This is a genomic window from Pigmentiphaga soli (genome assembly GCF_039541095.1).
In the GTDB taxonomy this organism is placed as follows: Bacteria; Pseudomonadota; Gammaproteobacteria; order Burkholderiales; family Burkholderiaceae_B; genus Pigmentiphaga; species Pigmentiphaga soli.
Genome location: NZ_BAABFO010000007.1, coordinates 55,678 through 110,912 on the forward strand (window position 1 = coordinate 55,678; position 55,235 = coordinate 110,912).

Sequence of the window (55,235 nt, forward strand, 5' to 3'; positions counted from 1 at the left end):
GGAGCGCTTCACCGCCGAACTGGCCGCCGCGGCGCGCCTGCTGGTACCGGGCGACGGCCTGGATCCCGCCGCCACCATGGGGCCGCTGGCCAATCCGCGCCGGCTGGCGGCGATGCAGCGCTATGTCGAAGACGCGCTGGCCGCCGGCGGCCGGGTTGAAACGGGCGGCCGCCGCCTGGACCGGCCCGGCCACTTCTTCGAGCCCACGGTGCTCGGCGGCATGCCGGACCGCGCCGCGGCGATGTGCGAGGAAACCTTCGGCCCCATTGCGCCGGTAACGGTATTCGATACGCCGGACGAGGCGCTGGCGCGGGCCAATGCGCTGCCCTACGGCCTGGCGGCCTATGCGTTCACCGAATCGCCGCGCACTGCCGCGGCGGTGGCGCGCGGGCTGTCGGCCGGCATGGTCGGCATCAACCACCTGGCGGTGTCGCTGGCGGAAGCGCCCTTCGGCGGCGTGCGCGAAAGCGGCTACGGCTCGGAAGGGGGAACCGAAGGGCTCGACGCATACCTGTCGCCGAAGTTCGTCACCCATCTGTCGGCCTGAGGCCAGGCGCCGGCCGACACTTGCCAAAACAAGGAGGAGACCATGATGACAATCAATCGATTCGGGCGCGCCCTGCGCGCCGCATGCCTGTGCCTGCCGGCCGCCGGCCTGTCCGGCGCGGCCGGCGCGGCCGGCGCCGCGGGCGCCTATCCCGATCGCCCGGTAAGAATCGTCGTGCCGTTCGCCGCCGGCGGACCGGCCGACATCCTGGGGCGGCTGGTTGCGGCCGGCCTGGCCGACAGGCTGCATGGCACCTTCGTGGTGGAGAACAAGGCGGGCGGCGGGGGCAACATCGGCACCGCGCAGGTGGCACGCGCCGACGCCGACGGCTACACCCTGGTCATCGGCTATATCGGGCCGTTCGGCATCAATCCGTCGCTGTACAAGAAGCAGTCGTTCGATCCGGTGAAGGATTTCGCGCCGGTCTCGCTGCTGGCCACCAGCCCGCTGGTGCTGGTGACCCGGCCGGGATTGGGCGCCGGCAGCGTGGCGGAACTCGTCAAGCTGGCCAGATCGCGTTCGATGGCGCTGACCTATGGCTCGGGCGGCGTCGGCTCGGCCAACCACCTGGCCGGCGAACTGTTCAAGACGGCCACCGGCGTGGACCTCGTCCACGTGCCCTATCAGGGCATCGCGCCGGCCACCACCGATCTGCTGGGCGGCCAGGTAGACCTGATGTTCAACGGCATTTCGTCGGTGTTGCAGTACGTCAAGGCCGGCAAGCTGCCGGCCCTGGCCGTCACCACCGCCGCACGGGTGGATTCGCTGCCCGATGTGCCGACGATGGAAGAGGCCGGCGTGAAGCCTTTCGACGTCTCGGCCTGGTTCGGCCTGCTGGCCCCGCGCGGCACGCCGCCCGCGGTGCTGGCCAGCCTGGAGGCCGCCGTGCGCGACACCATGAACTCGCCCGAGGCATCGGCGCGACTGGCCGCCACCGGCATGCAGCGGCGCCTGATGCCGCAGGCGGAATTCGGGCGCTTCATCGAAAGCGAAGTGAAACTGTGGTCCGGCGTCGTGCGCGCTTCGGGCGCCAGCGCGGATTGAAATGCTGCCTTCGCGCCGCGCGCGCGGGCAGCAACGAAAACATCGAGGCGAGCATGACCGACAGGCCGAACATTCTTTTCATCATGGCGGACCAGCTCACGGCGTTCGCGCTGCGCGCCTACGGCAACCGCGTCTGCCGCACGCCGAATCTGGACGCGTTGGCCGCGCGCGGCACGGTGTTCGAACACTGCTACTGCAATTTTCCCGTGTGCGCGCCATCCCGGGCCTCGCTGCTGACCGGCCGGCTGGCATCGAGGCTGGGCGTCTACGACAACGCCTGCGAATTTCCGTCCAGCGCGCCCACGATCGCCTACTACATGAGCGCGCTGGGCTATCACACCAGCCTGGCGGGGAAGATGCATTTCGTCGGTCCCGACCAGCTGCACGGCTACCAGGAACGGCTGACGACCGATATCTACCCCTCGGATTTCGGCTGGACGCCGGACTGGCGGCACATGGTCCCGGTGGCCGCCACCGGCCTGAACCTGCGCAGCGTGGTCGAATCGGGCACCTGCCGCCGCAGCCTGCAACTGGACTACGACGACGAAGTGGCGGCGCGCGCCGTGCAGCGCATCTACGACTACGGGCGGTCGCCGCAGGAACGGCCGTTCTTCTTTACCGTGTCGTTCACCCACCCGCACAACCCCTACGTCATCACCGAGGACTACTGGAACCGCTACGACCCGGCGCGGATCGACGCGCCGCGCGTGCCGCCGCTGCCGCCGGACCGGCACGATCCGCACAGCCGGCGCCTGCGCGACATCTACCGCTTCGACGAATACCGCGTATCGCCCGAAGACGTGCTGCGCTCCCGCCATGCCTACTACGCCATGATCAGCTACGTGGACGACCAGGTCGGCCGCCTGTTGCAGGCTTTGCGCGACATGGACCTGGAAGACGACACCGTCGTGGTGTTCACCTCGGACCACGGCGACATGCTGGGCGAGCGCGGCCTCTGGTACAAATGGACGCTGTTCGAAGGCGCCGTCCGCATCCCGCTGATCGCCGCGGCGCCCGGGCAGCGCCCCTTTCGCGTGGCAACCCCGGTTTCCCTGCTCGACTTGCTGCCGACCTTCATCGACCTGGGCGGCGCCGCCGGCCGCGGCCTGCGGCCGGTGTCGGAAACGGAAGGCCGCAGCCTGGCGCCGTGCCTGGCCGGCGGCCCCGCGCCGGCGCCGCGGCCGGTATTCGCGGAAATGACGGCCGACGGGGCCGTCCGCCCCTGCCTGATGGTGCGCAAGGGGCCGTGGAAATACATCCATTGCGAAAGCGACCCGCCGCAACTGTTCCAGCTGGAACGCGACCCGGTCGAAGTGGAGAATCTGGCCGGTGGCCGCGAGGCGGCGGCGATCGAAGCCGAATTGCGCGCGCTGGTGGCCGCGCACTGGGACGAAGCCGGCCTGGCGCGCGAGATGCAAGCCAGTGCCGCCCGCCGCCTGTTCATCCAGCAGACCCGGCAGGCGGGCCGCTTCGAGCCCTGGGACTACGAGCCGCGCAAGGATCCGTCGCGGCAGTTCGTGCGCAGCGGCGAGAACGGCTCGGCCACGACGGTGAAGGGGCGGGCGCGCTATCCGTTCGTGGCGCCCAAGCCGCCCGACAATCCGCGCTGACGGGACTGCGCTGCTGTCCGCGCAGGCCGGGCCTCTAGCGCACAGGCAGGAAATTGAAAAGCAGCAGCCCTTGCGCGTAGTTGATCCCTACGCGCCGCATGTTCTCTCCCAGCAGATTGGCCACTAGGTCGAGCCTTCCGATGATGGCGCCGAATTCCCGCTCGAAGCTGAGGTTGGTGGCCGTGGCGCTCATCTCGTTGGCGAGCAGCAGCGGCGCGCCACTGGCCGTGCGTCGCGAGGCCAGCAGCCATGCGGCGGCTTCGACGTTGCGCGCCGCGTTGTAGACATGCTGGCCATCGAGCACGTCCAGTACGTAGAAGCGCGTTTTCCCGCCGTGCGCGGTGATCAGCGTGTCGGCCAGACCGTAGATGAAGGCCGCGACGCGGTCGTCCTGGTAGTCGGGGTCGAGCGCCATCGAGAGGATCTGGATATCGTGGAAACCCGCCAGCCCTTTGGGTGGACGGCGTGCCTCGATCAGCGCGCGTACGTCGGCCACGGCGGCTTCGCGGCTGGCATGGCCGGCCTTGCGCCATTCGTTCGGATTGCGGCGATATAGCTTGTCTAGCAGGGTGTAGAGGCTGGCGAGGTTGTCGCGCATCGCCAGCGTGACGGTGCGGTTGAAGTCGGTCTGGATCAGCTGGTCGCCCGACATCGGCTCCTGGTTCGCCCCTTTCCAGTCGGGATCCTGGGGCGTGGAACAGCCGCCCGCGATCAAGCTGAAAGCCAATCCGAATGCGCAAGCGGCAGCGCGCCGTGTCGCCATGGTACCTGGTCCGTTCAAGGCATCGCTGGCCGGTTGCCAGCTTGCCGACAGGCAGGACTTTACCGTATGGCGCGGGGTGGCCCGGCAAGGTCTGTCAGGCCCAGAGCCGCTTCGGCATCGGCAGCCCTTGATACAGCTCCACCGGAATCTGCAGTTCGGCCCCCACGCCGGCCGCGACGTGATCCAGCTGCCGCGCATGCTGGGCCGAATGCCATACCCCGCGTTCCAGCACGCCTTGCGAGGGCTGGTCGCCGTAATACGTCTGCATCCGTTCCGAAATCGACCGCACGCCGTCGCCGCGTCGCCATGCGCGGTATTGCGCGATCATCGCGTCCGCATAGCGCAGCAGTTCTTCGCGGCCCGCGAGTTCCGCACGCGAATCGCCGGCCACCGCGCGGAAATCTGTTTTTTCGTCCGCGATCGACAGCATGAAGGCCTCGACGATCTGGAACACGTGGGCGCTCAGGTCCTTGACCGTGCGCGGCCGCGTGGACACCGCCCGGCGTTCCAGCAGGTCGTCGTCGAAGCTGGCGACGATGACGCGCGCCCGTTCCAGCACGGCCTCCCAGCGTTCCAGCAACTGCTGCGGCGCCAGCCGTTCGCGGTCGCGCGAGGCGCCCAGCAGTTCGGCTACGTCGTCCACCGATTGGGCGTAGATGTACTGGTCGCCCTTGCGGACCACGGGGATGCTGCGCAATCCGGCGGCCATGATTTCCTTCATCGCCTCCCGGTCTTCCAGCACATTGATGGATTCGAACGGGATGCCTTGTTCTTCCACGAACTCCTTGGTTTTCAGACAGCTGGAGCAGCCCGGCTGCCAATAGACGGAGACCTCGGGCCGGCCGCTTTTGTCGGTGGCGAGCGAATACACTTGCATGATGTCGTCCTCCTGATGGCGCAAGCCTAAAAGCGGGCCTATGGATTGTCAACAAAATTGAAGCGAAAAAAGGGAAATCCTGGACTATATGCAGGAAGGAACGCAGGATAACGATGAGTTTTGTCGACAAAATGGCCGCCGCCTGGTGGCACACCGCAGGAGCCGGATCGCGATGAGCGTCATTCCCGTCCCCGCCGATTCCACCGCCCAGCGCCACGGCCGCGAGGTCGAGCGCGTGTTCGAGCTCATGCTGGCCGAGATCATCGCCGGCACGCTGGCCCCTGGCATGAAGCTGAACGAGGCCGAGCTGGCCCGCCGCATGGACGCCAACCGCGGCCCGATCCGCGAGGCGATCCGGCGCCTGGAAGGCAGGGGGCTGGTGGTGTGCAAGCCCAATGCCGGCGCCCGCGTCATCCGGCACAGCCCGAAGGAAGTGCTCGATACCTACGCGATGCGCGAGTCGGTGGAGGGCTTCGCGGCGCGCCTGGCCGCGAAGAACATGAGCGAAGCGGAGATCGATGGCTTGCGGGAGACCACGCGGCTATCGCGCGCTGGCGACCTGGACCAGGCCAGCTTCCACCTGCAGATCGTGCGCGGCAGCGGCAACTACGCCATCCGCAAGCTGCTGAACGACGAGTTCTACCAGTTGCTGAAATTGTGGCGCACCAATTTCCCGTGGCTGCGGCATGCGGATGCCCGCAGCTGGTTCGACCATGACCGCATTACCGAAGCCATCGCCTACCGCGATGGCGATTCGGCGGAATTGCTGATGCGCAATCACCTGAAGCGGCTGGGGGAAGTGATCTTGCAGAATCTGCGCGAGGCGGGCGGGCCGGAAGCGCAGCCCTGAATTACATGCTGCGCGCCGCCAGCCCGGACAGATAGTAGGTGACGAGCACGAAGGCCGTGGCGACTTCCAGCCGGTTGAGCCCACGCGGCAGTCGCGGCTGCAGCAGCAGCACGACGGTACCGAAAAGCATGACGGCCCAGATGACGGCGGCTAACGCGACCAATGATCCTCGTCTCCTCGAACGGGTACGGCAGAGACAGAAAATACAGCGACCTGAATCAATGATAGCGCAGGCTCGCGTCGTCTTCGAAGCCCCCCAGGGCGCCGGCGGGCACCAATGCCGCTATTTTCTTGCAAGAAAACTTAAATGCCCGGGCTGGGTACGCTTTTTGCGGAATGCATCGCGTCTTCAACACAAGGAGAACGACCATGCATAAATTCCGCATGACGGCCCTGGGCCTGGTGCTTGCCTTCGGTACCGGCAGCGCCGCGCTTGCCGCCGGCCTGTCGCACGGCGACGCCACCTTCCTGGAGGAGGCGGCCGACGCCGGCCAGCTCGAGATCTCGGCCAGCCAGATCGCGCTGCAGAAAAGCACGCGTACCGATATCAAGGATTTCGCCCAGATGATGGTTGACGACCACACCAAGGTCGCCAACGAACTGCAATCCCTGGCCACGTCCAAGGGCGCCAAGCTGCCGGCCGAGCCGTCGCGCAAGGTGAGCCGCAAGGTGAACGACCTGCAGAAAAAGACCGGCGCTGACTTCGACAAGGAATACGCGAAGGAAATCGGCGTCGATGCCCACGAAGACGCGGTGAAGAAATTCGAGAAGGCGTCCAAGAACGCCGACGACGCCGACGTAAAGGCCTGGGCGGCCAAGACCCTGCCTAGCCTGCAGGCCCACCTGGCCAAGGGCAGGCAACTGCGCGACGCCACCAAGTAAGGTGGCGTTCCCCGGCGGCCGCGGCGGGATCGCGGGCGGCCACCGGGGCGAGCCAAGGATCCATCGAGGGCGGGGCCCGCCGCCCGGCGCGGCCGGGCGTTTCTGCTATGCTTCGCGCGCCCGGGGGGTAGTCATCCCCGGCGCCGTGGCGGACGCGCCAAGGTCCGCCGACAACGACATAACGGACGAGACAACGCCATGGATCCTGCCTGCTTCGCGCGCCGCTGCGGCGCGCTGCTGTCCGCATTCGCCTGCATGCTCCCCGCCGCCCGCGCGGCCGACTATCCCACCCGGCCGATCCGCATCGTGCTCGGTTCCGGGGCAGGCGGACTGGCCGACGTCACTACCCGCCTGCTGGCCCAGAAACTGGCCGAACGCCTCGGCCAATCGGTCGTGGTCGAGAACAAGCCGGGCGCCGGCGGCATCACCGCCACCGACACGGTGGCCAAGTCCGCGCCCGACGGCTACACGCTGATGGTCATGGTCACCGGCAACACCATCGCCAAGTCGTTGCTGAAGTCGCTGCCCTACGACCTGGAAAAAGACTTCACCCCGATCGGCAGCATCGCCTTCTTCGACCTGCTGCTGCTGGTCAGGAACGACGGCCCGCTGCGCACGCTGGACGACCTGCGCAAGCTGGCGGCCTCGCGGCCGGGCGGCATCAACGTCGGCACCACCAGCACCGGCAGCGTGCAGAACTTGACGGCCCACCTGTTCGGCTCGCGCACCGGCATGAAGATCAGCATCATTCCGTACAAGACCTCGGGCGAGATCCTGATCGGCCTGATGCGCGGCGACGTCGACATCGGCTTCGACGCTTACACCAGCCTGAAATCCGGCATCGACAGCCACCAGATCCGCGCCATTGCCTCGACCGGCCCGCAGCGATCCGATATGCTGCCTGCGGTGCCGACCATGAAGGAACTCGGCCTGAAGGACTACGAGGTCATCGGCTGGAACTCGTTGTACGCGCCCGCCGGCACGCCGCCGCAGGTCGTGGCGCTGCTGAACCGGAACATCGGCGAAATCCTCGCGCTGCCCGACGTCAGGAAGCGCTTCCTCGAACTCGGCGTGGAGGCCCGCGCCGGCACGCCGCAGGAAATGGCCCGGCTGATGAAGAGCAACATCGACCAATGGGCCGCGGTCATCAAGAGCGCGGGCATCGAACAGCAATAACGGGACACGCAACGGAAACGCCATGGTCCACGTCGCCAAGCCGCCGGATCCGAATCCGGTCGCGCCGCGCCTGAAATGCCCCGCGGGGGCCGTCGACGCGCATCTGCACCTGTTCGGCCCGGCCGAACGCTATCCCTTCGTGCCGGAAACTCAGTACCTGTCGGGCGACGCGCTGCCGGAAAGCTGCATCGCCATGCATGACGTGCTGGGCATCGCCCACGGCGTGATCGTCAGCGGCGGCGCCTACGGCCGCGACCCGGCCCACCTGCTGGACGTGCTGGCACGCTTTCCCGGCCGCTTCCGCGGCGTCTGCGTGCCGGCCGACGACCTCGGCCACGAGCAGATCGCGCACATGGACGCGCTGGGCGTGCGCGGAGTGCGCTTCGTCAGCGATGCGCGCGGCGCGCACCTGCCGCGCATCCTGCCCGACCTGGCCGCCCGCGTGGCCGAGCATGGCTGGCACGTGCAGTTCTATGCGCAGGGCACCGACATCGTCGACCACGCCGAACGCCTGCGGCGCCTGCCCAACCAAATCGTCATCGACCATTTCGGCTCGATGCCGGCCGAACTCGGCGTCGACCAGCCCGCCTTCCGTGCCGTGCTGGACCTGCTCGACACCGGCCGCGTGTGGGTCAAGCTGTCCGGCCCGATGTACTGCTCGCGCCAGGAGTTTCCCTACGCCGACATCGTGCCCTTCGCCCACGCCTTGGTGCGGCATGCGCCGGAGCGGCTGGTATGGGGTTCCGACTGGCCGCACCTGCACATGAAAGAGCGCAGCATGCCCAACGACGGGCACCTGCTGGACCTGCTGCTCGACTGGGTGCCCGACGCCGCCACGCGTGACGCCATCCTGGCCGCCAATCCCGCGCGGCTATACGGTTTCTGAACGGAGCATGAACATGAGCATCACGGTAGCGATCGTCGCGCCCGGCGAAATGGGCAGCGCCATCGGACGCGAACTGCGGGCCGGCGGCGCGCGCGTGTTGACCTCGCTGCAAGGGCGCAGCGCGGCCAGCGCCGCCCGGGTCCAAAAGGAAGGCTTCGAGGCCGTGGCCGACGACGATGCGCTGGTGGCGCAGGCCGACTACCTGCTATCGGTAGTGCCGCCCGGTTCGGCCGTGGCGCTGGCCGAACGCTTCGCGCCGGCGCTGGCGCGCGCCGCGCGCAAACCGGTCTATGCCGACTGCAACGCGGTATCGCCCGGCACCGCGCGCGAGATCGGCCGCATCCTGGCGCCGTCGGGCTGTCCGTTCGCCGACGGCGCGCTGTTCGGCGGCCCGACCTCCGGCAAGCCCGGCATCGTCCTCTATGCCAGCGGCCCCGGCGCAGCGGCCATGACGCGGCTGGCCGAGTTCGGCCCGAAGGTACGCGTGATGGAAGGCCCGGTCGGCGCCGCCTCCGGCATGAAACTGTCGTTCGCCGGCATCAACAAGGGCTTCACCGCGCTCGGCGCCTTCATGATCCTGGCCGCCACGCGTGCCGGCTGCACCGCCGAAGTCCGCCAGATGCTGGCCGATACCCAGCCGGCACTGCTGGCCTACATGGAAAAGTTCGTGCCGGCGATGTTCCCCAAGGCCTATCGATGGGAGCCTGAAATGCGCGAAATCGCCGCCTACCTGGGCAGCGAAGACCCCCCCGCGGGGGAAGTCTTCACCGCCATCGCCCGGCTGTACGGGCGCCTGGCGCAAGACCTGGCCGCCGGCGGCCAGGGCGAGATCGCCGACCTGGCGCGCTTCTGCGGCGCGGCCGTGCCGGGGACGGCCCGATGACGACGCAAGTTCCCGCCATCGAGCCGCCGCTGGTCGACGCCCATGCGCACATCTACACGCTCGACATGCCGATGTCCGGCTCGGCCTGGCACAAGCCGCCGGCCGACGCCACCATCGGCCAGTACCTGAAGACGCTGGACGACCACGGCGTGCGCTTCGCGGTGATGGCCGCCGCCAGCATCTACGGCGACTACAACGACTACGCCATCGATGCCTGCCGCGCCCATCCGCGGCTGCGCACCACCGTCATCGTCGACCCCGGTATCGACCGCTACGTGCTGGAACAAATGAAGGCCGACGGCGTGGTCGGCATCCGCTTCCAGCGCCGCAACGTCAAGACCCCGCCCGACCTTGCCACGCCCGAATACCGCAAGCTGCTGCGGCGCGTGGCCGACCTCGACTGGCACGTCCACCTGCACGACGAAGGCGCGCGCCTGCCGCCCGCCATCGCGGCGCTGGAGGCGGCCGGCGTCAAGCTGGTGATCGATCATTTCGGGCGGCCGACGGCCGAACTGGGCGTCAATTGCCCCGGCTTCCAGGCCGTGCTGCGCTCGGTGGAGCGCGGCCGCACCTGGGTCAAGCTGTCGGCGGGCTTTCGCATGCCGTCGGACGAGGCGGCGGCCCGCTACGCGGCCGAACTGCTGAAGGTGGGCGGGCCGGAACGGCTGGTGTGGGGCAGCGACTGGCCCTTCGCCGCCTACGAATCGAAGGTGAGCTACCAGGACACGATCGACAGCTTCGCCAGGTGGGTGCCCGATCCGGCGCTGCGGCGGCGCATCGGGGGCGAGACGCCGCTGGCGCTGTACTTCTCGTAGGCGCCCCGATCCGGAGTGCGGCGGCGAAGACGTGCCGGGCGTGCTTCTTGCTGAACCGCAAGCCCGCCAGGGCAAGCGCTCTGCGCGCGCCGCCACCCAGGATGCGGCGGCGCCGGCGGGCCGACTTCATTCCGGAGCCCTCCATGACTTCTACCTGGAAATACACGCTCTACGCGGCCCACGGCCGCATCTATGCGGAAAACGTAGACGGCAAGCTGATCGACATCGGCGCGCTGCATCAGGAAGGCGGCAGCTACGGTTTCCGGCTCGACACCGACAACGTGCGCGCCGATGGTTTCGACACGCCGGAACAGGCGCTGCGGGCCATCGGCAGCACCGTCACGCTGCCCTACCTGGACGGCCAGTTCACCGCGCTGGCCGACGCGCGCCGCGAAGCGGACCTGCAAGGCGACGTGCCGCGCGCCGTCATCGTGCTGTCCGAGCACCGCGCGCCGGCCGGCTGAGCCGCGGCCGCAGGCCGTCACAAGACTTCGATTACAACGCCAGGTAGACCATGCTGATCCGGCCGCGCCCGGCCGGCGCGTCTACCGCCTTGCCAGGTGAGCCCATGGATGCCATCCGCGCGACCGCATCGTTCATGAAAACGCACGACCTCGTGCTGACCACCGCCGAATCCTGCACGGCCGGGCTGATCGCCTCGACGCTGGCCGAACTGCCCGGCGCCGGCTCGCTGCTCGACAGCGCCTTCGTCGTCTATTCGCCCGACGCCAAGCAGCGCTGCCTGGGCGTGCGGGCCGAGACGATCGAGCGGCACAACCTGACCAGCGAACCGGTGGCGCGGGAAATGGCGCTGGGCGCGCTGGCGGCCACCCGTGCCAACGTGGCCATCGCCAATACCGGCGTGACCGACGACACCGACCCCCGGATCCCGGCGGGCACCCAGTGCTTCGCCTGGGCGTTCCGCAAGCGCGACGGCAGCATCGCGCTGCGTTCCGAAACCCACGTATTCGAGGGCAGCCGCAACGAAATCCGCGAGGCCAGCGTCGAACTCGCGCTGCGGCGGCTGCCCGAACTGTACCGGCAGGCGGGCGCCGGCGATTAGGCCGGCGCGCCGCCGCCGCGCGCTCAGGACGTCCGGCCGGCCGGCTCGTCGGCGTCGAGCTGCCCGCTGCCCAGTTCGGCGCCCGTCATCGGATTGGACTGCGGGTCGGATGCCGTACGCGCCGCCATCTGCTCGACCGCCACGCTCTGCTCCGGCGTCAGCGCCGTTTCCGGCAGCCCGCTGCCGCCGTCGACGGCAAGCTGCTGTTCGCGGTCGGAGATGTACTGGAACTGCTCGTCGCTGTTCCACGGCCCGCGCATATCGCCTTCGCCCTGCGACATGTTGAAGTAGACCCTGGCGAACTCCTGCCGCGGCGGCAGCTTGCCCGGCGGGAAATTCGGCTGCATCGAATACAGCGCCTTCTCGAACGACAGCTGGTGCGCCACCTCGCGGGTCATCAGGAAGCCCAGCGCTTCCTTCACGCCGGCATCGTCGGTGACGTTGATCAGGCGTTCATAGACGATCTTGGCGCGCGCCTCGGCCGCGATATTGGAGCGCAGGTCGGCCGACGGGTCGCCGATGGAATCGATGTAGCCCGCCGTCCACAACTGGCCGCCCGAATTGGTCAGCGCCGGGCCGCCGCCGTACAAGACCTGGGTCACGTGCGAATCGTTGCCGGCGCCGTTGATGGCCCGGTAAAGCTCGGCGGCCTCCTGGGTCGCCTCGGCCAGCTCGCCCTTGGCCCCCTTGTTCAGCATCGCGACGATGGTGCCGATCACCTCCAGGTGGCTGAGCTCCTCGGTGGCGATATCCATGAGCATGTCCTTGCGGCCTGGATCGTCTTCCGCCAATGCCTGAGTGAAATAGCGCAAGGCGGCAGCCAATTCGCCCTGCGGACCGCCGAATTGCTCCAGCATGAGGTTGGCGAGCCCCGGATTGGGCTCCGCGACGCGAACCGTGTATTGCAGGCGTTTGTTGTGAGCAAACATGGAAGTCTCCACGACAGGGTTGAGGAGGCCTGCCTATCGCACGCGCCGTGCCTACCCCGCAGGCATGGGGCTTGCGGGACGAGGGGACTCTGTTTGCCGGGATCGCTGCCATGATCTTTCGTCCGTCCGTTTTCTCCATGGCCCTTCGTCCGTTCGTTCTCCCGTGCCTGGGCGTGCTCGCGGTGTCCGGGCGCGCGCCGGCCGGGAAGGCCCCCGCCGGCCGGCCCGCGGGCGGGCGCTCCGACGCGGCGCAGCCGCCGTCGGCGGAGCCCGACGCCGACCGCACCGCCCAGGGCACGACCGAAGAGGGCGGGCTGGGCGGCCGCGCCGGCGTGACCGCGCCGGGCAAGGCCACGCAGGGCGGCCCGTCGGCGCCGGCCGGCCATACGCCGGGCCTGCGCATCGGCCGCCGGGGCCGGCGCTAGCACGCCGGCCCGGCGGCCAGGCCGGGATATCATTGCCGCACGACATCGTTTCCGGATCCCGCCCCCCATCATGCTAGCCATCGAGATTTCCCGCCCCGGCGGCCCCGAAGTCCTGGTTCCCGTCGAGCGCCCCATGCCCGAGCCCGGTCCCGGGGAACTGCTGATCAAGGTCGCGGCCGCAGGCGTCAACCGTCCCGACGTGTTCCAGCGCCAGGGCAGCTATCCGCCGCCGCCGGGCGCCTCCGACCTGCCCGGCCTGGAAGTGGCCGGCACCGTGGCCGGCATCAACGGCGAGGCGGCCGGCTTCGCGGTGGGCGACCAGGTGTGCGCGCTGGTCAACGGCGGCGGCTACGCCGAATACTGCACGGCGCCGGCGGTGCAATGCCTGCCCGTGCCGCAGGGCCTGTCGCTGGTGGAGGCGGCCAGCCTGCCCGAAACCTATTTCACGGTCTGGAGCAATGTGTTCGACCGCGGCGGCCTGCTCGACAGCGGTTCGCTGCTGGTCCACGGCGGCGCCAGCGGCATCGGCACCACCGCCGTCCAGCTGGGCGCCGCGCTCGGCATGGAGGTCTACGCCACCGCGGGCAGCGACGCCCGGGTGCAGGCCGTTCAGCGCCTGGGCGCCAAGGCCGGCATCAACTACAAGACGCAGGATTTCGTGGCCGAGATCAAGCGCCTGACCGAAGGCCGCGGCGTCGACGTCATCCTCGACATGGTGGGCGGCGACTATACCCCGCGCAACCTCAAATGCCTGGCCGACGACGGCCGCATCGTGCTGATCGCGCTGCTGGGCGGCTCCCGCGCCGAGATCGACCTGGGCCAGATCCTGCGGCGCCGGCTCAGCCTGACCGGCTCCACGCTGCGGCCGCGCTCGGCCGAGTTCAAGGGGCGGATCGCGCGCGACCTGCGCCGCCACGTATGGCCGCTGTTCGAGGCCGGGCGGCTCAAGCCGGTGGTGCATGCCACGTTTGCGCTGGGCGAGGCGGCCAAGGCGCACGCCATGATGGAGGCGGGCGAGCAGATCGGGAAGATCGTGCTGACGGTGTAGCCGGGCCGGCTGCGGGCGGCCGGCGGCCGCCAAAGCGCATCCTTTTGCGACACGGCCTGCAGACCAGGGCAATAAGCCGATACAATCGAAGTTTTGTCCGCTTCGACGCTACCCGTAAACGGGCTGCCCCCAGCGGGCGATTCCAGATCCGTATCGATTGACTTCTCGCGACACATCCCCGCGATGACCACCTCCAATCCTATCCGCCGCCTCGTGCTCGGCAACTGGAAGATGCACGGCAGCCTGGCCGGCAACGGCCAGCTGCTGGCTGCGCTGCGCACCGGCTGGCACCAGACCTCGGACGCCGCTTCCTGCGACGTCGGCGTCTGCGTTCCCTTTCCCTATCTGGCGCAGGTCGAATCCGCGCTGACCGGCTCCGACGTCGCCTGGGGCGCGCAAGACGTTAGCGTCCACGAGCAGGGCGCCTATACCGGCGAAGTCTCCGCCGCGATGCTGGCCGATTTCGGTTGCCGCTACGTGCTGGCGGGCCATTCCGAGCGCCGCATGCTGCACGGCGAAACCAGCGACACCGTGGCCGGCAAGGCGCGCGCCGCGCTGGCGGCCGGGCTGACGCCGGTGGTGTGCGTGGGCGAAACGCTGGAACAGCGCGAAGCCGGGCAGACGCTCGGCGTGATCCGCGGCCAGCTGGAACCGGTCCTGGCGCTCGGCGCCGGCTCCGTATCCCGGCTGGTGCTGGCCTACGAACCCGTATGGGCGATCGGCACCGGCCTGACCGCCACCCCCGGCCAGGCCCAGGAAGTGCACGCCGCCATCCGCGCCGCGCTGGCCGCCATCGGCTGCGCCGGCGTGCGCGTGCTGTACGGCGGCAGCGTCAAGGCGGCCAACGCGGCGGCCCTGTTCGCGATGCCCGACATCGACGGCGGCCTGATCGGCGGTGCCTCGCTGGTGGCCGAAGAATTCCTGCGCATCGCCGAGGCGGGCGCCTTACCCCGGAGTATCTGAAGAATGTCTGTTTTGCATACCGTCCTGCTCATCGTGCAGGTCATCGCGGCGCTGACGATCATCGTCCTGGTGCTGCTGCAGCAAGGGAAGGGGGCCGACATGGGTTCCGCCTTCGGCAGCGGCTCGGCGGGCAGCCTGTTCGGCGCCACCGGCGCGGCCAACTTCCTGTCGCGGACCACCAAGTGGGCGGCCGTCGTGTTTTTCGTCGCCACGGCGGCGCTGGCCTACATGGGCCGGCCGGTGGCGTCGAACCCGGGTACCGGCGGCGTGATGGAAAACGTGCCGTCGGGCGACCTGTCGGTGCCGGCCGTGCCCGGGGCGCCCGCGCCCGCCGCGCCGGCGGCCGAGGGCGATAAATCCGTTCCGGCCGCGCCGGCCAGCCCGGCGCCCGCCGCGCCCGACGGGCAGGGCGCCGCCGCGCCGCAGGCGCCCTCGGCCGCGCCGGCGCCGGGCACGCCGAAGAACTGACCGCCGGTCCTTCGCGCGCGGCCGGGCGCGCCGCCGCGGTTCAGCGCCCGCGCCGCCACCGCCAGCCCGGTCGCCAGGTAGGCGATGCCGGCCGGCACCCACATCACCAGCCCGCCCAGCTGCTGGTCCTCCAGCGGGTCGAAGCCCAGGGCCGCGGCGCTGTCGCCGTAGGCCGGGTACCACAGCGTGGGCGATAGCGTCAGCAAGGCCCCCAGCGCGCCCGTGTGGACCATGGTGGTGAACAGATACAGCATCGAGGCGCCCTGGCCGGCGCGGGACTGCGCGCCGAGCGGCGCCCACCAGAACAGCAGCGCGGTAACGAAGAAGCTGGCGTGCTGCAGCGTATGGATGCCGTCGTCGGCCAGCGCCGCCTGGAACAGCGCCGGCACGTGCCAGGCCCACAGGGCGATGCCATGCAGGGCCCAGGCGGCCGGCGCATAGGTCAGCGCGTCCCAGATCCTGCCCAGCACGGGCCCGCGGCAGGCGCGCGCGATCCCTCCGCTGGCCGCGGCGGGCAGCGCCCAGGCCCATACCGCCAGCGGCCGCCCCAATACCAGCAGCGGCGCCGCGACGATCATCAGCATCTCGTGCTGCACCATGTGCGCGGAAAACAGCAGGCCGCCCAAGGCGTCCAGCGGCGAGACCAGCGCCGCCACCAGCGCCAGCAGCCCGGCGTAGAACGCGGCCGCGCGGCCCACGCCAACGCCGCGGCCGCGGCCGGCCTTGCGCCACAGGCGGGCCAGCCCGAACGCATATGCGCCCGCGCTGGCCGCCAGGCAGGCCAGCACCCACGGTTCGAAGGTCCAGGGGATGGCGATGTGCCCGGGCGTCCACGGGGGCGCATGCGCCTGGGCCGGCGCGGCCGCCATCGCCGCCAGCATCGCGGCGGCCACCGCGGCGGCCGGCGCCGGCGGACGGTCGCGGCGCGCCGTCACAGGCATGGCCACAGAATCCATGCCGCGGCCCATTGCGCCAGCGTGACCAGCGTGAACAGCAGCCCCACCGCGAAACCCATCGCGGCCAGGAAGCGCTGCCGGCTTGTCCGGTCGCCCGCATCGTCGGGCGCCGGATGGCCCCTCACGCGCCGCCATTGTCCCCAGCCGATCGCCGTCAGCACCGCGCACACGGCCACGCAGACGGCGTTGACCCCATGCAGCCACGCGGTGCTTTCCATCGCGCACGACGGCGCCGTCAGCGCATAGGCCAGGCTGAGATTGGCCAGCGACACGGCTGGCGCGCCCAGCAGCGGCAGCCAGGTCTGCATGGGTCGGCGGGCGCTAGCCATGGACCCTCGGCGCGACGTAGATCACCGCGTAGATCGCCAGCCAGCTGAGGACGACGAAATACCAGTACACCGCGTTCTCGTTGACGTCCGCCATGCGCCGGCCCTCCAGCGGCCCGGTGAACATCAGCACCGTCAGCACGCCGCTGTCGTAGGTGTCCGTCAGCAGGTGCACGGTGTGCAGGCCCAGCAGCAGCCATACGATCGAGCCGTAGGCGTCGGTGTCCCAGCGCACGTTCAGGGATTGGAATTCCAGCACCCGCACGCCCAGGAACGCGAACGAGAAGGCCATGCAGATGACCAGCGCGATCCGCACTTCGCGTAGCCGATGCGCCTCCGCTGCCCGCTTGGCCCATTGGTTCGGCACCAGGCTCACCAGCATGACCAGGGTATTCACGGTTCCCCAAAGCAGCGCCGGCGGCACGCCGTTGAGCGGCCATTGCGGCGCCCGGCTGCGCAGGTAGAAATAGGCCACCACGGTCAGCGCGAACACCGTGCCTTCGATGGCGATCAGCCCGAACGTGCCCCACCAGAGCAGGCTGCGGTGGCCGAACGCATAGTTCGGCAAGGCGCTGACGTCGATCGCCGGCACGCCGTCCGGCGCGGCGCTCTTGCGCGGCGTGTCCGGCGCCGTCATGGCCGGCGCTCCAGCGCCAAGTGGACGCGGGTGTCGCCGCGCCGCGGCCAGAACCATGCCGTCAACGCGATCGCGACCGGCACCATGCCCCACACCACCGCCCACGGCGTGAAAATCGAGCCGATGAACAGCGCCGTGGTCGCCACCGCCGACACGAAAGGCCAGATGCTCGGGTTGGGGAACTCGGAGCGATGATCGGGCACGGCGTCCAGCACGCTGGTCACCAGCACTTCGCGGCTGGCAACGGCCAGGCCGCTGACCGTGGCCGGCTCGTCGGGCCGGCGCTGCGCCGCCTCCCACACCGGATCGCGGCCATAGACCACCGGCGTGGCGTCGAAGTTGGCCGCCGGCGGCGGCGACGCGGCCGCCCATTCCAGGGTGCCGCCGCCCCACGGGTCGGCGCCCGCCACCGCGCCATGGCGCGCGCTGCGCAGCAGGTTGACGATGAACAGCAGCACGCTGACGCCGATCATGACGGCGCCCGCCGTCGCGATCAGGTTCATGCCGCCCCAGCCCATGTAGGCCGGGTAGGTGAACACCCGGCGCGGCATGCCGAGCAGGCCCAGCAGGTGCATCGGGAAGAACGTCACGTTGAAGCCGACGAAGAACAGCCAGAATTGCCAGCGGCCCAGCGGCTCGCTCATCAGCCGGCCCGTGAACTTGGGATACCAGTAGTAGATGGCGCCCACCAGCGGGAACACGGCGCCGCCCAGCAGCACGTAATGCAGGTGGGCCACGACGAAATAGGTGTCGTGCACCTGCAGGTCCAGCGGCACCGAGGCCAGCATGATGCCGGTCAGGCCGCCCAGCACGAGAATGAAGAAGAAGGCCAGCACGAACAGCAGCGGCGTCTTGAAATTGAGCCGGCCGGTCCACAGCGTCGCGATCCAGCAGAAGATCTGGATGGCCGAAGGCACCGCGATCAGCATGCTGGCGGCCGTGAAAAAGCTCTTGCCCAGGGCCGGCAGGTCGGTGGCGAACATGTGGTGCACCCACAGCCCGAAGGCCAGGAAGGCGGTGGAGATCAGCGCCAGCACCATCGCCGTGTAGCCGAATATCGGCCGCCGCGCGAAGGTCGGCACGATGGCCGAGATGAAGCCCAGCCCCGGGATGAAGATTAGGTAAACCTCAGGATGGCCGAAGAACCAGAACAGGTGCTGCCACAGCAGCACGTCGCCGTTCTCGGCCGGGTTGTACAGATGCGTGCCCACCAGGCGGTCCAGGATCAGCCCGGTGCTGGCCAGCATGACCGCGGGCATCGCGAACAGCACCATGAAGGCGGTCACCAGCATGGCCCAGGCGAACAGCGGGATGCGGTTCAGCGTCATGCCGGGCGCCCGCAGCTTGAGGATGGTCGTGATCAGCACGATGGCCTCCAGCAGCGCCGACAGCTCCGTGAAGGTGACCATCTGCGCCCAGAAGTCCACCCGCTTGCCCGGCGAGTAGTCCGGGCCCGACAACGGCACGTAGGCGAACCAGCCGGCGTCGGGCCCGGCGTTCAGGATGAAGGCGCCGTACAGCATCAGGCCGCCGAACAGGAAGACCCAGTACGCATAGGCGTTCATGCGCGGAAACGCCACGCTCGGCGCGCCGATCATCAGCGGTATCAGATACATGGCCACCGCCTGCATGACCGGCACGGCGAACAGGAACATCATCGTCGTGCCGTGCATCGAGAACAGCTGGTTGTACAGGTCGGGGCCGATCAGCGTGTTCTCCGGCCGCGCCAGCTGCAGCCGCATCGCCAGCGCGATCAGCCCCGCCGCCACGAAAAAGCCGAACGTCGTCCACATGAAGCGGCGCGCGATGTTCTTGTGGTTGACGGCCGCCAGCCAGCCCAGCAGTCCGGGCGGATCGCGCCAGACCCGTTCGCGTTCGGCCGCCTGCCGCGCCAGCTCGCCGGCCGGCGCCGTGCCGGGGCGCACCACCGCGCCGGCGGCATCCGGCGGCGTCATGACAGGCTCCGCAGATAGGCGACGATGGCTTTCAGGTCGTCCTCGGGGAGGTTGGACGCGGGCATGTTCACGCCGGGCTTGAACCGCTGCGGATCGCGGATCCAGCGGGCCAGGTTGTCGTCGGTGTTCGCCATCGTGCCGGCGGCGATGTCGCGCCGGCCGCCCACGTGGGTCAGGTCCGGGCCGCGGCGCGCGCTGGCGTCGGTGCCTTGTATGGCGTGGCACATCACGCAGGTGGTGGTCAGGAACAGTTCGCGGCCCCGGCGCAGCGTATCGTCGCCCGGCTCGGCCGCCGACTGCCGCTGGTGTTCGGCCCAGGCCTCGTATCGGTCGGCGGGCTCGGCCACCAGCTGGAAGGCCATGTAGGCGTGCTCGAAGCCGCAGAACTCGGCGCACTGGCCCCGGTAGGCGCCGGCGCGGTCGGCCTGCAGGCGCAGCACCGTGGTGCGCCCCGGGATCAGGTCGCGCTTGCCGTGCAGATTGGGTACCCAGAAACTGTGGATGACGTCGCTCGACTTCAGCGTCAGCACGACCGGCCGGCCGACCGGGATGTGCAGCTCGTTGGCGGTCGTGAAGGTGCGCGACGGCTGCGGGTCGCCGTACTTGGCCTCCCACCACCATTGATTGGCGGTGACCTCGATGCGCACCGCGTTCTCGGACGACAGGCGGGCCAGCGCGCGGTCGGTCAGGAAGCTGGCCAGGATCAGGAACACCAGCAGCAGCGTGGAGGCCGCCACGGCCGCCAGCACGCTGCGCCGGGCGCCGCGCTCGGGGCGCAGGGCGGCGTCCAGGTCCGGCGGCGCCGCCGCATCGGCGCGCGGCGCGCGCCATAGCGCGATCAGGAAGGCCGCCAGCACGGCGGCGAAGACCAGCGTGCAAACGGCCAGCATCACATGCCAGAGCGTGTGGATATGGGCGGCCTGCGGGCCGGCCGGCGACAGCGCGTCCTGGGCCGGGCCCGCGAACGCCGCGGCGCCCCACGCGGCACAGCAGGCAAGGGCGATCCAGGCCGGCGTACGCCTCATGGCTCAGCGCTCCGTTCCGGTCACCGGCGGCGCCGGATGGACGGGCTCCGTGGGCCGCGCAGCCTCGGGCGGCGAGGCCTGCAGCGCGTCGCCGCGGCCCGGCTCCACGTCCTTGCGCAGCTGACCCGACAGCGAGCGCACATAGGCCACCAGCTGCCAGATCTGGTCCTCGGGGATATGGCCGCCGAACGACGGCATGCCGTTCGGGCGGCCCTGCGCGATGGTGGCGAAAATGTTTTCCGGATCCGACCCGTAGATCCACTTGTCGTCCGACAGCGCCGGCCCCCAGTCGCCGCCGCCGCCCGGCGCGTGGCAGGAGCTGCAGTTGTACCAGCGGTAGAGCCGCTTGCCCTGCGAGACCGCATAGGCGTTGTCTTCGTAGCGGTACGGCGTGGACGGCATGTCGGGCGCGGCGGCCGGCGCATCGGGCTGCGGCTGGCCGGCCTGGATCGAGGACTGGCGCAGCTTCGGCGCGGTGGCGGCCGCCTGGGGCGCTTCGAACTCCCGCTTTTCGCGGTCGCAGGCCGACAGGGCGCCGAGGGCCAGCGCCATCGCCGCGATGCGCGCAACGGTCGGCGCGGCGCCCCATCCGGAGGGCGCCTTCGGCCGGGCCGATGGCGCCAAGGCGCTGCGGTTCAATGGATACAAGGCGCGTCGATTCATTGCGCGGCCCCCGCGATGTCGGTCCTGGGCACGCCGTACTCGGCCAGCACGGCATCGATGTCGTGGCGGCGCCGGACGATGAAATCATCCAGGCGCCGCCGCAGCGCCTCGTCCCCTTTGCGCACGCCCATCGCGATCGAGAACTCGAACGGGAAGGCGGCCATGTCGGCCGGCGGCCGCGCCGGCGCGATCTCCAGCGGCACCGCGGCGCGCCGCGCGAAATAGCCGGCCTGCGGCCCCCACAGCAGGGCGCTGTCGAGCCGCCCGGCGGCGATCGCCTCGATCATTCGCTGGGCCGGCGGCTCCGGATCGTACAAGGTATAGCCGACGACGTGGTCGATCGCGCCATGGCGCGCCAGCGCGTAGCCCACCGGCGAGGTGCCGGGATCGATGCCGATCAGCAGCACCCCGATGCGCAGGGAAGGCAGCCGGGGGTCGTCGAAACTGCGCAGCATGTCGGCCTGCCCCTGCGCCGGCGCGCGGCCGACGAACACGAAGCCGGAACGATAGTACGGCGCCGTCGTATCCACCGGCTCGAAGCCCGCCGGCACGCCGACGATCACGTCGCACAGGCCGGCGCCCATGGTCTTGCGCACGAAGCCCCGGCGGTCCGGCAGCCAGGCGTATTCCAGCGGCACGTGCATGTCGTCCGCCAGCAGGCGCGCGATGCGGTTCTCGAAGCCGCTGCCGTCGCTGCGCGAGAAGGGCAGGTTGTCGGGATCGGCGCAGACCCGCAGCGGCGCCGGGCCGCCGGCGTTGGCGCCGGCGGCGTGACAGGCGCCCAGCAGCAGCGCGGCGGCCGCCAGGGCGCCGCGCCGCGCGGGCCGCGCGTGGTCAGGGGAGCGAGAAGACATAGAGCATCCCCCCCTTGGTCGTATGTTTCGGCAGATCGGCCATGGCGTCGGCGAAGCCCTTGGCGGCCGAGCTGTCGCGCACGTCCAGGTCTTTCGACACCACCGCGCCGGCCCAGCCGCCCACGCCCGACAGGATGGCCACGTATTGCCTGCCGTCCGGGCCCTTGTACGTGATGGGCTGCCCGATGATGCCGGAGCCCGTCTTGTACTGCCACAGCAGCTTGCCCGAGCGGGCGTCGACCGCCTTGAACCAGCCTTCCATGGTGCCGTAGAACACCACGTCGCCGGCCGTGGCCAGCGCGCCGCTCCACACCGGGAAGTTCTCCTTCAGCGACCACACCATGGTGGCCTTGACCGGATCCCACGCGCCGAACACGCCGCGGTTGCCGCCGGGGCCGGGATACATCTTCACTTCCGCGCCCAGGTAGGGCGTGCCGGCGATATAGCTGGCCTGGTAGGTCGTCATGTCCTGGCACAGGTTCTGGTGCGGCATGTACAGCAGCCCGGTGCGCGGCGACCATGCGGAAGGCTGCCAGTCCTTGCCGCCGGGCGAGGCCGGGCAGATGTCGCGCACGATCTGGCCCATGTGCGGCTCGGCCGAGGGATTGAGCCGGGGCAGGCCGGTCTTCAGGTCGACGCCGTTGGTCGTGGTGACCTTGACGAACGGCGTGGCGGAAATGACCTCGCCGGTGGCGCGATCGATCACGTAGACATAGCCGTTGCGGTCGGGGTGGACCAGCACCTTGCGCTGCGCGCCGCCGATCGTCAGGTCGAGCAGCACGTTTTCGTTGTTGCCGTTGTAGTCGTGCTCGTCGTGCGGCGCGTACTGGTAGAACCAGCGCGCCTGCCCCGTATCCGCGTCGCGCGCGAAGATGCCGGCGGTCCACTTGTTGGCGCCGGGCCGCTGCTCGGCGTTCCAGGGGCCGGGGTTGGCCGTTCCGTAGAAGATCAGGTTCAGTTCCGGGTCGTAGGAAATCCAGCCCCATACCGTGCCGCCGCCGATCTTCCAGGCATCGGGCGGCCAGGTGGCCACGCCCAGGTCCTTGCCCTTGTCCTGTTCGTAGAACGGCTTGAACGACGGCCCGATCAGGACCTCGCTGTCGGGGCCGGTGCTGTAGGCGCGCCATGCGATCTTGCCGGTCTTGGTATCGAGGGCGGTGATCCAGCCCCGCACGCCCATTTCCGAGCCGGCGTTGCCCACCAGCACCTTGTCCTTGACCACGAACGGCGCCATGGTGATGGTTTCGCCCTTGCCGATGTCGCCGAGCCTGGTGCGCCACAGCTCGCGGCCGGTGGCGGCGTCGACGGCGATCGTCTGCGCGTCCAGCGTGTTCATGAATACACGGCCGTCGGCATAGGCGACGCCGCGGCTGACCACGTCGCAGCAGGCGACGCCCTGGGAACTGGCGTCCGGCTTGGGCTCGAATTTCCATTTGAGCGGGGCGCCGGGCCTGGTCAGGTCCAGGGCATACAGGTAGTTGGGGTAGGGCGTCACCACGTACATCGTGCCGTCGACGACGACGGGGGCGGCCTCGTGGCCCTGGTTGATGCCGGTGGAGAAGGTGAAGGCGGGGCGCAGGCTGGCGACGTTGGCGGTGTTGATCTCGGCCAGCTCGCTATAGCGGGTATTGGCGTTGTCCTTCGGGGCGGTGGGCCAATTGCCGTCGTCGGCGGCGCGTGCGCCCGGCATTGCGAGGGCCAGGGCCAGGCACCATCCGCCCAGCCATGGCCGCGCGGCTGGCGCGGCGGGGGCGCTGCGATCCTCCCTGAACGCTTCTTGCGACGTTCTTCCTTGCTGCCTGGGCATTGAGCCGGTCCTCACTTCCGGAGCCTCGCAAAGCGCGACGGTGAGGAGCATGGTGGCCCGGCGCGAAGGTTCTTCGTGTTACCGAGGCCGAAGGAAGCATTGCGGATATTGCAAGGCGTGTCACATTCGGGCGCCTGGATTTTCCCGGCGCCAAGGAGCGGCTTGCAGGCGCGAGCTCAGCTGGCGGCCTTGTCCAGCTCGGTCGCAATGCTGCGCAGGGCCTGCTCGAACGCCTCAGGAGGCTGCCCGCCCGATATCAGCCATTTCTCGTTGACGACGATGCCCGGCACGGAGCGAATGCCGCGCGATAGCCACAGGCGCTCCGCTTCGCGCACCTCATCGGCGTAGCGGCCCGACGCCAGGACGTCGCGCGCCTCGTCCGGATCCAGCCCGGCCTCGGCAACGGCCGCCAGCAGCACCTCGGGGTCCGACACGTTCTTGCCGTCGGTGAAATACGCCGTGAACAGCGCCAGCTTCAGGTCTCGCTGGCGGCCGGAGGCCTTGGCCCAATGCAGCAGCCGGTGGGCATCGAAGGTGTTGTAGATGCGGTTGTTTTCCGAGACGTTGTAGGCGAACCCCACCCCGGCGGCACGGGAGCGGATCATGTCGCGCGTGGCGGCGGATTGCTCTGGAGTAGAGCCGTACTTTTGCGCGATGTGCTCGACGATGTTCTGGCCTTCGGGCGGCATGTCGGGGTTCAGCTCGAAAGGCTGGAAATGGATGTCGGCGTCGACGGTGCCGGCGGTGCGCTTCAGAGCCTCTTCGAGGCCGCGCAGGCCGATGATGCACCAGGGGCAGGCCACGTCGGAGACGTAGTCGATTTTCAGGTGGTGGGGCATGGAAGTCTCCGGAGAAGCGGTACTTGCCATGCTAGTGGATTTCGGAAGCGGCGGCCTCCTTCGGCATCAAGCAGTGGCGGCCCGAAGAGCGGGCCCGCGCCTAATGGCCTTTCGTGCGGCCCGGATGATCGGCTCCCGGTTCTGGCAGCCGGGTGGACTTTCCGTGCTCGCTTTGAGTATGTATGGTGCCGTCGGCGAGACTCGAACTCGCACAGCTTTCGCCACTACCCCCTCAAGATAGCGTGTCTACCAATTTCACCACGACGGCGGATGTGAGCCAGAAATTATATAACAAATCCTCCCGTTTCGCTCGTCCAGCGTCCCACGATGGACCGGCTCCGGCGTGTTACATGACGCAATGATTGGCAACGGCCGCAAATCTGCGCTTCAGCAAGAAAGGCGATACTTGCCGCGTATCCACTTCGGAGTACCTGAATGAGTATCCGGCTCGTTGCCCGACTCGCGATCGTAGGCATGCTGGCGGTTTGCGCCACCGGCTGCGCCAGTTGGGACCGCATGTCATCCCGCCAGAAAAGCATGGTCGTAGGCGCAGGCGCAGGTGGCCTGATCGGCGCGGCCGTCAGCGGCGGCGGCGTATTGAGCACCGTCGGCGGCGCGGCCATCGGCGGTGTCCTGGGCGACCAGGTCGGCAAGCGCTGACGTCCGCATTCGACCACAGATACCGACCGCCGCTGCCGCAATAGCTGTCACATATCGATTGCGTCCCGGCGATTCCGGCACGGTCTGGCATCTGCGGCAGGAGTACGAGGGCCAGCCCGCGGCCTATCGTCCGCTGGCCGCGGAGTGGGGCGCGCAAACCATCGACCTGCAAGGCAATCTCTACAACTTCGCATTGGCCACGAACCTCAGCAACATCTGCAAGCTGCTGGATGTGGAGCTGGTGGCCGAGCCCAACGCCGCGGCCCGGCCCTACTGGGGAGCGACCGGCCACTACAGCATCGGCCGGGTGGCGGTGGAAGAGGTCGAGGACAAGAAGCCTTCGCGCTGGCGAAGAAGAAGGACTACGCCGGCTACGTTGCCGCGGCCGGGCTGGTGGCCCATTACGGGAAGGACACCGCCAGGATCATGGCGCTGGGGATACGGAACCTCGTCCACCTATGGGAAAGCGCATGGGCGGCCGGCGGGGGCAGGTCCGCGGATACGTCGGACCTGGTCGGATTCAGCGAGGCGGATTTGCGCAAGCGCTACGCCGACAGAAAATTCGTGCCATCGCTCGATCTGAACCATGTCGGTCCGGAGCTCGAGTAACACCGATCATCGGACGGCACGGCGCCCGCGCCGCTCGCGCGGCAGGAAAACGAGCACCAGCAGCGAGCACGCGCCGGTGAGGGCAAAGGCGTAGTCGTATCTCGAACTGACCGCAACAAACGCCGCGAATACCGCAGGCGCGAGCATATTGATCAGGTTGATCAACACGCTGGACCCGGCCGCCGTTTCGGAAATCAGCCCTGGCGGGGACCGCCGCGCCACTTCCGCGATCTGTACGCCGTTCCAGCTCGCCGCGGAGCAGCCCGCCACAAACGCCAGGCAAATCACCGCCCATAAGGGCCATTGGTGGGTCGTAAAGCCGAAAAGCACGGTTGTCACTGCCGACAGGACCGCCGCAATCGACAACGCCGCGGTCGGCGAGCGCAGGTAATCCGAAAGCCAGCCCAACGCGACGCGGCCGATGACGCCGCCAGCCTGCATCACCGCGAATACCGCTCCGGCCAGCCCGAGAGAGAACTCCAGGCCGTCTATCAGATAGACGACCGTAAAGGTGAACCAGCAACTCTGGGGAATGGCGAACAGGCTGCCCACGATGGACATCTTCAACAGGTCGCGGTTCTGCCTCAGGGACGTCAACGGCACGGTAAGCACGCGTAGCGATTGCAGCATCGACAAGGGGAAGGCCCGCCTTTGGCCTGGAGAAACCTCATCGAGTCCCGCGCTCAGGCGCCACGTCAGCACGGTGGGCAGCATGACCAGCAAGGCGCAAGCCAGCAGCGCGACGCGCCAGCCGGAGGAGGCGATCAACACAGGAACGAGCAGCCCCGCTATCACGCCGCCGAGGGGAACCCCGGCCTGCTTGATCGAGAACATGAGGTTGCGCTTCTCCGGCGGAGAAAACCTTTGCAGGACTTCGCTGCCGGCCGGGTTCGCGGCGCCGTTGCTCAGGCCCATTACAAAGCACGCCATCAGGGCGATGCTGACGTTCGGCGCCAGGAAGAGCATCATGCAGGCCGCGCCCAGGAACAGCGTGATCTGCAAGGTGCGCATTCCACCTACCCGCCTGAGCACCGCCGAGCCCGCGACCAGGATGGCGAGCCCGCCCATCGAATTGGTGGCCGTCAGATAGCCTATGGAGCTGCCGCTCCACCCGAATTCGCTCGCCACCGCCGGGCCGATGATGGGAATGAGCCGGTTCAGGAATGCCGCGATGGTCTGGAGGGTGAAAATCGCTGCTATGGGTATGAGCCAAGCAGGTGCCGCGCTTGCCATTGTGTCTCTTTGGTCGTTCTTGTCGGGGGGAAAGGCGGATTGGGATCGATCCGGCCGCCGGATCCGCTTTTTTCCTATGATACTTCTTGCCCCGCATTGCCGGTACCAAGCTAGAGCAACCGCATGAGACCACGAATATCGCCAACCTTCTCCAGGCCTTGCAGCGCTTCGAGAATGGCCTCGACGCACTCATGCGCGAGAATGCCTTCGCTGTTGGCGCGAAACTTCTGCGCCAGTTCCGCGGTCGTCATGAACGTCTCCGGTTCAGGCGAAGGGCTGCCTTTGGGATAGCGGCGTTCCCCGACAAAAATCCGGCCGCGGGCGCTCAGTTCGACCCGCCCCGGCCGGCTTGCGCCGTGGCCGCTGAGCAGGCCGACATAATCCGGATGCGGTTCCTCTGTCACCCGTTCCATCAGGCGCAGGACCGACGGAGCGAACACCACCGCCGGATCCTGCCAGGCCTTGCCCGGCGGAATACGATGGGCGCCGAGCGCCACTTCGTGCGCGATGCTGAACTGGGCGTCTTCGAGCCGTTCGAGTGGATGACGATGCCGGGGTGGTTGACGCCGTGGTGGACATTTCCGCGCAGCACGATGTTGCCCTCATGGTCGACCTTGTGCAGGCTGGATGCCGTTATTTCCGCGTAGTGCATGCCGTACGCGTTGATGAGGTAGCGCTCCGGGTCGTCGGGCACGCGGGCGGTGATGTGGTTGTAGAGCATGTCGGTCATGCCATACAGGGCCATGAGGCGGTAACAGGCGGCCAGGTCGACGCGCGCGCGCCATTCGGCGTCCGATACCTGCGATCGGATGGGGCCGCCGGCGTCCACGTCGGGCGTGACCATGCCGCGCACCGACATCTCCCGGTAGTTCATGCCGTCAGGCTTGATTGCAAGATCAGTCATGCGCACCCCTCTTCGAATGTACCCATGTCGCGTGCTTTTTTGATTGAAGCATGGAACGATTATTCGGACTAATTGGTTTTCACCGCAAACTCATAGGTAAATAATGGGTTTACAGAAGGGGTTTTCGCATGCTTTTATATTGCGCTGCGACATTTGGTTTATCGCTGTTGTGCCGAGATGCCACCCCATTTGATGTGTCAAGGTATCCGGTAAATGCCGGGACTGTGCCGATCATGGAAAGGTGCTTCATCGGGGCGCACGTCCTCGACGCAAGCGGGACTGGGCAAGACGCTAGCGAGCCGCAGGCCTTTGTCGCGGGCCGTCGGCGCTACGGCATGAGCCAGAGCTGCCTCAGCGCGTCGTCGACGAACCTGAGATCCTCTGGCCGCCGGCCATTCCCGGCCCAATGCCCCCAAGGGGAAGGAATAGGCAGGAGGGTGGCGCGCCGAAGGTGACTGGCTTCATAGGCGCTGTCGGCGACGGGGAAATAGCAGTCACTTATACCGGGCAGGATGACCGCCCTTGCTTCTATGCTGCCCAGCGCTTTTTCGAAGTCGCCTTCGTAGATTCCGTTTCTGCTGATATCGGCGTGCTGCCACGCCCAGATCTGGGCGAGGATGTCATTCGCGTCCCTTCTTTCGAAGTTGCGTTCCCACAGCCCGACCAGGAAGGCCTCGAGCGATTCGAATCCGAGCTGGAGGTAGCCCCGTCCCTGGTAGAAACCCGGCGACGGCGCCCAGGGTGCCCAAACCCTCGCGGCCCGCCTGAGCGCCCGCGCGGGCGGCGCCGTATACCGGCCATGGTTCCAGTCCGGGTCTTCGGTAATGACGCGGCGGATGCCGTCAAGAAACAGGGCATTGTGCTCGGACACCCGCGCAGCCCCGCAGATCGGCGCCAGCCGGCGCACCATCCCGGGAAACGACGCGGCCCATTGGTACGCCTGCAGCGCGCCCATGGAATGCCCGACCGCCAGCTGGATCTCCCGGACGCCCAGGACCTCGGTCACGAAGATGTGCTGGGCGACGACGTTGTCCAAGATCGTGACCTCGGGAAACTGGTCGCGCCCATACGGCGCCGGGGCATTGCTGGGCGAAAACGATGCCCCGTTGCCGAACGTGTCGAACACGACGATGAAATGCTTCGCCGGATCGATCGGCCGTCCGTTCCCGAACAGGTAGCCGCACTGGCTGCTGGTCGTGCCGAAAGGCGTGAAGACGAGCACCACGTTGTCTTTGGCGGCGCAAAGGCTGCCGTGGCACTCGAAAGAGAGCCGGACATTCGCCACCGAGGTTCCGCATTGGAGCGAGAGGCGCGGCACATTGAAAATCTGCTGTGTCATTCAGCATCCCTGCGCCCGGGCCCCGGCAACGCGCTGCGCGGGCGCGACCACGTCGCCATCGACCACCATCGGTTCGCCGTCGACAAACACCGAGCAGCGCGCCATGGGGATGTCGACGTGGCATGCGGAATCGTTCCGGCCGCCGGCTTCCGAGTTCGGCCCTGTCGAGAACAGGAAATTGCCGTAGAAGGCACGCGCGTCCATGCCGAGGGATTGCGCCTTGTCCCTGGCGCCCAGGGCCGCCCACCTGGCTTTGGGTTGCAGTCCCCAGCCCACATGGGACACCGCGAAGGCGCCGGGATCGTCGTAGGACTCCAGATGGCTTCTCAAATACCCCGCCTCGAATCCGCCGCCGATGCGGGTAATGAAGCCCGCTTCCACGTCCAGGACGATGGGCGCCGTTTCCACGTACCGTTTGAAGGGGAACAGCATGTCCCCGATATTGACGACCACCCGTCCTTCGGCGCTGCCTTCGTCCGGCCAGGTGGACAGGAATCCGCTGGGCCAGTGATCCCAGTGTCCCGGCGTGTCGGCATAGCCGTACTCCGGAAGCGTGGGGAACTGGCCGATCTTCATGCGCAGATCGGTTCCCGCCTCGGAGGTCACATGCAGATTCTGACCGCAAGCGAGCACCTCATTGGCGGCAAGTACCCGGCGTTTGTCGTCCGCGGAGGGCAGCATTCGGGCAAGGACCTCCGGCGGTTCGACCACCATCAGTATCCGCGTGCCGCTGCCCAGCAGCCGCTCCTGCTCGGGCGAGTGCAGAAGCCCCATCAGATCTATGACGATGCCGGCCTGTTCCAGCGCGGCCAAGGCCCATGGATTGCCGGTCAATGGGGTACGGCCGACCGCCGCCGTGCGGTCCGTGCCGCCCCGCTCCCACGGGGGAAGGGGAGGAAGATCGACGCGAAAAGGCCTGGCGCCCAAGGAAGCGGCCGCCCGCATCGCGCCATCGATGTTCAACGGATGGCTGGATTCGCCGGTCAGGACGATGACGCCTTCGGCCGCGCTCGCCTCGCAGAGCTGCAAGACGTCCCGCCACATCCGGAGACGGTGGTCATCGCTGATAGGCATGGAAAGCTCCCGTTATCGGACCTTGGTTTCGAACTGCGTGGCCAGCTCCGCCGCCTCATCGAGCGTGACGATGTCGGCGTATTTCTTGCCGAGGTCGAAGAGGCTGTTCTGGTGGGCGCTGTGCGACCGGTCTCCTACGCAGTCCGATACGACCATCGGCCGGAACCCATGGCACATGGCGTCGAGGGTGCTGGCGCGGACGCAGCCGCTGGTCGTGCAGCCCGCGATGAAGAGGGTATCCACGCGCCTGGCCATCAGGATCCCGGCCAGGTCCGTGCCGAAGAAGGCCGAGGGCAGCCGTTTGCGGATCACGGTTTCGCCGGGCCGGGGCATGAGTTCCGGCACGAATTCGCTCAAGGGGTTGCCTTCCGTCAGCGTTGCGAGCTTCGGAACTTTCAGGCAGTGAATGTTGAGATCGCTGCCGTCGTCCGCGTAGACGATTTTCGTGTGTGCGATGGGCCAATGCAGCGTGCGGGCCAGCTGCAGCAGATCCGCCGTGGCGCGGACGGCGTCGCCGATGTTTCCGCCGCCGAAGGAACGGGGATCGTTGAAGCCGACGGTGAAGTCGACGATCAGCAGCGCCGGAGACGCGCCGATGCCCATGCGCTGGCCGAAGCCCTGGGTTTCGAAGACGAGATCGTCCATTCAGGATCCTGCCGTTCCAGGCGCGGCGCCGATATCGACGGTCGCGGGGTCGTATTCGAAGATCCAGTCGTAGCGCGCCTGCACCTTTCCGGAGGCCCATTCCGCTTCGACGTAGCGCGGACCTTCGACGGGATCGGCCAGCACGCGGTTGTGGAATCGCGCGACGTTCTCGGCCGAGCCGTCGACCACGGCATAGCAGCGATCGCGCCGCGCGGATTCGTACCGCTGCAGGGCGCCAGCGATGTCCCCCGATCCGGCCGCGATGCAGCGCGCAATGACGACCCCGTCTTCCATCGCCATGACCGCGCCCTGGGCAAGAAAGGGAAACATCGCATGGCACGCGTCGCCCAGCAGCGTTATCCGCCCCTCGGTCCACGCCTGGAGCCTTGGCCGTCGCACCATGCCCCACTTGAACGGCGCATCGGCGGCTTCGATCAGCGCGTGCACGTCTTCGTGCCAGCCTTCGAAGTCGCGGGCGCACTCCGCCGTCGTCGCTTGCGTGGTCCAAGATTCGGCGGCCCAGGGCTTGCCTTCGAGGTAGCCGACGAAATTCAGCAATTCGCCCCGTCGCAGCGGATAGTGGATCACGTGTCCGCCGGGCCCGACCCAGTTGGTGCCGACGGGGTGGCGGAGTCTTGCGGGCACGCGTTCCATGGGAATCACCGCTCGCCAGGCGATCATGTTGGCGTACGTTGCCTGTTCGGTGCCGAACACGGCGGTGCGGACCGCCGAATGGATGCCGTCCGCCCCGATGAGGGCGCGGCCGTCCACGCTGCGGCCGTCCGCCAGCGTGACCGTCACGCCGCCGGCATGCTGCGCCACCGCGGCGCAGCGGCTGTTCAGCCGGATGGCGTCCGGCGCGAGCGCGCGCACGGCCGCGATCAGCGCGTTGTGGAGGTCGACGCGGTAGGCGGTGAAATAGGGAAAGCCATAGCGCTTGACGGCGCGGTCGCCCAGGTCGAAGGGCGTCCAGGTCTGGCCGGTGTTCCAGAGCCGGATTTCCTTGCGCTCCGTCTTGCAGGAAGTGCTTCGCACATCGTCCAGGATGCCGAGATCGTTCAGTGCCCGCGAACCGTTGGGGCTGATCTGGACGCCGGCGCCTACCTCCCGCAGTTCGGCGGCTTGTTCAAGGACCACTACGCCGATATTCCGGCGCAGCAGTGCCAGGGCGGCGGACAAACCGCCGATGCCTCCTCCGGCGATGAGGATGGGATTCGTTTGTTCAGGCAAAGCTGTTCCCTTTTCTTTCGTTGATGTGCTCAGGCGATGGGCGCTACTGGGCCGCTATGCCGAGCTTCTTGATCAGGCCGGTCCATTTCGTCAGTTCTTCCCCTATGGTTTTCGCAAACGCGTCGGGCGAGGTTCCCAGCACCTCGAAGCCCGCGGACTGGAGCTGCTGCCTGACCGCCGGATCGGCCAGGGCCTCGGTCAGCGTCGAGGAAATCCGCTGCACGATCGGGGCCGGCGTTCCGGCGGGGGCGAGCAGGCCGAACCAGCTGTACGCGTCGAATGGCTGGCCCAGTTGCTCGGCTATCGTCGGCACGCCGGGCAGCAGCGGGCTGCGCGCGGTGCCGGTGACCCCGAACGCCCGCAGGCTGCCGGCCTGGACCTGGGGGGCGAGCGCCGGAATGGCGTCGAAGACCAGGTCGATCTGGTTGCCGATGACGTCAGCGACCGCCTGGGCGCCGCTCTTGTAGCCGATGTGCAGCAGGTCCACGCCGAACGTGGCCTTGAACGATTCGCCCGCCAGGTGGGTGGATGAGCCGGCGCCGGCGGAGCCGAAGGTCAGCTTGCCCGGCTGTGCCTTGGCCAGCGCCACGAGCTCCTTCAGGTTTTGCGCGGGCAGGCTCGGGCGGCCGACGAACAAGTGGGGCGCGCGCACCACCTGCCCGATGGGGGCGAAGGACTTTACGGGGTCGTAATCCAGTTTCGGATAGAGCCCGGGCCCCATGGCCAGGCTGCTGGTGCCGCCCCACAGCAGGGTGTAGCCGTCGGGCGCGGCGCGCACTACCACCATGGGGCCGACCGTCCCGCCGCCGCCCGCCTTGTTCTCGACCACGAAGGGCTGGCCCAGGCGGTCGCTGAGCACGCGCGCCACGATGCGGGCGCTCGAATCCGTCGGGCCGCCGGCGCCGAACGGGACCACGAGGGTGACCGGACGGACCGGATAGTTCTGGGCGGATGCCTGGCCCGCACAGAGAAGGCCCAGACCGAGGCCCAGTCCCAATGTAGCCGCGCGACGAAGGCCGGCTGGAATGCGGACGCCGCCGGAGGCGGGTGCGGAGCGGTCGACTGCGGAGGCCATGCTTTCTCCTTGTGGCGGATGACAAGACAGTGACGATTTCGGAAGCAGGGCTATCTTGTAAGCATGCGTTAGTTCAGACAAGCTACGATATCGATCAAATTGACAAGGACTCCTTATGAATGTCTCGACGCGGCAGCTGATGGCATTCGTACAGGCGGCGCAGCTGCGCAGCTTCGCAAAGGCGGCGGAGCGCCTGCACATCACGCCTGCCGGCCTGAGCTCTTCCATCCGCGAACTGGAAGCGCAGTTCGGCGGCCGCCTGTTGAACAGGACGACACGCTCGGTATCGCTCACGGAGGCCGGGGCGAGGCTGCTGCCGATCGCCGAGCGCGTCGTTGCGGACATCCAGACGGCCGCGGCCGAAGTGGACAGGATCGAGACTCGCGCCCGCCAGGTCATCAGGCTGGGGGCTACGCCGCTGGTCTGCAACAAGCTGATCCCGCGGGTATTCAGCGCATTTCGCAGGAATCATCCGCACGTGAAGCTGCAGGTCCTGGAGCTTCAGCGCGACGCCATCCAGGAGTGCGTGGCGAGCGGCGAACTCGACATCGGCTTTGGCATATTCCTCGACAAGGGCGTCGACATTGAACGGACGCGGCTGTTCTCGTCCAGGCTGTACCTGGTTGCCGCGGCATCCGGCGGCAAGGCAGGCAATCCCTTGCTGCGCATCGGACAGCTGCGCTGGGACGAGATCGGCGATACGCCGCTGATCGGCCTGCAGCCGGGCAATGCCTTCCAGCAATTGATAGACAGGTACTTGCCCGCCCCAACCAGGGACAACATCAACAATACGTACGTCAACCATATAGAGACGCAGATCGCCCTGGCGGAAATCGGCGTCGGCGCCGCGGTGATTCCCGCTTTCGCCCTGCCAGCATGCCGGCACTACAAGGTGCGGGTGAAGGCGCTGGTGGCGCCGGTCGCGAACGTGGATTTCTTCCGGATATCGCGCAAGGGCGTCGCCCGCTCCGCGGCGGTCGACGAATTCACCCGCGTCATGGTGGAAGCATCGGGTAGCTGAACAAGCCGAAGTGCGCCAGATTCAGCAGGAAGTGCGCCGCGATCGCGGCCAGCAGCCCGCCCTGCCGGTAGGCCAGGCCGTACCCCAGCCCGGCCAGCGCGGCCAATGCCATCCAGGGCCAGCCCGCGCCGGCGTGGGCCAGGCCGAACAGCAGCGCCGACAAAGGCAGCGCCGCGCGCGATAGCGTGCTCCCGTGGCGGTCCAGCCCGCCCTGGACATAACCGCGGAACAGTGCTTCTTCCGCCACGCAGACCTGCAGCAGATTGGCGCCCATCCAGATCCATGCCTGCGGCGGCCACTTCGGGGACCAGTCAACGAGTCCCGCGGCGACGGCGCATCCCAGGCAGACCGCGACCGTGGCCGGCGCGGCCCGCAGGATGGCCCTGCCGGCCGCCGCGGCGGAGCAGGGCGGGGCGATCCACGGGCAAGCCCACAGCAGCCATAGGGCGATCAACGGCTTGTCCAGATTCAGATACATCGAATAGGGCGCGGAGCCGGGCGCCAGGATCGCATGGTCGATGACGAGCGCGTTGCCGAAACCGGGCAGCAGATGCAGCGCCAGGGCAAGGGCCGCGCATAAGAAGATTGCATGGCCGGCGATGCGCACGGCGGCCGGCCGCTGGCGCACGCATGCGCCGGCCAGCGCCAGCAGGCCGAACGCCGCCAGGCTGGGGGCCAGCAGCCGGCCATGGAGCAGCGCCAGGGCATAGCCCGCGGCGAACAGCGCCAGGGCGGTCCACCACGCGGGTGGCAAGCGGCCGTGCGGCGGGCCTTGCAGCGCCCGTGCCGCGGGCGGAAATTCCCGGGCGCCTTCGGCCCGGCGCCTGGATGGAGTCTGCGTCATTCGATGTCGTTGCCGCGGCCGGTCTTGAACCGCAGGGGCAGTCGCGAGAGCCAGAGCGTACCTCACCGAACGGTTGATGCCCCCATTCCCGCGTTCTCCTCCAAACGGTCCACAGGCCGCCCGTTCACCGATTTTTCCTAGGACAAGGCGGCGATTGGCAGCGATCCGGGTGCCACCCAATCATTCAGCCAGGCCGCATCCGCTTGCACGAATGCGGGTTACGCATCCACTGCCTTCGAGTCGCCCTCCGATATGAACCTCATCCACAAGACCATCTGGAATCCCGCCAGGCAGCAGTACATCGCCACTTCCGAACTTGCCGCGGGCCACGCGCGGTCGGTATCCGCCGGGATGCGCCGCGGCGACGCGCCGCACGAGGCGTTGCGCATTCCCGTCAAGCGCCTGTGCGCCGCGCTGGTGGCCGCCGGCCTGTGCATGCCGGGCGCGGCCCTGCCTTCGACCTGCGATACCGGCGGCGCCGGCCAGTCCGCCCCGGTGGGCGGCACCTGCGCGCTGCCGTTCTTCAACCCGCCGGCCAGCAGCGATGGCGTGGGAGGAGCCGTCGTCGGCGAGGGCGAGACCGTCACGCTGACGGGCGCGCCATCGTTCGGAACGGGCTACACCGGCAATACCACCGTGCCCGCGTATACGGTTCCCGCCGTGTCGGGCACGTTCGACACCAGCGCCCTGGTCACCGGCCCGCAGACGCTTGCCGTGACGGCGACGAACGCCGCCACGGGCACCACCGTGGTCTATCGCGCCTTCGATTCGTCCGGCTTCGCGGACCGCAGCAACATCGATACGCCGGTCAACCAGTACGAGGACGTGGACGGCGACCAGTACATCCACGCGTCGATCGGCTCGGTGCAGTCCAGCGGCGGCACGCTGGAGGTGAACGTGGGCGCCGATCCGGCCGGCGCGCCGTCGGCCAACGGCATCATGCTGACCGCCAAGCAGACCTATCTGACCTCGGCCGACGGCACCGGCGAGGCCGACAGCCGCGTCGTCTGGCGCTCGCGCAACGCCATCGACATGGGCATCGATCCCGGCCTGCCCACGCCCGACGAGGACGGCCGCATTGCGGTCCAGGTACCCGTCACCACCTATGCCGGCACGGTCGTTTTCGGCGGAACGGCCTACACCGTGACCAACGCCGCGGAACTGGCGGTCTACAACGACGCGCTGGTCGCCGCGCTGCGCAGCGGCGAGCTGACATCGCAGGATGCCTACGACCAGGCGTTCGGCCAGGCCTTCACCAACACCCTGCAAACCGTCGTCTACCAGACCGATACGACGGCGGGCGACCTGGCGCGCACGCCGGTGGGGGACAGCTACGCCATCCTGGCCGATGGCGCGCGCGGCTCGGCCCTCATCGCGGCCGGCGCGCAGATCGACATGACGCGTGCCTCGGGCGCGGTCAAGGCCGCCAACGGCGCCACGGTGGTCAACGACGGCACGCTGTCGGGCCATGTGATCCGGCAGGTGGTGCAGGTCGAGAGCGGCGCGCATTTCGTCAATGGCGCAACCGGCGTGGTGGCCTCGGGCTACCAGGCGGGCGACCGGCTGGATACCGCGACGCAGGAGACCTTCTACTACACAGGCTCGGGCATCGTCGCGACCGGCGCCGGCACCACCGTGCAGAATAGCGGCATCATCGACGTCGCTGGCTTCGCCTATCCGGACAATACGTCCGTGGGCCTGGCGCTGCGCGACGGCGCAAGCGGCAACAACGACGGCATCATCGACGTCGGCGTGAACCCGGGTTTCGTCACGCGGGTCGTCGGGGTCGAGGTGAGCGGGGCGAGCGCCTTCACCAATGCGACGGACGGCACGATCTACATCGGGCGCGCCGCGCAGTACGCGCCTTCCGATCCCGCGGCGGACGTGGCCATCGCCGGGCCGAGCTATGGCATCCGCATTCTCGATACCGGCGACACCGCGACCAATGCGGGCCGGATCGTCATCGGGACGCAGGCGCAGAACGCCGTCGCGATGTATTCGACCGCGCCTTTGGTGTCGACGCTGTTGAACACCGGCACGATATCGATCGAGGGAGCGGCGGCCGGCGTGCCGCTGGCCAACATCGGCATGCTGGCCGACGACAACGGCACGGCGGCCGCCGGCTCCGTGGTGCGCAACGCCGGCACCATCGACGTGAGCGGCGTCAATGGCATAGGCATCAAGGTCAACGCCGACCCGGGCATCGCCGCCAATGCCGAATCGACCGGCACGATCAATGTGGACGGCCATGCGGATCCCGCCAGCGGCACGCGCAACTTCGGCATGTGGGTCGATGGCGCGCAGGCACAGGGCCGCATCGCCGGCGCGTTGAACCTGACCGGCGACGGCGCCATCGGCCTGTTCGCCCAGGATGGCGGCGCCATCGTCGTGGCCGACGGCGCGGCGCCGCGTTTCCTGGCCGGAACGGAGCAGATCGGTTTCTACGCCTCGGGTGCCGGCTCGGCCATCCACGTCGATGCGGCGGCGCTCGAGGTCGGCACGGCGCGCTCGACGCTGTTCCGTGTGGCCGACGGGGCAGCCTATACGGGTTCGTCGACCGGGGGCGCCTTCGACCTTACCGTGTCCGGTACGGACGCGCGCGGCGTCGTCGCCACCGGCGCCGGCACCACGCTGTCGACCGGCGCGTCCGTCTACCGCGTCACCGGCGCGGCCGGCACGCTGGGCGGCGCGGTGGCCATCGTCGACGAAGGCGGGGCCGGCGGCGTCATCGACGCCGGGACCACGATCGAACTCGGCAGCGCAGGCGCCACCGCCGCCATCGTCGATGGCCAGGCGCACGACCTTGCCGGGGCCGCCGTGGGAAATCCGGTCGCCACGACGCTTGTCAACCGGGCATCGATCCAGTCGGGCGCAGAACATGCGACGGGTTTCGTTGCGCGCGACCTGGGCACCCTGGTCAACGAGGGCTCGGTGTTCTTGTCCGGCGCGGCGTCGACGGGCGTGATCGTCGATTCCCAAGGCACGGTCCTGAACGCCGGAACGATTCGCGTGGCCGATGGCGAGGCGGCAAGGGTGCAAGGCGCCGGCGCGCAACTGATCAATACCGGGACGATCCAGGCCGATGGCGGCACGGCGGCGATTCACTTGGGCGGCACCGATGTTTCCTTGCTCGTTTCCGGAACGGGCCAGGTCCGCGCCGCGGGCCATGCGATCGACGTCGACGGCGGCCAGGCGACCATCAGCGTGCAGGACGGGGCGGCCGTCAGCGCGGCTTCCGGGGTGTTGCTGAACGCGGCGAACGCCAGCGTGGTGGACTTCCATGCGAATGGCGTAGTGCTTGCGGGCGACATGCTGGCCGATGGGTCGAGCACGGTCGCGGCCGCCCTGCAGAACGGAACGAGCCTGGCCGGACGCGCCGACGGGCTCTCGATGAACGTCGACCGCAGCAGCACGTGGACCATCACGGCAAGCTCGGCCGTGACGAGTCTCGACAACGCAGGCGCCGTCGCCTTTACCGCGCCGACGGCCGATCCCACGCTGGGCGGCAGCTACAAGACGCTGAGCGCCGGCGCCTACGCCGGCTCGGCCGGCACCATCGCGCTGAACGCCTACCTGGCTTCGGACGATGCGCCCAGCGACCGGCTGGTCCTGCGCGGCGGCGCCGCGACCGGCAGCACCGGCCTGAGGATCGTCAACACCGGCGGGCCGGGGATGCCGACCACGGCCGACGGCATCAACGTCGTGACGGTGGCGGACGGCGGCACGACCGCGCCCGACGCGTTCCATCTGTCGGCGCCGGTGCAGTCGGGCGCCTACGAATACCTGCTGTATCGCGGCGGCAGCGCGGATCCCGACGGCTACTACCTGCGCTCGAACCTGGGCGGCGCAGCGGCGCGGCAGGCCGGATCGCCGGCGCCGATCGCCTATCGTCCGGCCGTCCCGGCGTACGCGATGACGCCGGCCCTCAATATGGACTACGGCTTCCTGGCGCTGGGCCGGCTGCACGATCGCGTCGGCGACATCGCCAGCGTCGAACGCGGCCAGCCGGCCCACCGCGACGGCGTGTGGGGCCGCGTGATCGGCCGCTGGCTGGACGCGGCATCGAACGACCGCTTCACTGCGGACCAGCGGGTCTACGCCATGCAATTCGGCAAGGACTGGACGCTGCCGGACGCCGCCGGCGACGGCAAGGCGCACGCCGGCGTCACGGTCAGCATCGGCAGCGCCGACGCCACGTTCGGCGACGAACTGCGCGGCCGCGATCCGGCACTGACGAACCGCACCGGCACCACCGACATGCAGGCGCAGAGCATCGGCGGATACTTCACGAAGTACGCCGGAGACGGCAGTTATTGGGACTCGGTGGTCCAGTTCACCCGCTACCGCAACAAGTACGACGACGTTTACGGCGAGCGCGCCAGGCAGCACGGGCTGGGCGTGGCGGTGTCGCAGGAGATCGGCAAGCCGTTTCCGCTGGCGGGCGGCGTCTACGTGGAGCCGCAGGCGCAGCTTTCCTATCAATACCTGAAACTGGACGGTTTCGACGACGCCGTGTCCGAGGTCTCGGGCAGCAGCAGCAACGCGGTGCGCGGCCGCCTGGGCGCCCGAGTCTTCGTTCCCGACGTCGGCAACCCCCAGCGCGGCGCCTCGGGCACGCCTTACCTGACCGTGGACGTGCTGCACGATTTCATGCCGGCGCCGCGCGCCACCGTCGGCGATACCGTGTTCCGCGGCACCATGGGCCGCACCTGGGCCGAGCTGGGCGTCGGCATCAGCGCCGGCATCGGCAAGAGCGGCGAGTTCTACGCCACCGCGATGTACGCCAAGAACATCGACGGCGAAAACCGGCGGATGACGTACGGGCAGATCGGGTACCGGTATAGCTGGTAGGGGCAGGCACGATACCTGCTAGACAGCCGGCATGGAAGTCGCGCCAAGCCTGCCCCCGCCCATCGATGTGTCAAGCCGCGCGCCGGGCCTGGAAGCGCGCCGGAGCGCCGCCGCCGAACATTGCGAGGCCGGCGAACTGGTCTACGTGGACGACCGCGGCCCCGGCATCACCCGCCGCCCCTGGCGCGGCGGTTTCCGGTACTACGACCCTCGGGGCGAGCGCATCGTCGACCGGGACGTCATCCGCCGCCTGGATGCCCTGGCGATCCCGCCCGCCTATACCGACGTATGGATCTGTCCCGATCCCGCCGGCCACATCCAGGCCACCGGCCGGGACGCGCGCGGCCGCAAGCAATACCGCTATCACGAACGCTGGCACAGCGTGCGCGACGCCGACAAATACGGCCAGCTGGCCGCCTTCGCCCGCGCGCTGCCGCGCATCCGGCGCCGCATCGCGGCCGGCCTGGCCCAGCCCGGTCTGGGCCGCGAGAAAGTGATGGCCGTCGTCCTGCGCCTGCTCGAAACCACGCTGATCCGGATCGGCACCCCGGAATATGCCCGCCTGAACAAGTCCTTCGGCCTGACGACCCTGCAACGCCGCCACGCCATCGTGTCGGCGCGCGGGATCCGGCTGCGCTTTCGCGGCAAGAGCGGCGTCGAGCACGACGTGACCGTGGCCGACCCCCGCATCGCCCGCGTCGTGCGCCGCTGCATGGAGATCCCGGGCCAGACGCTGTTCCACTACCTCGACGAGGACGGCGTCCCCCACGCCATCGGCTCGGACAGCGTCAATGCCTACTTGCGCGAAGCCGGCGGCGGAGACTTCACCGCCAAGCACTACCGGACCTGGTACGGGTCGGTGCTGGCGATGGCCGCGCTGCAGCGCCTGCCCTGGGAAAGCGAAGCCAAGGCCCGCAAGACGGTGGTCGAGGTGGTGAAGGCCGTGGCGCGCCGGCTGGGCAATACGCCCGCCGTGTGCCGCGCCAGCTACATCCATCCCCGCATCATCGATAGCTACCTGGCCGGCGGGCTGGCGCCGGTCGGCCGGGTCGATACGCCCCGCGGCCTCAATGCCGACGAGCGGCGCCTGCTGCACTTCCTGGAGAGCGAACAGCTTCCGGCCCCCGCCGACAAGGCCGCATGAGGCCGTTCACGGGCGGCCGACGGCCGCCCGGTCCGGCAGGCGCAGGCGGTCCGGCTCGACGGGCGCCGCCGCGATCCGCCGCCGCCAGCGCTCGACCCGCACGCCCACCGTCAGGTTGAGCGCGACGGCCGCCGCCAGGCTGGCGGCGGCCACGGCCACCAGCCATGCGGACGGATGCGCGCTCTTGTAGCCGGCCGCCAGGCGCTCGAACAGCAGGATGACCAGCATGTGCGAGATGTACAGCGGAAAGCTGAGCTCGCCTATCCGGCGGTCCCAGCGGTGGCGGCATTGGAAGATGAAGGCCAGCGGCAGCAGCGCTGTGGCCACGGCAAGAAACAGCGCGTCGCGCAGCGTGGGCGGCAGCGGCATGTGGAAATGCGCCACGCTGTAGAGCAGCAGCGCGGCCACCGCCAGCGCCGGCAGCCGGCGCCGCCGCGCGCACAGTCGCTCCAGGCGCGGCAGCAGGATCTGCTGCGACAGCGCGCCGGCCAGGAACAGCGCGAGCTCGGAAGGGAAGAAGCGGTAGGTCCACGGGTCGGCGCGGCCGATGCCGGTGGCGATCAGGACGGTGCGCAGCGCCAGCGAGGCCAGCAGGGCCAGCCACAGCCGCCGCCGCGAAGCCAGCAGGAAGGGCGCGACGAGGTAGAAATCCAGCTCCACGCCCAGCGTCCAGGCCTGCGGCACCAGCAGTTCCTCGTACAGCGGCACGTCGCTGTCCATGAAGTTTCCGGTGAGTGCCAGGTGGCCCTCGTGGATCCCCATGAACATGACCCAGTCCTGGCCCACGAGCAGGGCGTTCGACAACAGCAGCACCGCGTCGGCGGCATCCGAAATCTCGGCATAGCGCGGCAGGAACGAGGTATTCAAGAGCGCGTGCGCCATCAGCGTCAGCAGGGCGACGGCCAGATAGGTCGGATACAGGCGCAGGAAGCGGTTCTGGTAGAACTTGAGCCGGGCGCCCCGGTAGGTATCGGTGGCCGTGAGCACGTAGGAAATCAGGAAGCCCGAGATCAGGTAGAAGGTCTGGACCGCCAGGCGTCCGCCCAGCAGGGCGTCGCCGCCGTCGCCCCACAAGTGGTCGAGCAGCACCGAGAACGCCAGCAGCGTGCGCAACAGTCCCAAGATCGCCTCTTCGTCGCCATCCATGGCGGCGCGGCATGGCGCAAAGCGGCCGCGCCACTGTCTCCAGAGGCGGATTGTGCGATGGGGGCCGGCGGGCCGCCATGCTCCATTTGGCTGGGTTCAGGTGGCGGCGCCGACGCAGCGCGCGATTTCCGCGACGATCTGGTTCTGCTGGTAGGGCTTCCTCAATTTCGGAAGATCCGGCTCCGCATCCGGAGGAAGCTCGGCGTAGCCCGTGGCCAGCAGCACCGGCAGGGAAGGGAACTGCGCGCGCACCGCCTTCGCCAGTTCGGCGCCGGTCATGCCGGGCATGGAGTAGTCGGTTATCACGAGATCGACCGGCCGGCCGGAACGCAGGATGCCGAGCGCCCGTTCGCCGGATTCCGCCTCGATGCTGGTATGGCCCATGTCTTCCAGCAGGGCGGCCGTGCTGGCGCCGACCAGCGCGTCGTCGTCCACCACCAGGATGGTCAGGTTGCGCAAGGCGGCGCAGGCCGTGGCATCTCCGGCGGCCGCCGGTTCGGGCCGTTCGGCCTGGTCCGTCGACGGCAGCCATATTTCGGCCCGCGTTCCCTGGCCAGGGGCGCTGCTCAGGCGCAGCGCGCCCCTGAGCTGGCGCGCCAGCCCATGCACCGTCGACAGGCCGAGCCCCGTGCCCTTGCCCAATTCCTTGGTGGAAAAGAACGGCTCCCGTGCGCGGGCCAGCGTGGCGGCGTCCATGCCGGTTCCGCTGTCGGTAACGACCAGGCGGATGTATGTGCCGGCGGCCAGATCCTCGTCGCCGGCGCTGTGCGCCACATCGGCGCCGATGGCCAGCAGGCCGCCGTGCGGCATGGCATCGCGCGCATTGACCACGAGATTGAGCAGGGCCAGTTCCAGCTGGTTGGCATCGGCCAGCGCCATCGGCAAGCCCGCGGGCATACCGATGGACAGGTCGATGCGGGGATGCGTGGACCGTTCGATCAGCGCCTTCATGCCCTTGACCAGCCTTGCCACGTCCACCGGCTGGACGGTGAGATCCTGGCGCCGCGCGAACGCGAGCAGGCGCTGGGTCAGCGCCGCGCCGCGATGGGCGCCCTGGACGGCGCTGTCGACCAGGCGGGCGAGCCGCGCGTCGCCGGACACGTGCTTGCGCAGCAATTCCAGGTTGCCCAGCACCGCCATCAGCAGGTTATTGAAGTCGTGCGCGATACCCCCGGTAAGCTGCCCGATCATCTCCATTTTTTGCGACTGCCGCAGCAGATTCTCGGCGTGTTCGCGCTGGAGCATTTCCTCCATCACCTTCCGGTGCGCGCTTTCAAGCGCCGCGGTGCGCTCCGCCACGCGGGCCTCGAGATTGCTGTTGAGCCGTTCCAGCGTTTCCTGCGCGGCCTTGCTGGCGACGATGTGCGCGCGCGCGTCGTACTGCCGTTGCCGCGCCTTCCCGGCCGACCGGGCCACGCTCACGAAGGTCGTGGGATGAAAGGGCCGTTCCAGGAAGGTAACGTTGCCCAGCAGCTCCGAGATGCGGGACGCGATGTCGACGCGCCGCGCGCCGCCCTGCTGGCGCTGCGCAAGGACGATGAACGGCAGGTCCGACCAGCTGGGCTGCGCGGCGACCCACGGCAGCGTGGCCTGCGCCGGCAGGCGCTGGAGCGCTTCCTCCGTGAGCACGCAGAAACAGACGTCGTCGCCCAGGCGGGACTCGAGGCCGGCCAGGTCCGGACACGGCAGCGACGCCACGCCGACCTCGCGCAGCAGCGCGCCGATGATGGCGGCGTCGCGTCCCAGCGGCGCAACGACCAGCGCGCGATCGTTTGCCCCGTTGTCAGGCATTGGGCGCCTTGTCCGGCGGGAGCAGCGGGGCGGCATCCCCGACGAAGTCGGGTATCCCGCGCAGGATGCCCTGGAAGCGGTCCAATGGCTGGCCCAGGCTGAGCCCGTGGGGCCCGATGCCGTACTCCCGGATCGTCTCTTCGTGCGAGCCCGTGCGCTTCTTTATTATCGATACGGCCCGGCGCACCCTGCCCATCGCCTCGAAATAGCGCAGCAGGATTACGGTGTCGGCGAGATAGGTGATATCGACCGGCACCTTCATGTCGCCCACCAGTCCGTGCTGGGCGACGGTCAGGAAGGTCGTTGCCCCCTGGCGGTTCAGGTACTGCAGCAGCTCGTGGATGTGCAGGATGAGCGCCCGTTCTTCCGGCATCGCCGCCTGATAGCCGTTCAGGCTGTCGATGGCGACGGTTGTCGCATGCGCGCGATTGACCCGGTCGCGGACCCGATACGCGAACTCGCCCGGAGACAGCTCGGCGGCGTCGAGCTGCTCGATATGCAGCATGCCTTCGGCCCGCATCGCCTGCAGGTCGAAGCCCATCGCCCGGGTGCGGTCGAACAATAGCCCGAGTTCCTCGTCGAACACGAACATCGCCGCCCGTTCGCCGCGCCGGACCGCCGCCGCGATGAACTGCAGCACGAAGGTGCTCTTGCCCGTGCCGGCCGGGCCCAGCACGAGGGCGCTGGAGCCCTGCTGGATGCCGCCGCCCAGCAGCGCATCGAGCTCCGGGATATCGCTTCTGATTTGCGTGCGCGGAAAATCGGTGCGGTGTTCCGCCGCCACCAGGCGGGGAAAGACGGTTACCCCTCCCGCCCGGATGGTGAAATCGTGATATCCGCCCCGATACGCCTGGCCGCGCAGCTTCGTGATCCGGACCCGACGCCGTTCCGCGCCATATCCGGGGGCCGTTTCCTCGAGCTTGATGACGCCGTGCGCGACACTGTGCACCGTCTTGTCCTGTGCTTCGGCCGTGAGGTCGTCGAGCAGCAGGACGGTCGCGCCGTGTCGCGCGAAGTAGTGCTTGAATGCCAGGATCTGGCGCCGGTAGCGCAGCGAGCTCTGGGCGAGCAGGCGTATCTCCGAAAGGCTGTCGAGCACGATCCGCGACGGCCTGGTTTGCTCGAATACGTCGAAGATTTGCTTCGTGGTTTCGCCGAGCTCCAGATCGGCAGAATAAAGCAGACTCTGTTGCTGGCTCGCGTCGAGCAGGCTCTCGGGCGGCACCAGTTCGAATACGGTAACGTTGTCGTTCAGCGACCAGCCATGAGAATGCGCCCCTGCCCGCAGTTCCTTTTCGGTTTCCGACAGCGTGATGTAGAGGCCGGGCTCGCCGGGCTGCGCCAGTAGGAAACGCAGGGCGATGGTCGTCTTGCCGGTGCCGGGGCTGCCCTCCAGCAGGAAGGCATTTCCCCGGGACAATCCCCCGCCCAGGATATCGTCCAATCCCGCAATGCCGGTCGACGCCTTTGTTCCATCAACTTCGGGATTCATTCGTCGCTCCTGACATGATGATGGTTTGGCCGGGTTGAACTCGCCACTGTAGCGTACGGCCCGCCGCGAGTCTGTGAGCCAATCATTTCCGGCGCAGCGAAGTTTTGCACCATCTCAATGGATGAGCAGTTCTTGCTCTCGTGCCGGCGGGCCAGCGACTTGTGTTTTAGACCATGAGAATGAGGCGCCGGGCGGCCGGATCGGACGATTGTCCGATTGTGCCTCGCAACAAAATACGCGTCGTCGGACGTCCGTCCTAGGTTATGCGGCCTCTGGCAGTGGCTTCCGAAAATACGCAGTATCGGACGCAGGAACACTCCATATTCCCATGAGAGGCCGCCATGAATCTGCATAAAGTCGCCCTATTGGTTGAGACCTATGAGCAGCCCGGCTGGATGTTCGACCTGGTGGAATGGATCGCCGCTAGGCCGGATTTCGAACTGGCTGCGATCCTGGTGGCGTCCGGCGATCCGGCCCGCGCGGGCGCCCGGCGGCGGGGCCATGTGCTGTTGCGGACACTGATGGACCTGGAGCGCCGGGCGCTGACGGTCCGCCAGCGCGCCTTGCTGGCGCACCACGATCTGCGCGGACCGGCCTGCAAGAGCCCGGCGCCCATCGTGCCGTGGCCGAACGGCGGCGTGGCGGCCGACCTGTCCGCCCTCGGGCTGGACCTGATCATCGCGCTCGACGGCCTGCCGGTGCCGCGCGAGCAATTGCGCGGGCTGGCCCGAGCCGGCACGTGGTGCCTTTCGTATGGCGCCACGCCGTCGGAGCGGGGCCGGCACGCCGGTTTCTGGGAAGTCCTGTATCGCGCCGACCACACTACCGAGACACTGTGGCGGCTGGCCGACCGTCCGGAAGAGGACGAACTGGTCGAGCGCCGTAGTTTCAATACCGAGGTGTTCTGGCTGAAGAACCAGGCGCGCGCCTTCGATCTAGGCAAATTGATGATCTGCGACGCCCTGGGCCACTGGGCCGAGGCCCCCCCGCCGAGACACGCCGACCCCGTGCCGCGTATCGACACCGACCGGGCGCGCGGCCAGCCCAGCCGGTGGGATTGCATGACCTATCTGAAACGGCAGACCCAGCTGGCCGCCAGCCTGGCCATGCGGCGGGTGATGAAGCGCAACGTACGCTGGCGCATCGGCATGTTCCCTTCCGTGCGGTCGCATGCGGTGGCCGCCGACGCCCTGGTGCTGACGCCGCCCAAAGGACGGTTCTATGCCGACCCGTTCGTCCACGTGCACGAGGGCCGGCCCTATATTTTCTTCGAGGACTACGACTTCAAAGACCGCAAGGGGCGGATCGCGGTGGCGACCTACCGCGACGGCCGGTTCGACGTGCTGGGGCAGGCGCTCGACCTGCCGTATCACCTCTCATTTCCGTACGTTTTCGAGTATGGGCGCGAAACCTACATGGTGCCGGAGAGCTGCGCCAACCGCAGCATCGAGCTGTGGAAATGCGTGGAGTTTCCGCTGAAGTGGGAATTGTCGGCCACGCTGATGGCCAATGTATCGGCAGTCGATACGATCATTTTCAAGCATGGCGAATATTGGTGGCTGTTCACCAATATCGATCGCACCGACGGACAGAGCCACTGCGACGAACTGTTCGCCTTCTATGCGCCGTCGCCGGTTTCGGGCGCCTGGATGCCGCACGCGGCCAACCCCATCGTCCGCAGTCCCGCCAAGGCCCGCAACGCCGGCGTGGTGGTGTCGCCGAGCGGCGAGGTTATCCGCTGCGCGCAATATCAGGGATTTTGCCAGTACGGCAAAGGGGTTTCGCTGAACCGGATCGAGAAGCTGACGCCGACCGAATATGAAGAGGCGGATGGGGTCGTTCATTACGCGCAATTCATTCGTAAGAACCATGCTTCGATGCACCATTGGCACAGCCGGGGCGGTCCGACGGTCTTCGATTTTGCCTATATGGATTAATGGGGGCGTATTTTATATCCGCCCAGGCATCTACTTTTTAGATGATTCAGTATGTAACTACTCACTATTACGAAATGACACAATTTATTTCAAAATACCGACGAAAACATCGTCATCCGGATGACCGGCTGCGATATTCGTCTTCAAAACGCGGAGAATAAGCGCCGGAATCGGGCACTTATATAACATTATGTTACCGAGTTTACATGTATTAGGCCTTCAAAAGCGCGAAATGCACTCGATGCACCATTTCAAGATGTAGAACGATTGGGGGGAGTCGTCCAGCGATCGGCCAACTGGCCATCTATACCGACTCGGATCATTGCATGCCGGCTTAAAAGAACAGAGGACGTGATGGGTAAGATTGTCCTGATGGAATCCCACCCTTTGCTGCGGCTGGGGTTGTGGCAGATTCTGAACAAACTGGATGGCACCTGGGAAATCGTCGAAATGGAAACGTCCGACGTATCCAGCGTCGATCCGTCCACGGTGGGCGTGGATTTCCTGATCTACGGCATGCCGCTGGATGAAGAATCGGGATGGGCGCCCCTTGCCGATATCGACCGGAGGCTCAGGCCCAAACGTATCCTGCTCCTGGCCGACGGTCTTCCTCCACCTCCTTTGGTGCAGGGTCTGTCCTCGGTGCCGGTATACGGGTATGTGATGAAGAGCGTCTCGGTCGAAATCCTCGAGGCTGCGATCCGGCTGGTCATGGCGGGGGGGCAATGCTTTCCCGGCAGCCAGGTGCAACAACCCCCGCCGGATGCGAGCGGTACTACCCGCTCGTCCTCGGTCGCCACCTTTCCGGCGCCTCCGGGGATGGCGCCCGGGGGCTCGGACATGGTCAGGACGGCGGTGATGGCCGAAGGCGCGCAGTTGCTGCATCTTACGCCGCGGCAATACGAGGTCCTGGTGCTGCTGGCGCGCGGCCATCCCATCAAGACCATCAGCCGCATGTTGAATATTTCCGTCGCCACGGCCAAGACCCATGCCTGCACGCTCTACCAGCGCCTGCAAGTGCGCAACAAGGGGGAGGCGGTATATGCCGCCCTGCAGCGCGGCGCAACGCTGGAATGGCACGACGCCGGCGCCGAATCGCCGCGCGTTTCCTCGCTTTCGCACAAGCAGGCCCGCTCGGGATCGGCGTCGGCGTCGGGTTGAACCGACAGTTTCATCCGCATGCCCGAGGGGCAGCAAATGCTGCCGCTGCTAGCATGACGCAACGCTGAATCGTAGGCAGGGCGTCACAAAGGCCTCGGGATGACCACCGTTCTGATAGAAGAATATGCATTGCTGCGGGTTGCACTCGAACACGTGCTGCTGAAGGCGCGCGGACCGGGCGAGCTCATCGTCCTCTCGTCGCGGCAGTTGCGAGAGATGACCGCAGTTCCCGCCCGCGAGGTGGAACTGCTGATCATGAATGTCCACCCGGATGCCGCGCAGGCGCTGGCCACGCTGGAGCGCGCGCTGGCGCTGCTGGCGCCGCGCGCAGTCCTGGCCTTGTACGAGACCGAAAACGCGGCCCTGGGCGCCGCGTTCGCGGAGCGCGGGGTGCGCGGCTATGTGCCGCAATCGCTGAACGCCGAGGCGCTGACGGCCGCCGTCAGCCTGGTGCTGGCGGGCGGCGAATGCTACCCCCGGCGCGACGCCACGCCGGTCTTGCCGCTGGCGCCGAGGCCCCCTGGCGGCTACCTGACGCGCCGCCAGGAACAGATCCTGAGCCTGCTGGTGCGCGGCTACAGCATGCGTGAGATCGCGCGGCAGATCGGCATTTCGGCGGCGACGGTGAAGAGCCACGTGCGGGCGCTGTACTGGAAGCTCAACGTGCGCAGCCAGGCTGAGGCCGCGTTCATCGCCCGCCGCCGCGGCCTGGTCGGGCCGGCCGATACGGAGCAGGACGACTGAAGCGGGCGGGAGGCGCCGGCCGCCTAGCGGCGGGCCACGCAGTCGTGGAGGTCTTGCTCGGCGCGGGCCAGCACTGCCTCCTTGTCCAGGTGGCGCCGCGCGTATTCCTGCGCCGCCGCGCCCAGCGCCGCGCGCAGGAGCGGAGCGTCGGCCAGTTCGGCCAGGGCGCGCGCCATGGCCGGGGCGTCTTCGGGCGGGACCACCGTGCCGCGGCCGGCCACGATGGCCGCCAGCTCCGTGCCGGCGGCGGCGCCGCACACCACGGGCCGGCCGCTGGCCAGCATGCCGCCCAGCTTAGACGGCAGCACCAGGTCGGCGGCGCCGGCGCGTTGCGGCAGCAGGTGGACGTCGGCGGTGCGCAGCAGTTCCCCCAGGCGGCGCGCCGGCTGCAGCGGCAGGAAGCGGACGTTGGACAGGCCGGCGCACCGCAGTTCCAGCATCCGGCGCTGCGGGCCGTCGCCGCAGAACACGAACCACAGGCCGGCGCGGCCGCGCAGTTGCCAGGCCACGTCCGCCAGCATCTCAAGCCCCTGCTTGGCGCCCATGTTGCCGGAATACAGGGCCACCACCGCCTCGGGAGGGATGCCCAGCTCGCGCCGGTAGGCGTCCGGGGAGGCCGGCGCGGCCATCGCGCCTACGTCGGTCCAGTTCGGCAGCAGCACCAGCCTGCCGGCCTCGACGTTCTTGCGGCGCGCCAGGTCCAGCATGCGGTGCGAGATGCCCGACACGCGATCGAAGCGCCGCAGCAGCCACGATTCCAGCCGCAGGACGGCGCGGCGCAGGCGGCCGCCGCGCAGCATGCCGAGTTCGAACGCGGCGTCGACCTCGTAGTCCTGGATGTGCAGCCAGGCGCGCGCGCCGCACAGACGCGCGGCCGCCCATGCCGCCGGCGCGCAGAAGATCGCCGGCGCCACCGCGATGATCACGTCCGGCCGCTCCAGGGCGCGCAACGCCAGCACCGGCAGGCTGTTGAGCGCGAAGCTGGCCAGGTGCAGCAGCCGCTTCACGCTGCCGGGCCGGGCCGGTACCCAGATGGGCACGCGGGTCACGCGAACGTGCTGCCAGAGGCGGGTGCGGTAGCGCCAGCCGCCGTAGGGCGGCTCCACCCGCCAGGCGGGGTAGTAGGGCGGCGCCGCGATCACCTGGACTTCGTGGCCGCGCCCGGCCAGCCAGGCGGCCAGTTCGCCGGTGTATTTGCCCACGCCGGTCGGCTCGGGGGCGAAGTTCATGCCGTAGATGAGCACTTTCATGAGGCCGCCCGGGAACGGGGCCGCACCGGGCGGCAGGGATTGCCGTGGCAGACGGTGGCCGGCGGCAGCGCCCGGAAGACCGCGCTGCGGGCGCCCACCACGGCGCCGTAGCCCACGGTCACTGCGGGTCCCACGAAGACGTCGGTGGCCAGCCAGGCGCCGTCCTCGATCCGCACGGGGCCTTCGCGGATCGGGAAGGCGGGCGAGGTCATGTCGTGGTCGGCCGCGCACAGGTAGCTGCGCTGCGAAACCACCACGTGGCTGCCGATGTGGATGGCGGAGAGGCTGTAGAGCGTGACGTCGTCGCCTATCCAGGAATAGTCGCCGATCGACACCTTCCAGGGATAGGTGATGGTGGCGGTGGGGCGTATCAGCACCTTGCGCCCGATCCGCGCGCCGAAGCGGCGCAGCAGCCATCGGCGAAAGCCGTAGGCGATCTGCGGCGAGGGGCGGAACAGGGCGGCCTGGGCCAGCCACCAGAGCTGCACGGCAAGGGCCGAGCGCCCGCGCAGTCCGGGCGGCAGCGAGAACAGGTCGAGCCGCTGGAACTCGTTCACGGGCGTACCCTCCCGTCGCCCGGCTGCCGCTGCGGCACTTCGCCGTCGCGCCGCAGCTCGGCGGCCTTCAGGCCTATCTGCCAGTAGTACATGGCGCGCGCGAGCGCGTAGTCGAAGCCGGCCTTGCCGTCGAGCATGCCCAGCCGCAGCACGTAGCTGTGCAGAAAGGCCGCCAGCCCTTTGCACGGCAGCGCGGCGAAGGCGCGCTTGAGGGCCGCGCGGCCTGCCAGGTTCGCTTCGCGCGGATCGTGGGCCAGCCCTTTCAGGCGCAGGCTGGCCTCCCAGTCGGAATAGCGGTTGTGCTTGTCGAAATAGTGGAACAGCGAGTCGTGATCGTCGTGCACCATGCGTCCGGCCAACGCGAAAGTGCGGCCCTGCACCTGCGGCTGGTAATGGCCTTCCACCTCCCACATATGGGCCACCGCCAGGTCGTCGTAGTCGAGGAAGCGCGCGCGCGTGCGGTCCAGCAGCGCCAGCTTGTAGACCCGGTGGCCGTGGCGCAGGGTTTTGCCGCAGAAGACGTAGTCGAAGGCGATGAAGGCGCCGGCGTAGCCGGCGTCGAAGCGGGGCAGGCAGGCGCGGATCTCGGCGGCCAGGGCCGGCGTCATTTCTTCGTCGGCGTCCACGTACAGCACCGCGTCGTGGGAGAACGGCAGGTTTTCCAGGCACCATTGCTTCTTCTTGGGGTACCTGCCGTTCCAGTCGAATGGCACGACCCGGGCGCCGTGGGCGGCGGCCAGCGTGCAGGTGGCGTCGGTGCTGCGCGAGTCCACCACGAAAACCTCGGCAAAATCCGCCAGCGCCGCCAGGCACTTGGAAATGTTGCGCGCTTCGTTCTTGGTCATCACGATGACCGATACCGGTATGCTGTTCCTACGCACGAATGACTCCTGCCTTTGGGGGCTGCCGGGCTACAGCAGCGGGTTGAAGAGGCTGGCGGCGTTGCGGCAGTGCTGGTCCAGCGAGAACGCGGCGGCGCGCGCCGGCCCTTCCTCGGCCAGCCGGCGGCGTTCGGCCGGGTCGTCGGCCAGGCGGCGGATGGCCGCGGCCAGCGCCGCCGCGTCGCGCATGGGTACCAGGACGCCGTAGCGGCCGCCGGCAAGGATTTCGGCCGGGCCGTGCGGGCAGTCGGCGGCAATCACCGGCACGCCCAGGCATAGCGCTTCCACTAGGGCGATGCCGAAGCTTTCCCGCAGCGAGGTCGACACGAACAGGCCGGCCCGGGCCAGGATGGGGAAAGGGTTGTCCGCATGGCCGGCCAGCGTCACGCGCGAGCGAGACGGGCGGGCGGCCAGCTGCCGCTGCAAGGCTTCCCGCTGCGGGCCGTCGCCCAGCACGGTGAATGCGATGCCGGGATCGTCCAGGAGGCGGGCGGCCTCCACCAGGGTGGCGTAGTCCTTGTTCACGTCCAGGCGGCCGATGCACACCACCTGCAGGACGCCGGGCGGCGGCGCGGGCCCGGCGCCGGCACCCTGGCGCCGCACTTCGTCGAGCGGCACGCCGTTGTACAGATGACGGCACTTGCGCCGCAGCGCCGGAAACATGGCGGCAAGGTCGCGCGCCACCCCGCGCGAGACCCCGACCACCAGGCTGTGGCGCGGATAAGCCAGGCGCACGGCCCAGCGCGCCGCGCGCCGCAGGGCCGAGCCGCTGTAGCAGACGGCCGGACTGTTGTGCTCGAAGGCCACCGAGGCGAACCGCTGCCTCGACAGCAGGCGGGCCGCGGCCACCAGCAGGTTGCACATCAGCCCGTGCGAGCACACCACGGCCGGCGGGTCGCGGCGCAGGTGGCGCAGCAGGCGCCACAGGGCCAGCGGCAGCGACGCGCGCAAGCGCCAGCCGGGCGGCGTGCCGGCCAGGGCGTGCGCCACCCGGGAATTGGCCACGGCATAGGCCTGCCGATGGCGGCGCAGCAGGAACAGGCCAGTCTCCAGCCCGTGTCCGGGCAGCGCATCGACGATGAAGGCCACGCAGCGGCCGACGCCGCCCGGCGCCAGGTCGGGCGCCACGAACAGGACGTCAGCCATGGGTCGCCATCCCGCGCAGCGCCGGCCGGGCCGGCACGGCGGCGCGCGGCGCGGCCGGGGCCTGGAGCCGCGCGTGATTCATCAGCGCCAGGCAATAGCACAGCAGGAAGCCCAGGAAGGCGGTCTTGGGCGCGTACGACAGGCCGCCGGAGAACGAATCCACGACGATATAGACGGGCAGGCAGCTCAGCAGGTAGCGCCGGTGCAGTTCCAGGGCCGGATGGGCGCAGGGGCGCGCCAGCGCCAGCAGCAGTATCGACAGCGGCGTGAGCATGATCAGCGCCAGGCCGACCATGCCGAACTTCATCAGGTAGAAGGCCCAGGAATTGTGGGCGAAGGTGCTCAGCTCGAAGCCTTCTTCGCCCATCACCCAGCTGCGCATGCCGGCCCCGTGGCCGAACAGCGGCGCCTCGCGGAACAGGTCCATCTGGCCTTCCATTTCCTCGATGCGGGCGCCGTAGCTGGAATCCTGGCTCAGGTCCTGCACGCTGAAGACGCGGTCGAGCAGCACGTCCATGTAGCCGATGCTCTGGAACACCAGGATGCCTGCCAGCAGCGCCGGCGCGTACAGCAGCAGGGATTTGCGCAGCGCCCCGGCCCGCATGCCCAGCAGGGCCGCCAGCGCCACCGACACGGCCAGTTGCAGATACTGGCTGCGGTTGAGCGACATGACCAGCGCCAGCAGCAGGTACAGGGTCAGCGCGTAGCCCGCGATGCGGCCCAGCCGCAGCGTGCGCGGGAACAGAATGATCGAGACCATGGCGAAGGGCAGGGCCCACACGCCCAGGCGCACGTCGCGCAGGGGCTGGCTGATGCTGAAGCCGCCGAGCTGTTCGCCCAGCATCAGCGTGGCCACGGCCACGCCGGACAGCACGATGGTCCGCTGCAGGGCGGCGTAGGCCGCCGGGCCGTCGATGTCCTTGTAGCAAAGAAAGGGCACGCTCACGAAGTACAGCACGATGCGCAGGTCGCGCGCCGTGTCGGCCGCCACGATGTCGGGCTGCGGCCGGCTGGCCAGGGCGAGGTAGGCCAGCGCCACGCATTGCAGCCCCATCGCCAAGCCCACGCCGCCCGACGGCAGCGCATAGGCGCCCGGCTGGCCCAGGCGGAAGAACTTGACCAGCACCATGGCGATGAACAGCAGGTCGTACGTCGCCACCTTGAAGCCGCCGAGTTGCAGCACCAGGGTGTCGTCGTTCAGCGCCAGCGCGCAGAACACGAACAGGCACAACAGCGGCAGGGTGGAACGGGAAGTATTCATGGCCGGTGGCTCCTCATTGCGCATCCCAGTCGTCGCGGCCCGCGAGCTTGGCGACGGCTTTCTCCAGCAGGTAGAACAGGTCGCCCTGGCGCACGTGGGCGGCCACCTTGGCGGCGCGGTACGACCACGCGCGCGGGCGGCCGATGCGCGGCCCGCTGCGCCGGATGCCTTCGATGATCTGGCTGCGTTCGCGCTGCAGCACGTCCTGCAGCAGGACGGTCTTGGTGGCGTCGTGCACCGTGTAGACCCCGTAGGCGTCGTGCGCCATGACGTTGGTGCCGGTGGGCAGCAGCCGGCTCCACAGGTCCAGATCCATGCAATAGCGCTTGCCTTCGTCCAGCGCGCCGTACCGTTCCAGCAGGTCGCGCCGGAAGATGGCGGACTGGTTCGGAATGGAGGCCTTGACCACGGTCAGCATGCCGCGGTCGACCGGGGTGTAGCGCACCTCGCGGAAGATGCGGTTGTCGGCGTCGGCCAGGTACAGGTTGCCGCTGACGATGGGCGGCCAGTCGGCCGCCGCCGCCCGGCCCAGGCGCAGCAGCGCGCCGGGGAAGAACAGGTCGTCGGAGTTCTGCCAGCACACGTAGTCGCCGGTCGCGCGCCGGAAGCCCTTGTTGATGGCGTGCGATTGCCCGCGGTCGGGCTTGCTTTCCCAATACGCGAGGTGGCCGGCGTAGCGCCGGATGATGTCCACGCTGTCGTCGCTGGAGCCGCCGTCGATGATGATGTATTCCAGGTTGGGGTAGCCCTGGTTCAGCACCGACAGGATGGTGCGTTCCAGGAAGCGGCCCTGGTTGTACGAGGGCGTTACCACGGTGAGCCGCGGCAGCAGGGCCTGCGCGACGGGAGGCGGAGGCCGCAGGCGGCTGACGAAATCGGTCAGTTGCTGGGTCGCGGCCGCGTATTGCTTGCGCATGTATTGCCTCGGCATGGATGGCTACCGGGTGGC

The 55,235-nt window shown here is 68.5% G+C and carries 55 protein-coding genes, 1 tRNA gene and 1 pseudogene (2 of these 57 only partly in view); 24 read left to right on the forward strand and 33 right to left on the reverse strand.

The genetic code is table 11. The features are described from left to right. The 3 genes in view from ABD927_RS08980 to betC are tightly spaced (at most 53 nt apart) and all read left to right on the forward strand, a layout consistent with a single transcriptional unit that may run on beyond the window. Positions 1-547: the end of an NAD-dependent succinate-semialdehyde dehydrogenase gene (locus ABD927_RS08980; RefSeq protein ID WP_345248489.1), read on the forward strand. 920 nt of this gene lie to the left of the window's left edge; 547 of the gene's 1,467 nt are visible here — the last part of the coding sequence; its start codon lies beyond the left edge, outside the window; the stop codon is at positions 545-547. A gap of 45 nt (positions 548-592) precedes the next feature. Then, on the forward strand, positions 593-1,591 hold the full coding sequence (locus ABD927_RS08985) for a tripartite tricarboxylate transporter substrate binding protein (RefSeq protein WP_345248491.1): 999 nt from the start codon (positions 593-595) through the stop codon (positions 1,589-1,591). Between the two features lie 53 nt (positions 1,592-1,644). After that, positions 1,645-3,201, forward strand: coding sequence for a choline-sulfatase (gene betC / locus ABD927_RS08990; RefSeq protein WP_345248493.1), 1,557 nt, complete (start codon positions 1,645-1,647; stop codon positions 3,199-3,201). A 34-nt stretch (positions 3,202-3,235) separates the two neighbouring features. Here betC and ABD927_RS08995 read toward each other — a convergent pair whose 3' ends face one another. After that, entirely contained in the window at positions 3,236-3,964 is a 729-nt protein-coding gene (locus ABD927_RS08995; RefSeq protein ID WP_345248495.1) for a hypothetical protein, read from the reverse strand. A gap of 94 nt (positions 3,965-4,058) precedes the next feature. Beyond that, positions 4,059-4,841, reverse strand: a complete 783-nt coding sequence (locus ABD927_RS09000) for a glutaredoxin family protein (RefSeq protein WP_345248497.1) — start codon at positions 4,839-4,841, stop codon at positions 4,059-4,061. Positions 4,842-5,013: 172 nt separating this feature from the next. On the opposite strand from ABD927_RS09000, the gene ABD927_RS09005 reads away from it, so the two are divergent. Then, positions 5,014-5,691, forward strand: coding sequence for a GntR family transcriptional regulator (locus ABD927_RS09005; RefSeq protein WP_345248499.1), 678 nt, complete (start codon positions 5,014-5,016; stop codon positions 5,689-5,691). A 1-nt stretch (position 5,692) separates the two neighbouring features. On the opposite strand, the gene ABD927_RS09010 is transcribed toward ABD927_RS09005, so the two are convergent. Next, complete coding sequence (locus ABD927_RS09010; protein ID WP_345248501.1) at positions 5,693-5,854, reverse strand: hypothetical protein; 162 nt, start codon at positions 5,852-5,854, stop codon at positions 5,693-5,695. Positions 5,855-6,060: 206 nt separating this feature from the next. Between ABD927_RS09010 and ABD927_RS09015 the strand changes: the two genes are divergently transcribed. The 7 genes from ABD927_RS09015 (at position 6,061) to ABD927_RS09045 (ending at position 11,396) form a co-directional block, all read left to right on the forward strand. Further along, entirely contained in the window at positions 6,061-6,573 is a 513-nt protein-coding gene (locus ABD927_RS09015; RefSeq protein WP_345248503.1) for a DUF4142 domain-containing protein, read from the forward strand. A 198-nt stretch (positions 6,574-6,771) separates the two neighbouring features. Next, a complete protein-coding gene (locus ABD927_RS09020; protein WP_345248505.1) occupies positions 6,772-7,749 on the forward strand; it encodes a Bug family tripartite tricarboxylate transporter substrate binding protein in 978 nt (325 codons plus the stop codon). Between the two features lie 22 nt (positions 7,750-7,771). Further along, positions 7,772-8,635: an amidohydrolase family protein gene (locus ABD927_RS09025; RefSeq protein ID WP_345248507.1), complete on the forward strand. Its 864-nt coding sequence runs from the start codon at positions 7,772-7,774 to the stop codon at positions 8,633-8,635. Between the two features lie 13 nt (positions 8,636-8,648). Further along, a complete protein-coding gene (locus ABD927_RS09030; protein WP_345248509.1) occupies positions 8,649-9,518 on the forward strand; it encodes an NAD(P)-dependent oxidoreductase in 870 nt (289 codons plus the stop codon). Then, positions 9,515-10,333 carry an amidohydrolase family protein gene (locus ABD927_RS09035; RefSeq protein ID WP_345248510.1) on the forward strand — a complete coding sequence of 273 codons (819 nt, stop codon included), beginning with the start codon at positions 9,515-9,517 and terminating at the stop codon, positions 10,331-10,333. Before ABD927_RS09030 ends, ABD927_RS09035 begins: the two co-directional genes overlap by 4 nt. A gap of 143 nt (positions 10,334-10,476) precedes the next feature. Then, the gene (locus tag ABD927_RS09040; protein WP_345248512.1) at positions 10,477-10,797 is read left to right on the forward strand and encodes a hypothetical protein; all 321 of its coding nucleotides are present in this window, start codon (positions 10,477-10,479) and stop codon (positions 10,795-10,797) included. A gap of 104 nt (positions 10,798-10,901) precedes the next feature. Next, positions 10,902-11,396: a CinA family protein gene (locus ABD927_RS09045; RefSeq protein ID WP_345248514.1), complete on the forward strand. Its 495-nt coding sequence runs from the start codon at positions 10,902-10,904 to the stop codon at positions 11,394-11,396. A 23-nt stretch (positions 11,397-11,419) separates the two neighbouring features. Here ABD927_RS09045 and ABD927_RS09050 read toward each other — a convergent pair whose 3' ends face one another. Next, a complete protein-coding gene (locus tag ABD927_RS09050; protein WP_345248516.1) occupies positions 11,420-12,325 on the reverse strand; it encodes a manganese catalase family protein in 906 nt (301 codons plus the stop codon). 137 nt (positions 12,326-12,462) lie between these two features. Between ABD927_RS09050 and ABD927_RS09055 the strand changes: the two genes are divergently transcribed. The 4 genes from ABD927_RS09055 to secG all read left to right on the forward strand — a co-directional run bounded on the left by ABD927_RS09055 (position 12,463) and on the right by secG (position 15,229). Then, a complete protein-coding gene (locus ABD927_RS09055) occupies positions 12,463-12,750 on the forward strand; it encodes a hypothetical protein (RefSeq protein ID WP_345248518.1) in 288 nt (95 codons plus the stop codon). 70 nt (positions 12,751-12,820) lie between these two features. Then, entirely contained in the window at positions 12,821-13,798 is a 978-nt protein-coding gene (locus ABD927_RS09060) for an NAD(P)H-quinone oxidoreductase (RefSeq protein ID WP_345248520.1), read from the forward strand. A gap of 183 nt (positions 13,799-13,981) precedes the next feature. Next, positions 13,982-14,761, forward strand: a complete 780-nt coding sequence (gene tpiA / locus ABD927_RS09065; protein ID WP_345248522.1) for a triose-phosphate isomerase — start codon at positions 13,982-13,984, stop codon at positions 14,759-14,761. Between the two features lie 3 nt (positions 14,762-14,764). Continuing rightward, on the forward strand, positions 14,765-15,229 hold the full coding sequence (secG, locus tag ABD927_RS09070) for a preprotein translocase subunit SecG (RefSeq protein WP_345248524.1): 465 nt from the start codon (positions 14,765-14,767) through the stop codon (positions 15,227-15,229). Between the two features lie 53 nt (positions 15,230-15,282). Here secG and ABD927_RS09075 read toward each other — a convergent pair. From ABD927_RS09075 to ABD927_RS09110, 8 genes and pseudogenes are all read right to left on the reverse strand, one after another. Then, a pseudogene (locus tag ABD927_RS09075) lies at positions 15,283-16,197 on the reverse strand (cytochrome c oxidase assembly protein); the annotation flags it as partial. Beyond that, the gene (locus ABD927_RS09080; RefSeq protein WP_345248526.1) at positions 16,161-16,514 is read right to left on the reverse strand and encodes a hypothetical protein; all 354 of its coding nucleotides are present in this window, start codon (positions 16,512-16,514) and stop codon (positions 16,161-16,163) included. The gene ABD927_RS09080 and the pseudogene ABD927_RS09075, both read right to left, overlap by 37 nt. Next, positions 16,507-17,148 carry a cytochrome c oxidase subunit 3 gene (locus ABD927_RS09085; protein ID WP_345248528.1) on the reverse strand — a complete coding sequence of 214 codons (642 nt, stop codon included), beginning with the start codon at positions 17,146-17,148 and terminating at the stop codon, positions 16,507-16,509. Before ABD927_RS09085 ends, ABD927_RS09080 begins: the two co-directional genes overlap by 8 nt. Continuing rightward, positions 17,145-19,103, reverse strand: a complete 1,959-nt coding sequence (gene ctaD / locus ABD927_RS09090) for a cytochrome c oxidase subunit I (RefSeq protein ID WP_345248530.1) — start codon at positions 19,101-19,103, stop codon at positions 17,145-17,147. Before ctaD ends, ABD927_RS09085 begins: the two co-directional genes overlap by 4 nt. After that, positions 19,100-20,128 (reverse strand): cytochrome c oxidase subunit II, encoded by a 1,029-nt coding sequence (gene coxB, locus ABD927_RS09095; protein ID WP_345248532.1) that lies wholly within the window; start codon positions 20,126-20,128, stop codon positions 19,100-19,102. The genes ctaD and coxB overlap by 4 nt, the downstream gene beginning before the upstream one ends. 3 nt (positions 20,129-20,131) lie before the next feature. Next, positions 20,132-20,680 (reverse strand): c-type cytochrome, encoded by a 549-nt coding sequence (locus ABD927_RS09100; protein WP_345248534.1) that lies wholly within the window; start codon positions 20,678-20,680, stop codon positions 20,132-20,134. Between the two features lie 107 nt (positions 20,681-20,787). Beyond that, positions 20,788-21,645 carry a substrate-binding domain-containing protein gene (locus ABD927_RS09105; protein ID WP_345248536.1) on the reverse strand — a complete coding sequence of 286 codons (858 nt, stop codon included), beginning with the start codon at positions 21,643-21,645 and terminating at the stop codon, positions 20,788-20,790. After that, positions 21,626-23,335: a methanol/ethanol family PQQ-dependent dehydrogenase gene (locus tag ABD927_RS09110; protein ID WP_345248538.1), complete on the reverse strand. Its 1,710-nt coding sequence runs from the start codon at positions 23,333-23,335 to the stop codon at positions 21,626-21,628. Before ABD927_RS09110 ends, ABD927_RS09105 begins: the two co-directional genes overlap by 20 nt. A 166-nt stretch (positions 23,336-23,501) precedes the next feature. Here ABD927_RS09110 and ABD927_RS24545 point away from each other — a divergent pair, with 166 nt between their 5' ends. After that, entirely contained in the window at positions 23,502-23,726 is a 225-nt protein-coding gene (locus ABD927_RS24545; protein ID WP_425570217.1) for a 7-cyano-7-deazaguanine synthase, read from the forward strand. Here ABD927_RS24545 and ABD927_RS09115 read toward each other — a convergent pair. Then, a complete protein-coding gene (locus tag ABD927_RS09115) occupies positions 23,629-24,291 on the reverse strand; it encodes a DsbA family oxidoreductase (protein ID WP_345248540.1) in 663 nt (220 codons plus the stop codon). The genes ABD927_RS24545 and ABD927_RS09115 overlap by 98 nt on opposite strands. A gap of 183 nt (positions 24,292-24,474) precedes the next feature. Then, positions 24,475-24,559, reverse strand: a tRNA-Leu gene (locus ABD927_RS09120). Positions 24,560-24,726: 167 nt separating this feature from the next. On the opposite strand from ABD927_RS09120, the gene ABD927_RS09125 reads away from it, so the two are divergent. After that, a complete protein-coding gene (locus ABD927_RS09125; protein WP_345248542.1) occupies positions 24,727-24,951 on the forward strand; it encodes a glycine zipper 2TM domain-containing protein in 225 nt (74 codons plus the stop codon). A 58-nt stretch (positions 24,952-25,009) separates the two neighbouring features. Continuing rightward, positions 25,010-25,534, forward strand: a complete 525-nt coding sequence (locus tag ABD927_RS09130; RefSeq protein WP_345248544.1) for a hypothetical protein — start codon at positions 25,010-25,012, stop codon at positions 25,532-25,534. Positions 25,535-25,566: 32 nt separating this feature from the next. On the opposite strand, the gene ABD927_RS09135 is transcribed toward ABD927_RS09130, so the two are convergent. From ABD927_RS09135 to ABD927_RS09170, 8 genes are all read right to left on the reverse strand, one after another. Next, positions 25,567-26,793 (reverse strand): MFS transporter, encoded by a 1,227-nt coding sequence (locus ABD927_RS09135; RefSeq protein WP_345248546.1) that lies wholly within the window; start codon positions 26,791-26,793, stop codon positions 25,567-25,569. Positions 26,794-26,903: 110 nt separating this feature from the next. Continuing rightward, positions 26,904-27,290, reverse strand: a complete 387-nt coding sequence (locus ABD927_RS09140) for a hypothetical protein (protein ID WP_345248548.1) — start codon at positions 27,288-27,290, stop codon at positions 26,904-26,906. After that, positions 27,206-27,697 carry a class II aldolase/adducin family protein gene (locus ABD927_RS09145; protein WP_345248550.1) on the reverse strand — a complete coding sequence of 164 codons (492 nt, stop codon included), beginning with the start codon at positions 27,695-27,697 and terminating at the stop codon, positions 27,206-27,208. Before ABD927_RS09145 ends, ABD927_RS09140 begins: the two co-directional genes overlap by 85 nt. A 328-nt stretch (positions 27,698-28,025) precedes the next feature. Further along, entirely contained in the window at positions 28,026-29,036 is a 1,011-nt protein-coding gene (locus ABD927_RS09150; protein ID WP_345248552.1) for an alpha/beta fold hydrolase, read from the reverse strand. Next, the gene (locus ABD927_RS09155; RefSeq protein WP_345248554.1) at positions 29,037-30,110 is read right to left on the reverse strand and encodes a 2,5-dihydroxypyridine 5,6-dioxygenase NicX family protein; all 1,074 of its coding nucleotides are present in this window, start codon (positions 30,108-30,110) and stop codon (positions 29,037-29,039) included. A 12-nt stretch (positions 30,111-30,122) separates the two neighbouring features. Next, positions 30,123-30,755, reverse strand: coding sequence for an isochorismatase family protein (locus ABD927_RS09160; protein ID WP_425570218.1), 633 nt, complete (start codon positions 30,753-30,755; stop codon positions 30,123-30,125). Continuing rightward, positions 30,756-31,985: an FAD-dependent monooxygenase gene (locus tag ABD927_RS09165; RefSeq protein ID WP_345248556.1), complete on the reverse strand. Its 1,230-nt coding sequence runs from the start codon at positions 31,983-31,985 to the stop codon at positions 30,756-30,758. A gap of 43 nt (positions 31,986-32,028) precedes the next feature. Next, positions 32,029-32,901 carry a Bug family tripartite tricarboxylate transporter substrate binding protein gene (locus ABD927_RS09170; RefSeq protein WP_345248558.1) on the reverse strand — a complete coding sequence of 291 codons (873 nt, stop codon included), beginning with the start codon at positions 32,899-32,901 and terminating at the stop codon, positions 32,029-32,031. 274 nt (positions 32,902-33,175) lie between these two features. Between ABD927_RS09170 and ABD927_RS09175 the strand changes: the two genes are divergently transcribed. Beyond that, on the forward strand, positions 33,176-34,081 hold the full coding sequence (locus tag ABD927_RS09175) for a LysR family transcriptional regulator (RefSeq protein WP_345248560.1): 906 nt from the start codon (positions 33,176-33,178) through the stop codon (positions 34,079-34,081). On the opposite strand, the gene ABD927_RS09180 is transcribed toward ABD927_RS09175, so the two are convergent. Further along, entirely contained in the window at positions 34,056-34,925 is an 870-nt protein-coding gene (locus ABD927_RS09180) for a CPBP family intramembrane glutamic endopeptidase (protein WP_345248562.1), read from the reverse strand. The two genes, ABD927_RS09175 and ABD927_RS09180, sit on opposite strands and share 26 nt — an antisense overlap. Before the next feature lie 252 nt (positions 34,926-35,177). Between ABD927_RS09180 and ABD927_RS09185 the strand changes: the two genes are divergently transcribed. After that, on the forward strand, positions 35,178-39,776 hold the full coding sequence (locus ABD927_RS09185; RefSeq protein WP_345248564.1) for an autotransporter outer membrane beta-barrel domain-containing protein: 4,599 nt from the start codon (positions 35,178-35,180) through the stop codon (positions 39,774-39,776). 31 nt (positions 39,777-39,807) lie between these two features. Beyond that, a complete protein-coding gene (locus tag ABD927_RS09190) occupies positions 39,808-40,920 on the forward strand; it encodes a DNA topoisomerase IB (RefSeq protein ID WP_345248566.1) in 1,113 nt (370 codons plus the stop codon). A gap of 6 nt (positions 40,921-40,926) precedes the next feature. Here ABD927_RS09190 and ABD927_RS09195 read toward each other — a convergent pair whose 3' ends face one another. From ABD927_RS09195 to ABD927_RS09205, 3 genes are all read right to left on the reverse strand, one after another. Continuing rightward, complete coding sequence (locus tag ABD927_RS09195; protein WP_345248568.1) at positions 40,927-42,066, reverse strand: acyltransferase family protein; 1,140 nt, start codon at positions 42,064-42,066, stop codon at positions 40,927-40,929. A 96-nt stretch (positions 42,067-42,162) separates the two neighbouring features. Next, entirely contained in the window at positions 42,163-43,857 is a 1,695-nt protein-coding gene (locus tag ABD927_RS09200; protein ID WP_345248570.1) for an ATP-binding protein, read from the reverse strand. Next, positions 43,850-45,349, reverse strand: a complete 1,500-nt coding sequence (locus ABD927_RS09205) for an ATPase domain-containing protein (RefSeq protein WP_345248572.1) — start codon at positions 45,347-45,349, stop codon at positions 43,850-43,852. Before ABD927_RS09205 ends, ABD927_RS09200 begins: the two co-directional genes overlap by 8 nt. Positions 45,350-45,690: 341 nt before the next feature. On the opposite strand from ABD927_RS09205, the gene ABD927_RS09210 reads away from it, so the two are divergent. From ABD927_RS09210 to ABD927_RS09220, 3 genes are all read left to right on the forward strand, one after another. Next, entirely contained in the window at positions 45,691-47,286 is a 1,596-nt protein-coding gene (locus ABD927_RS09210; protein ID WP_345248574.1) for a glucosamine inositolphosphorylceramide transferase family protein, read from the forward strand. A 354-nt stretch (positions 47,287-47,640) separates the two neighbouring features. After that, on the forward strand, positions 47,641-48,447 hold the full coding sequence (locus ABD927_RS09215; RefSeq protein ID WP_345248576.1) for a response regulator transcription factor: 807 nt from the start codon (positions 47,641-47,643) through the stop codon (positions 48,445-48,447). 129 nt (positions 48,448-48,576) lie between these two features. After that, the gene (locus ABD927_RS09220) at positions 48,577-49,191 is read left to right on the forward strand and encodes a response regulator transcription factor (RefSeq protein ID WP_345248578.1); all 615 of its coding nucleotides are present in this window, start codon (positions 48,577-48,579) and stop codon (positions 49,189-49,191) included. Positions 49,192-49,214: 23 nt separating this feature from the next. Here ABD927_RS09220 and ABD927_RS09225 read toward each other — a convergent pair whose 3' ends face one another. The 7 genes in view from ABD927_RS09225 to ABD927_RS09255 are tightly spaced (at most 30 nt apart) and all read right to left on the reverse strand, a layout consistent with a single transcriptional unit that may run on beyond the window. After that, the gene (locus ABD927_RS09225) at positions 49,215-50,441 is read right to left on the reverse strand and encodes a glycosyltransferase WbuB (RefSeq protein WP_345248580.1); all 1,227 of its coding nucleotides are present in this window, start codon (positions 50,439-50,441) and stop codon (positions 49,215-49,217) included. After that, positions 50,438-50,998, reverse strand: coding sequence for a putative colanic acid biosynthesis acetyltransferase (locus ABD927_RS09230; RefSeq protein ID WP_345248582.1), 561 nt, complete (start codon positions 50,996-50,998; stop codon positions 50,438-50,440). The genes ABD927_RS09225 and ABD927_RS09230 overlap by 4 nt, the downstream gene beginning before the upstream one ends. Then, positions 50,995-51,879: a glycosyltransferase family 2 protein gene (locus tag ABD927_RS09235; protein WP_345248584.1), complete on the reverse strand. Its 885-nt coding sequence runs from the start codon at positions 51,877-51,879 to the stop codon at positions 50,995-50,997. Before ABD927_RS09235 ends, ABD927_RS09230 begins: the two co-directional genes overlap by 4 nt. A 30-nt stretch (positions 51,880-51,909) precedes the next feature. Beyond that, positions 51,910-53,025: a glycosyltransferase gene (locus ABD927_RS09240; RefSeq protein WP_345248586.1), complete on the reverse strand. Its 1,116-nt coding sequence runs from the start codon at positions 53,023-53,025 to the stop codon at positions 51,910-51,912. Continuing rightward, positions 53,018-54,286, reverse strand: coding sequence for an O-antigen ligase family protein (locus tag ABD927_RS09245; protein WP_345248588.1), 1,269 nt, complete (start codon positions 54,284-54,286; stop codon positions 53,018-53,020). Before ABD927_RS09245 ends, ABD927_RS09240 begins: the two co-directional genes overlap by 8 nt. A 13-nt stretch (positions 54,287-54,299) precedes the next feature. Further along, on the reverse strand, positions 54,300-55,202 hold the full coding sequence (locus tag ABD927_RS09250) for a glycosyltransferase family 2 protein (protein ID WP_345248590.1): 903 nt from the start codon (positions 55,200-55,202) through the stop codon (positions 54,300-54,302). Positions 55,203-55,223: 21 nt separating this feature from the next. After that, positions 55,224-55,235, reverse strand: the final stretch of a protein-coding gene (locus ABD927_RS09255) for a lipopolysaccharide biosynthesis protein (protein WP_345248593.1). The gene runs 1,308 nt beyond the window's last position; 12 of the gene's 1,320 nt are visible here — the last part of the coding sequence; its start codon lies off the right edge, out of view — the gene reads right to left on this strand; the stop codon is at positions 55,224-55,226.

What these genes read in the sequence shown, in the direction of transcription:
- ABD927_RS08985 (WP_345248491.1), top strand. Translation starts at nt 593, where the DNA reads ATGACAATCAATCGATTCGGGCGCGCCCTGCGCGCCGCATGCCTGTGC.
- betC (WP_345248493.1), top strand. Translation starts at nt 1,645, where the DNA reads ATGACCGACAGGCCGAACATTCTTTTCATCATGGCGGACCAGCTCACG.
- ABD927_RS08995 (WP_345248495.1), bottom strand. Translation starts at nt 3,964, where the DNA reads ATGGCGACACGGCGCGCTGCCGCTTGCGCATTCGGATTGGCTTTCAGC.
- ABD927_RS09000 (WP_345248497.1), bottom strand. Translation starts at nt 4,841, where the DNA reads ATGCAAGTGTATTCGCTCGCCACCGACAAAAGCGGCCGGCCCGAGGTC.
- ABD927_RS09005 (WP_345248499.1), top strand. Translation starts at nt 5,014, where the DNA reads ATGAGCGTCATTCCCGTCCCCGCCGATTCCACCGCCCAGCGCCACGGC.
- ABD927_RS09015 (WP_345248503.1), top strand. Translation starts at nt 6,061, where the DNA reads ATGCATAAATTCCGCATGACGGCCCTGGGCCTGGTGCTTGCCTTCGGT.
- ABD927_RS09020 (WP_345248505.1), top strand. Translation starts at nt 6,772, where the DNA reads ATGGATCCTGCCTGCTTCGCGCGCCGCTGCGGCGCGCTGCTGTCCGCA.
- ABD927_RS09025 (WP_345248507.1), top strand. Translation starts at nt 7,772, where the DNA reads ATGGTCCACGTCGCCAAGCCGCCGGATCCGAATCCGGTCGCGCCGCGC.
- ABD927_RS09030 (WP_345248509.1), top strand. Translation starts at nt 8,649, where the DNA reads ATGAGCATCACGGTAGCGATCGTCGCGCCCGGCGAAATGGGCAGCGCC.
- ABD927_RS09035 (WP_345248510.1), top strand. Translation starts at nt 9,515, where the DNA reads ATGACGACGCAAGTTCCCGCCATCGAGCCGCCGCTGGTCGACGCCCAT.
- ABD927_RS09040 (WP_345248512.1), top strand. Translation starts at nt 10,477, where the DNA reads ATGACTTCTACCTGGAAATACACGCTCTACGCGGCCCACGGCCGCATC.
- ABD927_RS09045 (WP_345248514.1), top strand. Translation starts at nt 10,902, where the DNA reads ATGGATGCCATCCGCGCGACCGCATCGTTCATGAAAACGCACGACCTC.
- ABD927_RS09050 (WP_345248516.1), bottom strand. Translation starts at nt 12,325, where the DNA reads ATGTTTGCTCACAACAAACGCCTGCAATACACGGTTCGCGTCGCGGAG.
- ABD927_RS09055 (WP_345248518.1), top strand. Translation starts at nt 12,463, where the DNA reads ATGGCCCTTCGTCCGTTCGTTCTCCCGTGCCTGGGCGTGCTCGCGGTG.
- ABD927_RS09060 (WP_345248520.1), top strand. Translation starts at nt 12,821, where the DNA reads ATGCTAGCCATCGAGATTTCCCGCCCCGGCGGCCCCGAAGTCCTGGTT.
- tpiA (WP_345248522.1), top strand. Translation starts at nt 13,982, where the DNA reads ATGACCACCTCCAATCCTATCCGCCGCCTCGTGCTCGGCAACTGGAAG.
- secG (WP_345248524.1), top strand. Translation starts at nt 14,765, where the DNA reads ATGTCTGTTTTGCATACCGTCCTGCTCATCGTGCAGGTCATCGCGGCG.
- ABD927_RS09080 (WP_345248526.1), bottom strand. Translation starts at nt 16,514, where the DNA reads ATGGCTAGCGCCCGCCGACCCATGCAGACCTGGCTGCCGCTGCTGGGC.
- ABD927_RS09085 (WP_345248528.1), bottom strand. Translation starts at nt 17,148, where the DNA reads ATGACGGCGCCGGACACGCCGCGCAAGAGCGCCGCGCCGGACGGCGTG.
- ctaD (WP_345248530.1), bottom strand. Translation starts at nt 19,103, where the DNA reads ATGACGCCGCCGGATGCCGCCGGCGCGGTGGTGCGCCCCGGCACGGCG.
- coxB (WP_345248532.1), bottom strand. Translation starts at nt 20,128, where the DNA reads ATGAGGCGTACGCCGGCCTGGATCGCCCTTGCCTGCTGTGCCGCGTGG.
- ABD927_RS09100 (WP_345248534.1), bottom strand. Translation starts at nt 20,680, where the DNA reads ATGGCGCTGGCCCTCGGCGCCCTGTCGGCCTGCGACCGCGAAAAGCGG.
- ABD927_RS09105 (WP_345248536.1), bottom strand. Translation starts at nt 21,645, where the DNA reads ATGTCTTCTCGCTCCCCTGACCACGCGCGGCCCGCGCGGCGCGGCGCC.
- ABD927_RS09110 (WP_345248538.1), bottom strand. Translation starts at nt 23,335, where the DNA reads ATGCCGGGCGCACGCGCCGCCGACGACGGCAATTGGCCCACCGCCCCG.
- ABD927_RS24545 (WP_425570217.1), top strand. Translation starts at nt 23,502, where the DNA reads ATGGTGGCCCGGCGCGAAGGTTCTTCGTGTTACCGAGGCCGAAGGAAG.
- ABD927_RS09115 (WP_345248540.1), bottom strand. Translation starts at nt 24,291, where the DNA reads ATGCCCCACCACCTGAAAATCGACTACGTCTCCGACGTGGCCTGCCCC.
- ABD927_RS09125 (WP_345248542.1), top strand. Translation starts at nt 24,727, where the DNA reads ATGAGTATCCGGCTCGTTGCCCGACTCGCGATCGTAGGCATGCTGGCG.
- ABD927_RS09135 (WP_345248546.1), bottom strand. Translation starts at nt 26,793, where the DNA reads ATGGCAAGCGCGGCACCTGCTTGGCTCATACCCATAGCAGCGATTTTC.
- ABD927_RS09145 (WP_345248550.1), bottom strand. Translation starts at nt 27,697, where the DNA reads ATGACTGATCTTGCAATCAAGCCTGACGGCATGAACTACCGGGAGATG.
- ABD927_RS09150 (WP_345248552.1), bottom strand. Translation starts at nt 29,036, where the DNA reads ATGACACAGCAGATTTTCAATGTGCCGCGCCTCTCGCTCCAATGCGGA.
- ABD927_RS09155 (WP_345248554.1), bottom strand. Translation starts at nt 30,110, where the DNA reads ATGCCTATCAGCGATGACCACCGTCTCCGGATGTGGCGGGACGTCTTG.
- ABD927_RS09160 (WP_425570218.1), bottom strand. Translation starts at nt 30,755, where the DNA reads ATGGACGATCTCGTCTTCGAAACCCAGGGCTTCGGCCAGCGCATGGGC.
- ABD927_RS09175 (WP_345248560.1), top strand. Translation starts at nt 33,176, where the DNA reads ATGAATGTCTCGACGCGGCAGCTGATGGCATTCGTACAGGCGGCGCAG.
- ABD927_RS09180 (WP_345248562.1), bottom strand. Translation starts at nt 34,925, where the DNA reads ATGACGCAGACTCCATCCAGGCGCCGGGCCGAAGGCGCCCGGGAATTT.
- ABD927_RS09185 (WP_345248564.1), top strand. Translation starts at nt 35,178, where the DNA reads ATGAACCTCATCCACAAGACCATCTGGAATCCCGCCAGGCAGCAGTAC.
- ABD927_RS09190 (WP_345248566.1), top strand. Translation starts at nt 39,808, where the DNA reads ATGGAAGTCGCGCCAAGCCTGCCCCCGCCCATCGATGTGTCAAGCCGC.
- ABD927_RS09195 (WP_345248568.1), bottom strand. Translation starts at nt 42,066, where the DNA reads ATGGATGGCGACGAAGAGGCGATCTTGGGACTGTTGCGCACGCTGCTG.
- ABD927_RS09200 (WP_345248570.1), bottom strand. Translation starts at nt 43,857, where the DNA reads ATGCCTGACAACGGGGCAAACGATCGCGCGCTGGTCGTTGCGCCGCTG.
- ABD927_RS09205 (WP_345248572.1), bottom strand. Translation starts at nt 45,349, where the DNA reads ATGAATCCCGAAGTTGATGGAACAAAGGCGTCGACCGGCATTGCGGGA.
- ABD927_RS09210 (WP_345248574.1), top strand. Translation starts at nt 45,691, where the DNA reads ATGAATCTGCATAAAGTCGCCCTATTGGTTGAGACCTATGAGCAGCCC.
- ABD927_RS09215 (WP_345248576.1), top strand. Translation starts at nt 47,641, where the DNA reads ATGGGTAAGATTGTCCTGATGGAATCCCACCCTTTGCTGCGGCTGGGG.
- ABD927_RS09225 (WP_345248580.1), bottom strand. Translation starts at nt 50,441, where the DNA reads ATGAAAGTGCTCATCTACGGCATGAACTTCGCCCCCGAGCCGACCGGC.
- ABD927_RS09240 (WP_345248586.1), bottom strand. Translation starts at nt 53,025, where the DNA reads ATGGCTGACGTCCTGTTCGTGGCGCCCGACCTGGCGCCGGGCGGCGTC.
- ABD927_RS09245 (WP_345248588.1), bottom strand. Translation starts at nt 54,286, where the DNA reads ATGAATACTTCCCGTTCCACCCTGCCGCTGTTGTGCCTGTTCGTGTTC.
- ABD927_RS09250 (WP_345248590.1), bottom strand. Translation starts at nt 55,202, where the DNA reads ATGCGCAAGCAATACGCGGCCGCGACCCAGCAACTGACCGATTTCGTC.